At 58.6% G+C, this 42,799-nt stretch carries 41 protein-coding genes, 2 tRNA genes and 1 riboswitch; of the genes, 25 read left to right on the top strand and 18 right to left on the bottom strand.

Annotation, left to right across the window (positions count from 1 at the left end; all coding sequences use genetic code 11):
- From ccoO to cobU, 8 genes are all read left to right on the top strand, one after another.
- On the top strand, positions 1-560 hold a 560-nt coding region (gene ccoO, locus B2P82_RS05380), incomplete at its 5' end, for a cytochrome-c oxidase, cbb3-type subunit II (protein ID WP_290495669.1).
- Positions 561-572: 12 nt separating this feature from the next.
- Positions 573-734 carry a cbb3-type cytochrome c oxidase subunit 3 gene (locus B2P82_RS05375; protein WP_206992951.1) on the top strand — a complete coding sequence of 54 codons (162 nt, stop codon included), beginning with the start codon at positions 573-575 and terminating at the stop codon, positions 732-734.
- The gene (gene ccoP / locus B2P82_RS05370; RefSeq protein WP_290483420.1) at positions 727-1,611 is read left to right on the top strand and encodes a cytochrome-c oxidase, cbb3-type subunit III; all 885 of its coding nucleotides are present in this window, start codon (positions 727-729) and stop codon (positions 1,609-1,611) included. Before B2P82_RS05375 ends, ccoP begins: the two co-directional genes overlap by 8 nt.
- A gap of 8 nt (positions 1,612-1,619) precedes the next feature.
- Complete coding sequence (gene ccoG / locus B2P82_RS05365) at positions 1,620-3,092, top strand: cytochrome c oxidase accessory protein CcoG (RefSeq protein ID WP_290495667.1); 1,473 nt, start codon at positions 1,620-1,622, stop codon at positions 3,090-3,092.
- Positions 3,089-3,601, top strand: coding sequence for a FixH family protein (locus tag B2P82_RS05360; RefSeq protein WP_290495665.1), 513 nt, complete (start codon positions 3,089-3,091; stop codon positions 3,599-3,601). Before ccoG ends, B2P82_RS05360 begins: the two co-directional genes overlap by 4 nt.
- Positions 3,598-5,841: a heavy metal translocating P-type ATPase gene (locus B2P82_RS05355; RefSeq protein WP_290495663.1), complete on the top strand. Its 2,244-nt coding sequence runs from the start codon at positions 3,598-3,600 to the stop codon at positions 5,839-5,841. Before B2P82_RS05360 ends, B2P82_RS05355 begins: the two co-directional genes overlap by 4 nt.
- A 6-nt stretch (positions 5,842-5,847) precedes the next feature.
- A complete protein-coding gene (gene ccoS / locus B2P82_RS05350; protein WP_084333195.1) occupies positions 5,848-6,000 on the top strand; it encodes a cbb3-type cytochrome oxidase assembly protein CcoS in 153 nt (50 codons plus the stop codon).
- Between the two features lie 76 nt (positions 6,001-6,076).
- A complete protein-coding gene (gene cobU, locus B2P82_RS05345; RefSeq protein WP_290495661.1) occupies positions 6,077-6,586 on the top strand; it encodes a bifunctional adenosylcobinamide kinase/adenosylcobinamide-phosphate guanylyltransferase in 510 nt (169 codons plus the stop codon).
- Here cobU and cobD read toward each other — a convergent pair.
- The 11 genes from cobD to cobT all read right to left on the bottom strand — a co-directional run bounded on the left by cobD (position 6,570) and on the right by cobT (position 17,750).
- Positions 6,570-7,568: a threonine-phosphate decarboxylase CobD gene (gene cobD, locus B2P82_RS05340; RefSeq protein WP_290495659.1), complete on the bottom strand. Its 999-nt coding sequence runs from the start codon at positions 7,566-7,568 to the stop codon at positions 6,570-6,572. The genes cobU and cobD overlap by 17 nt on opposite strands.
- On the bottom strand, positions 7,565-8,515 hold the full coding sequence (gene cbiB, locus B2P82_RS05335; RefSeq protein ID WP_290495657.1) for an adenosylcobinamide-phosphate synthase CbiB: 951 nt from the start codon (positions 8,513-8,515) through the stop codon (positions 7,565-7,567). Before cbiB ends, cobD begins: the two co-directional genes overlap by 4 nt.
- On the bottom strand, positions 8,515-9,999 hold the full coding sequence (locus B2P82_RS05330; RefSeq protein ID WP_290495655.1) for a cobyric acid synthase: 1,485 nt from the start codon (positions 9,997-9,999) through the stop codon (positions 8,515-8,517). Before B2P82_RS05330 ends, cbiB begins: the two co-directional genes overlap by 1 nt.
- A complete protein-coding gene (locus B2P82_RS05325; RefSeq protein WP_206992959.1) occupies positions 9,996-10,757 on the bottom strand; it encodes an ABC transporter ATP-binding protein in 762 nt (253 codons plus the stop codon). Before B2P82_RS05325 ends, B2P82_RS05330 begins: the two co-directional genes overlap by 4 nt.
- On the bottom strand, positions 10,750-11,742 hold the full coding sequence (locus B2P82_RS05320) for a FecCD family ABC transporter permease (protein WP_206992960.1): 993 nt from the start codon (positions 11,740-11,742) through the stop codon (positions 10,750-10,752). The genes B2P82_RS05325 and B2P82_RS05320 overlap by 8 nt, the downstream gene beginning before the upstream one ends.
- Complete coding sequence (locus B2P82_RS05315) at positions 11,739-12,566, bottom strand: ABC transporter substrate-binding protein (RefSeq protein WP_290495654.1); 828 nt, start codon at positions 12,564-12,566, stop codon at positions 11,739-11,741. Before B2P82_RS05315 ends, B2P82_RS05320 begins: the two co-directional genes overlap by 4 nt.
- A 9-nt stretch (positions 12,567-12,575) precedes the next feature.
- Complete coding sequence (locus B2P82_RS05310) at positions 12,576-14,423, bottom strand: TonB-dependent receptor plug domain-containing protein (protein WP_290495653.1); 1,848 nt, start codon at positions 14,421-14,423, stop codon at positions 12,576-12,578.
- Between the two features lie 163 nt (positions 14,424-14,586).
- A riboswitch (cobalamin riboswitch) is annotated at positions 14,587-14,775 on the bottom strand.
- Between the two features lie 56 nt (positions 14,776-14,831).
- Positions 14,832-15,434: a cob(I)yrinic acid a,c-diamide adenosyltransferase gene (gene cobO, locus B2P82_RS05305; RefSeq protein ID WP_290495652.1), complete on the bottom strand. Its 603-nt coding sequence runs from the start codon at positions 15,432-15,434 to the stop codon at positions 14,832-14,834.
- Positions 15,431-15,967 carry an alpha-ribazole phosphatase gene (gene cobC, locus B2P82_RS05300; RefSeq protein WP_290495651.1) on the bottom strand — a complete coding sequence of 179 codons (537 nt, stop codon included), beginning with the start codon at positions 15,965-15,967 and terminating at the stop codon, positions 15,431-15,433. The genes cobO and cobC overlap by 4 nt, the downstream gene beginning before the upstream one ends.
- On the bottom strand, positions 15,958-16,716 hold the full coding sequence (cobS, locus tag B2P82_RS05295) for an adenosylcobinamide-GDP ribazoletransferase (protein ID WP_290495649.1): 759 nt from the start codon (positions 16,714-16,716) through the stop codon (positions 15,958-15,960). The genes cobC and cobS overlap by 10 nt, the downstream gene beginning before the upstream one ends.
- On the bottom strand, positions 16,713-17,750 hold the full coding sequence (gene cobT, locus B2P82_RS05290) for a nicotinate-nucleotide--dimethylbenzimidazole phosphoribosyltransferase (RefSeq protein WP_290495647.1): 1,038 nt from the start codon (positions 17,748-17,750) through the stop codon (positions 16,713-16,715). The genes cobS and cobT overlap by 4 nt, the downstream gene beginning before the upstream one ends.
- A gap of 337 nt (positions 17,751-18,087) precedes the next feature.
- Here cobT and B2P82_RS05285 point away from each other — a divergent pair, with 337 nt between their 5' ends.
- The gene (locus B2P82_RS05285; RefSeq protein WP_290495645.1) at positions 18,088-19,173 is read left to right on the top strand and encodes an ATP-grasp domain-containing protein; all 1,086 of its coding nucleotides are present in this window, start codon (positions 18,088-18,090) and stop codon (positions 19,171-19,173) included.
- Between the two features lie 28 nt (positions 19,174-19,201).
- Positions 19,202-20,272, top strand: coding sequence for an acyltransferase family protein (locus B2P82_RS05280; RefSeq protein WP_290495643.1), 1,071 nt, complete (start codon positions 19,202-19,204; stop codon positions 20,270-20,272).
- Between the two features lies 1 nt (position 20,273).
- On the opposite strand, the gene ychF is transcribed toward B2P82_RS05280, so the two are convergent.
- Entirely contained in the window at positions 20,274-21,371 is a 1,098-nt protein-coding gene (gene ychF / locus B2P82_RS05275; RefSeq protein ID WP_290495641.1) for a redox-regulated ATPase YchF, read from the bottom strand.
- A 148-nt stretch (positions 21,372-21,519) separates the two neighbouring features.
- Here ychF and B2P82_RS05270 point away from each other — a divergent pair, with 148 nt between their 5' ends.
- Positions 21,520-22,413: a toll/interleukin-1 receptor domain-containing protein gene (locus B2P82_RS05270; protein ID WP_290495639.1), complete on the top strand. Its 894-nt coding sequence runs from the start codon at positions 21,520-21,522 to the stop codon at positions 22,411-22,413.
- Between the two features lies 1 nt (position 22,414).
- Here the strand turns inward: B2P82_RS05270 and B2P82_RS05265 are convergent, their stop codons facing one another.
- From B2P82_RS05265 to B2P82_RS05255, 3 genes are all read right to left on the bottom strand, one after another.
- Complete coding sequence (locus B2P82_RS05265) at positions 22,415-23,203, bottom strand: thioesterase family protein (RefSeq protein ID WP_290495637.1); 789 nt, start codon at positions 23,201-23,203, stop codon at positions 22,415-22,417.
- Positions 23,204-23,336: 133 nt separating this feature from the next.
- On the bottom strand, positions 23,337-23,657 hold the full coding sequence (locus B2P82_RS05260; protein ID WP_034813477.1) for a 2Fe-2S iron-sulfur cluster-binding protein: 321 nt from the start codon (positions 23,655-23,657) through the stop codon (positions 23,337-23,339).
- Positions 23,658-23,674: 17 nt separating this feature from the next.
- Positions 23,675-24,922, bottom strand: a complete 1,248-nt coding sequence (locus B2P82_RS05255) for an NAD(P)/FAD-dependent oxidoreductase (RefSeq protein ID WP_290495635.1) — start codon at positions 24,920-24,922, stop codon at positions 23,675-23,677.
- 163 nt (positions 24,923-25,085) lie between these two features.
- Between B2P82_RS05255 and tsaE the strand changes: the two genes are divergently transcribed.
- The 6 genes from tsaE to trxA all read left to right on the top strand — a co-directional run bounded on the left by tsaE (position 25,086) and on the right by trxA (position 34,292).
- Positions 25,086-25,541 carry a tRNA (adenosine(37)-N6)-threonylcarbamoyltransferase complex ATPase subunit type 1 TsaE gene (tsaE, locus tag B2P82_RS05250; protein WP_206993196.1) on the top strand — a complete coding sequence of 152 codons (456 nt, stop codon included), beginning with the start codon at positions 25,086-25,088 and terminating at the stop codon, positions 25,539-25,541.
- On the top strand, positions 25,525-26,616 hold the full coding sequence (locus tag B2P82_RS05245; protein ID WP_290495633.1) for an aminoglycoside phosphotransferase family protein: 1,092 nt from the start codon (positions 25,525-25,527) through the stop codon (positions 26,614-26,616). The genes tsaE and B2P82_RS05245 overlap by 17 nt, the downstream gene beginning before the upstream one ends.
- The gene (locus B2P82_RS05240; RefSeq protein ID WP_290495631.1) at positions 26,616-27,344 is read left to right on the top strand and encodes a nucleotidyltransferase family protein; all 729 of its coding nucleotides are present in this window, start codon (positions 26,616-26,618) and stop codon (positions 27,342-27,344) included. Before B2P82_RS05245 ends, B2P82_RS05240 begins: the two co-directional genes overlap by 1 nt.
- The gene (gene addB / locus B2P82_RS05235; RefSeq protein WP_290495629.1) at positions 27,334-30,390 is read left to right on the top strand and encodes a double-strand break repair protein AddB; all 3,057 of its coding nucleotides are present in this window, start codon (positions 27,334-27,336) and stop codon (positions 30,388-30,390) included. The genes B2P82_RS05240 and addB overlap by 11 nt, the downstream gene beginning before the upstream one ends.
- Positions 30,383-33,910: a double-strand break repair helicase AddA gene (gene addA, locus B2P82_RS05230; RefSeq protein ID WP_290495627.1), complete on the top strand. Its 3,528-nt coding sequence runs from the start codon at positions 30,383-30,385 to the stop codon at positions 33,908-33,910. Before addB ends, addA begins: the two co-directional genes overlap by 8 nt.
- Before the next feature lie 61 nt (positions 33,911-33,971).
- Positions 33,972-34,292: a thioredoxin gene (trxA, locus tag B2P82_RS05225; protein ID WP_034813468.1), complete on the top strand. Its 321-nt coding sequence runs from the start codon at positions 33,972-33,974 to the stop codon at positions 34,290-34,292.
- A gap of 54 nt (positions 34,293-34,346) precedes the next feature.
- On the opposite strand, the gene B2P82_RS05220 is transcribed toward trxA, so the two are convergent.
- Positions 34,347-35,300 (bottom strand): ABC transporter ATP-binding protein, encoded by a 954-nt coding sequence (locus tag B2P82_RS05220; RefSeq protein ID WP_206992976.1) that lies wholly within the window; start codon positions 35,298-35,300, stop codon positions 34,347-34,349.
- Positions 35,301-35,418: 118 nt separating this feature from the next.
- Here B2P82_RS05220 and B2P82_RS05215 point away from each other — a divergent pair, with 118 nt between their 5' ends.
- From B2P82_RS05215 to B2P82_RS05200, 4 genes are all read left to right on the top strand, one after another.
- Positions 35,419-35,622: a zinc-finger domain-containing protein gene (locus tag B2P82_RS05215; protein ID WP_034813464.1), complete on the top strand. Its 204-nt coding sequence runs from the start codon at positions 35,419-35,421 to the stop codon at positions 35,620-35,622.
- A gap of 30 nt (positions 35,623-35,652) precedes the next feature.
- The gene (locus B2P82_RS05210; RefSeq protein WP_290495625.1) at positions 35,653-36,834 is read left to right on the top strand and encodes an FAD-dependent monooxygenase; all 1,182 of its coding nucleotides are present in this window, start codon (positions 35,653-35,655) and stop codon (positions 36,832-36,834) included.
- A gap of 73 nt (positions 36,835-36,907) precedes the next feature.
- Positions 36,908-38,284: an L-serine ammonia-lyase gene (locus B2P82_RS05205; protein WP_290495624.1), complete on the top strand. Its 1,377-nt coding sequence runs from the start codon at positions 36,908-36,910 to the stop codon at positions 38,282-38,284.
- Positions 38,284-38,874 (top strand): exopolysaccharide biosynthesis protein, encoded by a 591-nt coding sequence (locus tag B2P82_RS05200; protein WP_290495622.1) that lies wholly within the window; start codon positions 38,284-38,286, stop codon positions 38,872-38,874. The genes B2P82_RS05205 and B2P82_RS05200 overlap by 1 nt, the downstream gene beginning before the upstream one ends.
- A 50-nt stretch (positions 38,875-38,924) precedes the next feature.
- Here B2P82_RS05200 and B2P82_RS05195 read toward each other — a convergent pair.
- Both B2P82_RS05195 and B2P82_RS05190 read right to left on the bottom strand, forming a co-directional pair.
- Positions 38,925-39,000: transfer RNA gene (locus B2P82_RS05195), tRNA-Asn, on the bottom strand.
- A 324-nt stretch (positions 39,001-39,324) separates the two neighbouring features.
- Positions 39,325-39,398 (bottom strand) — tRNA-Cys (locus tag B2P82_RS05190).
- 150 nt (positions 39,399-39,548) lie between these two features.
- Here B2P82_RS05190 and B2P82_RS05185 point away from each other — a divergent pair.
- The 4 genes from B2P82_RS05185 to B2P82_RS05170 form a co-directional block, all read left to right on the top strand.
- Positions 39,549-40,202, top strand: coding sequence for a protein-L-isoaspartate O-methyltransferase family protein (locus B2P82_RS05185; RefSeq protein WP_206992981.1), 654 nt, complete (start codon positions 39,549-39,551; stop codon positions 40,200-40,202).
- A 131-nt stretch (positions 40,203-40,333) separates the two neighbouring features.
- Positions 40,334-41,641: a TolC family outer membrane protein gene (locus tag B2P82_RS05180; protein ID WP_290495620.1), complete on the top strand. Its 1,308-nt coding sequence runs from the start codon at positions 40,334-40,336 to the stop codon at positions 41,639-41,641.
- A gap of 95 nt (positions 41,642-41,736) precedes the next feature.
- A complete protein-coding gene (locus B2P82_RS05175; RefSeq protein ID WP_290495619.1) occupies positions 41,737-42,477 on the top strand; it encodes a DUF2497 domain-containing protein in 741 nt (246 codons plus the stop codon).
- An 81-nt stretch (positions 42,478-42,558) separates the two neighbouring features.
- A partial coding sequence (locus B2P82_RS05170) for a class I tRNA ligase family protein (protein WP_290495617.1) occupies positions 42,559-42,799 on the top strand: 241 nt, incomplete at its 3' end.

Genomic DNA, 42,799 nt, shown 5'->3' with positions numbered 1-42,799 from the left:
GCCACAGCCAGATGGTGCGCCCTTTGCGGGATGAAGTGGAACGCTATGGCCACTACTCACTCGCGGCAGAAAGTATGTACGACCATCCTTTCCAGTGGGGGTCCAAGCGGACTGGTCCCGATTTGGCCCGTGTTGGTGGAAAGTATTCTGCTGAATGGCAAGTGGACCACCTCAAGGATCCGCGTGCGCTGGTGCCGGAAAGTGTCATGCCGCCGTATGCCTTTCTTGCAGAGAAGAAGCTGAACTTCGACCGGATTGAGGATCGCCTTCGCACCGAGCGCATGCTTGGCGTGCCTTATACAGATGAAATGATCGAGAACGCGGAAGGGCACCTCTACGCTCAGGCCGATCCAGACGAAAAAGGATATGATTATCTAGATGGCTTACTTGAACAATATGATGGCGCATCCGGGCGCGAGGGCTCCGTTGAGTTTCGCGACTATGATGGTGATCCTCGGCGCGTCACGGAGATGGATGCCATTGTGGCCTATCTTCAAATGACCGGCACGCTCGTCGACTTCTCGACCTATGAAGCTGATGACCTCAGCAATCGGCGCTAGGAGGCAACTCGCATGTATGAAGCACTCTCAAGTTTCGCTCAGACCGGTGGCCTGGTCTATTTCGTCCTCATGTTTGCCGGGGCATTGATCTACGCCTTGTGGCCCAGCAACCAGGAAACTTTCGACCGCGCCGCCAATTCTCCGCTTGAAGACAAGGGGCCGTCAAATGACTGATGAATCCAAGGACATTGACCAACATTCCGGCGTTGAGACGACCGGACACTCGTGGGACGGAATCAAGGAGCTGAACAATCCGCTGCCGCGCTGGTGGTTGTATGTCTGGTACATGTCAATTGCTTGGGCGATTGTCTACATGATCCTGATGCCGGCCATACCTGCGTTGCCGGGACTCGGTACCAACACCAAAGGTCTTCGCGGACATTCAGATCGAGTTGAAGTCGCCAAGGCGGTGAGCGAACTCAAGACGGCGCGTGACGCACAATCCATCGTCCTTTTGGATGCTGGGCTCGAAAAGATCGAAACCGACCGCACCTTGCAGCAGTTTGCGTTGGCCATGGGTGAAAGTGCCTTCGGCGACAATTGCGCAACTTGCCATGGGGCAGGTGGGCGCGGCGCCATTGGGTACCCGGCGCTGGCAGATGACGTTTGGCTTTGGGATGGTTCCCTGGACGGTATCGAATACACGATCCGACACGGTATCCGTCACGATACCGATGATGGAACCCGCTTTTCCGCGATGCCGGCATTTGGACGAGATGGCCTGCTGAAGCGCAGCGAAGTGGATGATCTTGCGCAGTACGTTCTTGATCTGTCAGGGCACAGTGATGATCCGGAAGCTGTATTGCGGGCCGCACCAATCTTTCAGCAGCAATGCGCTACTTGTCATGGGGCGGACGGGACCGGAGATCGCACCCAAGGGGCACCAAATTTGACGGATGCAGAGTGGCTGTATGGTGACCGCGAAGCGGACATCGAAGCCACTATCTACAATGCCCGCAATTCCCACATGCCAGCTTGGGACGACCGATTGGATGACGCAACTATCAAGGCGATTGCCGTTTACGTACATTCGCTCGGCGGCGGCGAGTAGGAGCCACTATGGCCAGCACAACCTTGATCGACCACGCTTCGGAACTCCCTGCCCAATCAGGCGGGGAGCCACCGCGGCATGAAGACCTCTACGCCAAGCGCAAGCAGATCTACCCCAAGCTCGCGCATGGCAAGTTCCGGACGATCAAATGGATTGTGATGGCCGCCACTCTGGGTGTTTACTATGGCTTGCCATGGGTAAGATGGAATCGCGGTGAAGGCATTCCAGATCAGGCTGTGTTGGCAGACTTCTCCAGCGAAAAATTCTACTTTTTCTTTATCGAACTCTGGCCGCAGGACATCCACTACATGGCTGGCGGGCTGATACTCGCCTCCCTATTGTTGTTTCTTGTGACCTCCCTGCTTGGTCGGGTCTGGTGCGGATACACATGCCCACAAACCGTTTGGACCGATCTCTACATATGGGTCGAGCGCGCCTTTGAGGGTGACCGTGCGGCCCGCATGCGTCTCGACAAAGCACCTTGGACGGCAAACAAGATCGCGAGAAAACTGGGCAAACATGCTGTCTGGCTTGTTATCGCATTCTGGACCGGTGGCGCTTTCATTCTCTACTGGCATGACGCACCGACTGTCGCTGCTGGCTGGTTTACCGGTGATGCGCCCCTGACCGCCTATTGGTTCGCCGGAATCCTCACATTGACAACTTATTTCCTGGCAGGGACGATGCGCGAACAGGTGTGCACTTATATGTGCCCCTGGCCGCGCATTCAGGGCGCTTTGACAGATGAGCAGGCCCTCAATGTGACCTATCGCTATGACCGCGGTGAACCCCGAGGTCCGAAGCGTAAATCCGAGAGCTGGGACGACCGTGGCGATTGCATTGATTGCAATCAATGTGTTCAGGTTTGTCCGATGGGCATCGATATCCGGGATGGTGAGCAACTCGAATGCATCCATTGCGCACTATGCATCGATGCGTGCGACGAGATCATGGCGAAGGTAGATCGGCCCAAGGGTCTTATTGCCTATGATACACAGATTGCCGTGGCTGCGCGAAATGAAGGGCTGATCCCGCCCAAGCACAAACTGATTCGAGCACGTACTGTCGTCTATGCTGTTGTCATGCTTGCCATCGGGAGTCTGATGGCGTGGGGGCTTGCCACCAAGTCGACCATTGAAGCAAACATACTCAAGGATCGCTCGCCCCCCTTTGTCACCCTTTCGGACGGACGTATTCAGAACGGTTACACACTCAAGCTCGTGAACAAGGCAAGTGAACCCCGTACAATGCTGCTTGATGTCAGTGGATTGGAAGGGGGGGCGTTCAAGGTGATCGGTATGGAGCATGAAGGCAGCGACACGCTCGAATTGCCTGTGGAGGCATTTGGGGTGGATCGCTACCGCATCCTCGTAGTGGCAGATGCGACCGTTCCTCGCCGACAAGTGACGTTCACGGTGCGCGACGCGGCCACGGGTGAGACCGATGTAAACATATCTTCGTTCAGAGGAGATGAACAATGACAGACCATGCGCTGAGCGCTGACCCGAGTTCCAAGAGTGGAAAATTGACCGGATGGCATGTGTTCTGGATCATGCTGGGCTTCTTCGGTCTCATGTTCACGGTGAACGGTATTTTCCTCTATCATGCGATTACCAGCTTTCCGGGTGAGGATGTGAAGAAGTCCTACCTGCAGGGTTTGGACTATAACAGCACGCTGGACGCGAAGGCCTCGCAAGACCTGCTCGGATGGAGCGCTGCGGCTGGCCTGTATGACGAAAATCTTGTGTTCAATCTGGCTGACTCCGCTGGCGAGCCCATTTCGGCGCGTTTGGTATCTGTCGAGTTGCGCCATCCCGGCAGTACGACGCACGACGAGGTCGTAGTGCTCGAGTCTCATGGTTCAGGTGACTATGTCACGAGTGTTGCCGATTTACCGGCTGGTAGATGGGACGCTCAGTTCAAGGTCTTTGATGCTGAGGGAGACGAGGTGGTGTTCCGTGCGAACAAGCGGATCGTGATTCTGCCGTGACGACAGCGATTCCCTCCGTACCCGGATGCCCCTCTGGTCTTGCACCTGCAGCCACGCGAGATACCAAAAGGGGATATTCGGGCTTTGTTCGGATTGTCGGAGACGAGCGCGCGATCGATCTCCTTGTGCGGGGGGCGAAGTGCGGTGGCTGCCTCAGCAAGATTGAAAAATCCGTCTCGGCCCTGCCGGGTGTGACGCAGGCACGGTTGAACCTTTCGAACGGACAGATGCGGGTGCGGTGGACCGGCCCGCTTGCCGCTGACCGGATTGCCCAGACGATATCCGATCTCGGTTATGGTGTTTCGGCGCAGGCAGCCGATACCGGCGCAGCCGACAAGGCGCGCGAAGAACGCTCCCTCCTCATCTCGATGGGCGTCGCAGGCTTTGCGGCCGCCAACATCATGTTGCTGTCGGTGTCTGTCTGGGCCGGACATGGCGAGATGGGCGAGGCGACACGCAAAACGCTGCATGCGCTCTCCGGGATAATTGCTCTTCCAGTCCTCCTGTTTTCCGGGCGCCACTTCTTTCGCTCGGCATGGGCCGCGCTCAGCAAGGGGCATGCGAACATGGATGTCCCAATCTCACTGGCGCTGAGCCTCGCGTTTGGGGTTAGCGTTTTTGAAACGATACGCGGCGGTGAACACGCCTATTTCGACGCCGTCGTGATGTTGTGCTTCTTCCTGTTGATCGGACGGTTCCTGGATGCGCGTCTCCGTCGGCAGGCGCATGCGGCAGCGAATGCCCTGGCGGCAATGCAGACAAGTGCTGTCACCCGCCTGAACGACAATGGAAGCGCCGTCTCTGTTGCGGCCAGCGACATTGCGGCAGGGGATCGCATCCTGCTCGCGCCAGGAGAGCGCGCAATGGTGGATATGCGTATTCTCACAGGCATCAGCGATGTGGATGAGAGCCTGGTGACGGGTGAATCTCTGCCCCGTACATTCTCTCCGGGAATGACGCTTCATGCGGGCGCGATCAACGTGACCGGACCCCTTCGTGGTGAGGCGTTGAAGGTCGCTGAAGAGTCGTTGCTGTCACAAATTGGCGAGATGCTGGAGGCTGGTGAGCAGCGCCGGTCTGCCTATCGCCGGATCGCCGACCGTGCCGTTTCCATCTACGTGCCGTTCGTTCATACGACAGCGGTGCTCGCCTGTGTCGGTTGGTTGCTGCTTGGCGCGTCACTGCCAGAGGCGCTGATGATCGCCGCAGCGACCCTCATCATTACCTGCCCGTGTGCGCTCGCCCTCGCGGCGCCAGTGGCTCAAGTCGTGGCGGCGGGGCGACTGTTTCGCAAGGGCGTCTATCTACGGTCCGGGGATGCCTTTGAGCGTCTTGCCGAAGTGGATCATATCGTCTTTGACAAGACCGGGACACTTACTCTCGGTACGCCGAAACTAGAAGGCATTCAGCAGAATGGCTGCCCGGTGCCACTTGCGTCGACTGAGGCTGCGGCCATGCTTGCAGATGCTGCCAGCATGGCCCGTGTCAGCCATCATCCGCTTTCGCGTGCCCTCGTGGCCATCGCGGGACCGGGAACTGTGCTGGAAGGTGTACATGAAATTGCCGGGCGCGGTCTTGAGGCGGAAGTGGATGGTCAGGTTTGGCGGCTGGGCTCGGCCGGCTGGACAGGTGCAGCAGCGAAAGGCGCTCTGCACGGCCCATCCTTGTGGCTAGATCAGGGCGACACTCCAGCGGTCCAATTTCGTTTCGTTGATGATGTACAGCCGGGTGCTGCTGAGGCGCTTGAGACGCTTCGAGACCAAGGCATCGAGTTGGAGATAGTGTCGGGAGATCAGAATAGCGCCGTTGCCTCGCTGGCTGGGGCCCTCGGGATCAGCGACTGGACCGGAGAAGCCACACCGCAGGAAAAGGTCGCCCGTCTGGAGAGTCTCCGCGCCGATGGCCGCCGCGTCCTGATGGTGGGGGACGGCCTGAACGATGCCGGCGCTTTGTCCCTGGCCCATGCATCTTTGGCACCGGGAGCCGCTATCGACATCACCCAGTCAGCCAGCGACGCCGTATATAGTGGGGGGCTCGAAGCCATTCCGGTCATTCTGCGCGTCGCACGAAAGACGCGGGCGGTCATGCGGCAGAATTTTGCGCTGGCGGCTGCCTACAATATTGTCGCTGTTCCGATCGCGGTGACGGGGCACGTTACACCTCTGATCGCCGCCATTGCCATGTCGCTGTCCTCAATTATTGTAACCCTCAACGCAATGCGGCTGCAGATCGAGAACTAAAGGTCTATGACCATCATCATCTATCTTATTCCAGTTGCTCTGGCACTTGGCCTGCTGGGGTTGGGCGCGTTTGTATGGTCGATCCGCTCGGGTCAGTTTGACGACATGCAGGGACCTGCCTATCGCATTCTGGATAACGACGACGATACACCCGCCTGATCCAGCCGCCGACTGAGCGCACATGAACCGAGACGAATAATTTGGCCAAGCCGATGCAATTCTGCTTATTGAGCCGATGACGAAATTCCTCATTCTGGGGGGCGCACGATCCGGTAAAAGCGCCTGCGCGCAGGCTCTCGCAGAGGCCGCCTCGCCGCACCGCCTGTTCGTGGCAACCGCCGAGGCACTCGATGCCGAAATGACCGACAGGATCAAACGGCATCAGGCCGATCGCGGTGAAGGCTGGCGAACAATTGAAGCGCCGCTTGATCTGGTGTCCGTGATTCAGGGGGAGATCAATCCGGGTGAGTCCGTACTCATAGATTGCCTGACGCTCTGGCTCTCCAATCTATTCCACCACAATCGAGATATAGAGCAGGATACTTTGGCGCTTTGTAATGCGCTCCAGTCGTCACAGGCGCAGATTGCACTCGTCTCTAATGAAATTGGCCTGGGGTTGGTGCCAGAGACATCTTTGGGACGGGCTTTTCGGGATGCACAGGGGCGGCTGAACCAGAAGGTTGCTGCTGTTTGCGATCAGGTAGATTTTGTCGCTGCCGGCCTTCCGCTCAGACTGAAAGGCTGAGCGCTTCCCGCAATCGCGTCTCTGCCGCTTCGTTCGCGATGAGGCCAAAACGCAGATGCTGGTTCGACCAGGAAAAGCGACGCACGTAAATGCCGCGCTCGGCGAGTCGTCTCCAGATCAGATGAGCATCTTTGCACTCAACAAACCGAAAAAGATTGGTTCCGTGAATCTCCTTGATTCCGGTGCCCACCAATATCTCGTCCAGACGTCTTCGGGCATCGTCAAGCCGCGCTCGTGTGCTGACTTGCCAGGAAGTGTCTTGATAGGCGCGCTTGCCAATGTCGAGCGCCAATCCGGATACGGGCCAAACACCGAGAAGGTTTGATATCGGTCGCAGTATATCTTCGGAAGCGATGATTGCGCCAAGGCGCAGGCCAGCGAGCCCGTAGAATTTTCCAAAGGACCGCAACACAATCAAGCCGGGTGCCCCGGCATGTCGGGCGAGGCTGAGTTCTGGTGCAAGGTCAGTATACGCCTCGTCCACGATCAGCCATCCGCCCCGCTCTGCCAGCTTCGCACGAGCTGCCTCCAGTTCATCCGGATGGAAGAGACGCCCATCAGGATTGTTTGGGTTGCAGATGGCGACGGCGTCTACGTCACTGGATAAAGACAGGGGGGAAGTAGTCTCTAAGACGTCACATCCTGCGGTACGCCAAACTTGCGCATGATCCCCATAAGTGGGGGTCAGAACCGCGACACGTTTCGGAGAAATGATCTGCGGCAACAGCCGGATCAGCAATTCACTTCCAGGCGCAAGCGCCAATGTGTCAGCGGGCGCGCCAATGACCGATGCCATGGCGGCTCGGCATTGTTGATATGCGTCGCGGGTCGGCAGGGCATTCAGCGTATCTGGCGAAACATCCGGTACGGGATAGGGCCACGGATTGATTCCGGTCGATAGATCTATCCATGGCCCTGATGCATTTGGAAATGCGGCGCGTATCTTGTCGAGGGAGCCACCGTGAACGAGATCGTGCCTCATAACATGTACGCTCTGAATACGACCAATGCCACCAATGCGAATGCCACCGCGCATGAGCGGCGGTACAGCGCCAGTCCCCTCAACACATCACCCCGCGCCGGATCTCTCGCACCACCATTTAGCCAGGGCTGACTGGTGGTGCGTCCTTCATATGCGCGCGGTCCCGACAGCCGAATGCCAAGCGCGCCGGCCATTGCAGCTTCAGGCCATCCAGCATTGGGAGAACGGTGTCGTCTTGCGTCTCTCAGCATCACTCTCCACGCTTGTCCCTTCAGGGAGGTGAAGGCGAGGAGCAAGCCCGTCAGGCGCGCCGGAAAGAAATTTGCCGCGTCATCCAGTCTTGCGGCAACACCACCGAACGCATAGTGCCGGTCACTGCGATGCCCGATCATCGAATCGAGTGTGTTGATGGCTTTGTACGCAGCAATTCCCGGCAATCCGAATACAAGCCCCCAGAATACCGGAGCAATCACGCCGTCAGACATGTTTTCGGCCAGGCTTTCCAGCGCTGCGCGCGCGATGCCATCTTCCTCCAGTTGCGCAGGGTCCCGGCCCACGATCAATGAAACCGCCTGGCGTGCTCCACTGATATCTCCGGCCGTTAGCGGTTTCGCCACGTCAGCCACGTGCGAATGAAGGCTACGGGACGCGATGAGGCTTGAGGCGATGGCTGCTTCCAGAACAGTTCCGACAAGCGTTGGAGGCAACAGGCTCGAAATGGCGTGCGCCAGAGCGGCGACACTCAATACGAGAACCGCACTTGCAAATCCGCCGATCAGGTAACGAACCCCGTGCGACCAATCCGGGCGGTTGAGCATCTGGTCCGCGGTGCCGATTACCCCGCCCAGCCATGTCACGGGGTGACCAATTCGGCGAAACAGTTGTTGAGGCCAACCAATTGTAACCTCCAACCCCCATGCGCACAGTATCAACGGCGTGAACCCCATCAAGCTTTCCGGCGCCAACCAGGCTCCTCCGCAAGCTTCAGCAGCGCATCAACATCCACGGCTTGCTCGACGCCATCGGCCAATTCGTCAAGAGCTGTGTCCACTGCCGCACCATAGTCGAGATTTGCCCCGCGAAAATGTCCGGCCTGTTCCAGCCACGCGCGGCGAAACTCATTACCTGCGAATGCTCCGTGCAGATATGTTCCTTCGATCCGGCCATTTGCGCTGCGCGCGCCATCCTGCTCCGCACCAAAATTTATGAATGGCCGGCTCGCATCAGGGCCTGACGTGCGACCAGCATGAATGACGTAACCGGATGTAGTCGGTCCCAGGGCCGTCACGGCTCTGCTAACAGGTTTCACTTCCTTGTGCCGGGTCATGATCGTATCGACGTCGAGCAATCCAAGGCCGGCTGCCTCGCCCGGGTCACCATCGACGCCGAAAGGGTCAGAGACCCGATTGCCAAGCATCTGGTATCCTCCACAAATACCGAGCACCCGGCCTCCCGCACGTGCGTGCGCGATGATGTCGTGGTCCCAACCCTGTGCGCGCAGGAAGGCGAGATCACCGAGTGTTGATTTCGTGCCAAACAGGATAACGACATCCGTGTTGCGCGGAATGGCCTGGCCCGGAGGAATCCAACTGAATTTGACGTTCTCCTCAAGCTTGAGGGGGTCGGCATCGTCGAAATTTGCAATCCGCGACAGTATGGGTGCGGCGATTTTCAAAGCCTTTCCAGAGGGTGTGAGTGGCGTGTCCAGGACGAGCGTGTCTTCGGCAGGCAGTTTCGAGGCGGCGGGCAACCAGGGTATCACGCCGAGGCACGGCCACTTGGCGCGTGTTTCGATTTCCGTCACGCCTTCATCAAACAGCTTTAAATCGCCCCTGAACTTGTTCACCAGAAAGGCGCGGATCATCGCACTATCTTTCTTTTCAATTACACTCCGTGTTCCAACAAGGCTGGCAATGACGCCACCTTTCTCGATGTCGCCAACCAGACAAACTGGAACGCCCGCGCGTCGGGCAAACCCCATATTTGCTATGTCCCGGTCGCGCAGATTTATTTCCGCCGGGCTGCCAGCGCCCTCGACAATGACCAGGTCGTACGCATTGGTAAGTCGGCCAAAGCTTTCCATGACTGCGCCCATCAACTGGTCGCGATTGGCCATATAGTCTGCGGCCTCCATGGCGTGAGTAGCCCTGCCATGTACGACGAGCTGCGCGGTGCGGTCTGTCTGGGGCTTCAGCAGTACCGGATTCATGTCAACATGGGGATCCAGGCCTGCCGCACGCGCCTGCAGCGCCTGAGCGCGGCCAATTTCACCCCCCGTTGGACAGGCGGCGGCATTGTTGGACATGTTTTGAGGTTTGAAGGGGGCAACACTCAGGCCTCGGCGCCGCGCGATCCGGCAAAGGGCCGCCGTCAGGACAGACTTGCCGACATCCGAGCCAGTGCCTTGCAACATCAGTGCGCGGGCGGTCATGCGGCACCGTCAATATGAATGTTCAACCCCTCGACCCGTGCCGCAACGCCATAAATGTCTCTCATTCGCTCGGCTGTCAGTGTTTCGGACGGAGGGCCATCCGCTTCAATACGCCCATCCTTCATCCAGATCATGCGAGAGGCGTAGCGTGCAGCGAGTTGAATATCATGGAGCACGACCAGTGCGCCGCCACCTTGGTCCACATAGGTGCGGATCAGGTCGAGAATCCGAAATTGCTGACGGGGGTCCAGCGCAGCTATGGGCTCATCCGCGATGAGCAAAGGCGCTTCGGCGGCAAACGCGCGCGCACAATGGACGCGGGCCAGCTCCCCGCCTGAAAGCGTATCCGTGCGGCGCCCCGCCAGTTCCAGAAGTCCGCAGGCCTGAAGCGCGCGGTCAACGGCTTCGGCGTCTAATCCTTTCAAGCGGCCCAACGGCGCTCCGTGGCTGAACCGCCCAAGGGATACGACGTCACGGACACTATTCGGCCAGGCAAGCGGCCGGGTCTGGGGAAGGTAGGCTATTTGCCGGGCGCGCTGCGTCGGTGAGAGAGCATCAACCGGTTTACCGCCAAGCAAGCTGAGCCCCGCACTCGCCGATTGCAGGCCCAGACCGGCGCGGATCAGGCTCGTCTTGCCCGCACCATTCGGACCAAGCAGCGCGACGAACTCGCCACAGCCGAGGCGGAAGCTGGCATCGTCTACCAGCACACTCTCCCTTGCGAGAACGGAGATGTTTTCGACGACGAGATCAGTCATTTCCGGTCCGCCTTTGCATCGCGATCCAGACAAAAGCGGGTGCACCGATGAGCGCCGCGACAACGCCGAGTTTAAGCTCCGCTGACGTCGGCATCAGGCGAACGAAAATGTCAGCGACGACCAGGATCAATCCGGAGAACAGCGCAGACGGCACAAGCGAGCGCGCTGGGTCATGCCCGACGAAGGGACGAATGATATGAGGCGCAACAATGCCGACAAAGCCAATTGCTCCAGCCAGCGCCACCGCGCCACCGGTTGCCAGACCCGCGCCAACCACGGTGAATATCTGCTGGCGCCGCAGATTGAGGCCAATCCCTGCTGCTGCCTCTTCGCCGAGAGTCAGCGCCGACAGGCCGCGCCGCGTAGCAAACAGAGTTGCGCCGCCCGCAAGGATGAAGGGCGCCGCCAGCGTAATTTCGTCAAAGCTGCGATTGGCAACTGAGCCCAGCATCCAGTTGATCATGTCAGATAGTGAAAACGGGTTCGGTGCCAGGTTCATCAACAGACTCATGGCCGCGCCAGCAAAGCTCGACAGGCCAACACCGATCAGGATGAGCGTGACAACAGACTGGGTGCGCAATGCGGCGATGGTAATGAGAGCTGTTGCCGTCAGTGCACCAATGATCGCGGCAATCGGTACGGCCCAGGGCGTGATCGAGGCGATCCCGTAATAGAGCGCGAACGTAGCCATAAGCGAGGCCGAGGCTGAAACCCCGAGAACTCCCGGTTCTGCCAGAGGGTTCCTCAGCAAGCCCTGCAAGGCAGCGCCGCTGATGCCCAGCGCGGCCCCGACGATGTAAGCCGCGATCGCCCGCGGCAGCCGTATCTGCCAAACGACCAGGCGGTCGCCCGCTTCCGCTCCCCCGAAGAGGGCTGCCAGCAACCGGTCGGCGGGCAGGGCGGTTGATCCGAGGAAGCATGCCGAGAGAATTGCCAACACACTTGCGGCGATTAATGTCGGCATGAGCAGGGTTTCACGCGTCATTGTCCGCCCTTTCCGGCCAACGCCTCGACGGCATCCATCAAGAACCAGCCGCTGCACGAGGTCCACGCGCCTTCAAGCGATACGACTTCGCTCTGGGTAAGCTGCGCCTTTGCGACAGGGTGCTTCATCGGACTCCACGCGTCCGGATAATTGGTGCGCGATCCGAAGAAGGCAGCCGCTACGACATCAGGTTTCTCATAGGCAAGCGTTTCCAACGGGATGGATCGCCAGCCATGTTCTGTTTCCATATTGGTCAGGCCCGCCGCCACAATCATTTCATGAATCAGCGAGCCCGGGCCGGTCGTTACACCTGCGGGCGTCATGTACAATGCGGTCTGGCCAGTCTCGCGCTTTCTCAACCGCGCAAGGCGGTGTTGCATCTCAGTGTTCACGACCGCACCCCGCTCAGGCTCTCCCAACTCGTTGGCGATGCGTTGCGTGTTTTTCATCACTGAAGGAATGTCAGGCGTCCAACCAACTTCCACCACAGGCACGCCTGCCTTCTCGAAGAACGCGGCGGCATTCGGTCCGCCGCCATAGGACCGTACAACAAGGTCGGGCTTGAGGATCAGTACATTCTCGGCGTTTGGCCTGACGGTCGCGATGCCGCCGGCGGTATCCCGCATATAGGAAAATTCCCGGCCCGCATCCGGCGACAAGGCCAGGATGCGTTCCCGGTCGACAAGCTTCAAAACATACTGGTCGGCGCAATAGTCGAGGCTGACAATCCGGGCAGGGCGCTCAGGCTTTGTGAGCACATTCTTGCCGGCCTGTCCGCAAGCAGACAGAAGAAGCGCAAGAATTGGGATTATCAGCCTCGACATGGAGATGTCCTAGTAGCGGAGCCGCACGCCGACAGATCCGGACAGTCCGGGTGTGCCATATCCCAGGATCTGCTGGTACTCCTCATCGAGCAGGTTCTCGATCCGGCCATAGATTTCGACTGTATCATTGAGATCATAGCTGCCGGTCAGGTCGACGCGTGTCCAGCTGTCGAGTTCGGATCCGTCTGTATTGGCTTCTTCGCCATTATAGCGAACGAGCACTGCGCCAGAGAAGGGGCCGTCTGGATCAAAAGAAGCTGAGATGTGCCCGGTGCTTTCCGGGAGGCGGGCCAATGCGTTTCCGTTGCCATCCTCTGAGTCAATGAACGTATAACTCGCCGCGATACCCAGCCAGTTATTGATCGCATAAGCGCCAGTCAACTCGACCCCCTGCGAGTCCACAAGGGCGATATTGTCGTAGCCAGCCGTGTAAGAGAAATCGATCATGTTCTCGGTTTCCTGATCGAACAGGGTTGCACCAAGGACGATGCGCTCGTTAGCAGACTGCCATTGCACACCAATGTCATAAGCCTCGGAGGTTTCAGCCTTGAGGTTGGTATTGGGGGCGGTCAGTCCACAGAAGGTGCAGATATAGGTCGACTGAAAGATGCTGGGTGCCTTGAAGCCCTGACCCCAGCTTGCCTTGAAGGTGAGCTGATCTGTTGCGGTCCAGGCTGCTGCCACGCGACCCGTTGTTTCAGAGCCGAAAGTCTTTTGATCGTCGACCCGAATTCCGCCTGTCAGTGTCAAACTGTCCACGGGTTTGAATTCGTAGAGCGCAAACAAACTGTCAATCGAGGACTCTTGCTCATTGGCACTTGTCTCTTCGCGCTCCGTTCCAAAGGCCAATGTATTTGTGTCGTTGATGGCGAATGTGCCCTGATAGCGAAACAGCACGCGGTCACCTTCGGTGAAATAACTCTGGACACCGTTTGACGTATTTTCGCGTTCAATATCGGCATAGCCAATCTGAACAAGGTTCTCGAGTCGGCCATCGAACAGTGGCGCTTTCAGGGTGATGTTTCCAGACAGCGTCTCCGAATTCGTGACCTCATCACCATCCGCCACGCTGCCCTGCGCACCGAACGCATAGCTGTCATATTCAGACTCTGCGTCGCTCCACATCAGGCTGGTTTCGAGACGAACACTGGCCGGCAGGTTCAAACCGCCTTTGGCCGAGACCGTCTGTGAGTCGTAGCCGTCGTCTTCGGAGTTACCATTCGCCTCATCCGCTTTGGAAATACCATCTGTGGTCAGTCCGGTAGCCGCGAGCCGGAAATCACCGATTTCATTCGCATTGCTGATCGACGCGCCGCCGCGCAATGTATTGAAGGAGCCGTATTCGCCGAACACCGTGCCTGACAAGCCTTCTGTGGGGCGCTTGGTCGTGATGGACACGACGCCGCCAATGGCATCACTCCCCCAGAGCGTCGATTGCGGGCCTTTCAGCACTTCGATACGCTCAATGGTGTCTGTGTCCAGATAAGCGAAGTTGTAGCCGCCACCGGTGCCGGTCGGATCGTTTACGGGTACGCCGTCGATCAGCACCAATGTCTGGTCATTGGAAGCACCGCGTATACGCACGCTGGCGTTGCCGCCAAAGGCGCCGTTCTGGTTGACCGTGAGACCGGGCGCGGTTGCAATAGCGTCCAGGGCAAAGTCGACGCCCAACTCTTCCAGGTCGTCCCGCGTGATGACGGAGACACTTGAGCCAATTTCGGTCATCGTCTGGTCAAGGCGTGATCCATTGACGATGATCGTATCGAGTTTGGTTTCTTCGATGCTTGCAGTCTGGGCGGTCGCCGAGACGGTAAAGCCGAACGCAACAGCCCCCAGCAGGGCGGTTTTGTAGAACATATCTTTTCCTCGCATCCCAGCCGCCCGAATGGTGGATGCAGTTCATAACGACAATCTGGCCTCACCTTGTGATTGGTGCGGACGGCCAGGCCCAAGGGTTCGGATGTCGTTACAAAGGATAGGCTTGAAGCCTTCCCGCCCGCTGAGAACTATTCCCGGCCTCCGGACGAACGACGCGATGGCAGGTCTCCTGGCTCACCGATCGTCGTCTCAGGCCGCCTTCCCAGAGCGATTGCTCCAGTGGCTGTATGGCCTTCAACTCCCGGCTCACAGTTGCGGGTACAGCGCCGAATTCACATCGGCTTCCCTCTTAGCTTTCCTTGCAGAAAGCACCATCTGAACGTGGTAATGTTGCAAGCCTCGCGACCTGTCAATACTGCCGCTATTACAGGACGCGCGGCAAAATGGTCAGAAGTCGACGCCACGCTTGGCTTTGAGCCCCGCTTTGAAGGGGTGCTTCACCTCGACCATCTCGCTGACAAGATCGGCATAGTCGCAAAGTTCCGGTTTGGCATCGCGCCCCGTCAGGATGACGCTGGTCTGGCTGTCGCGCGCTTTCAGTCCCTCGACAACAGCGTGGGTTGAGAGATAGTCATAGCGCATGGCGATGTTGATCTCATCCAGCACAACAAGATTGTAGGAGCCATTTGCCATCATGGTTTTCGCACGGTCGAACGCTGCCTCGGCGGCGACGATGTCGCGAGCCTTGTCCTGTGTGTCCCAAGTGAAGCCTTCACCCATTGTGTGCCATTCGAGTTGATCGGGGAACTTGTCGAAGAATTGTCGTTCACCGGTAATCCATTTGCCCTTGATGAACTGGACGACCCCCACGCGATGGCCCCAGCCGAGGGCACGGGCAATGACGCCGAAGGCCGAACTCGACTTGCCCTTGCCATTTCCCGTGTGAACCAGCACCAGCCCGCGGTCAGGCACGTCGGCCGCGTCGGTCTTCTTGCGTTGCTCTGCCTGCAGCGCCTTCATCTTTTCAGTATGGGAAGTGTCGTCGGTCATGTCGCGTTTCCTGGGTGTTCCAGCAGCGTGATGAGGCCGCCATAGGCGACCGAGCTCTGATAGTGATGGTGGCCGCCGAGCGCGGCAAAAGCTGCCTTGATCACGCCGGCATGGGTCACGACCAGAGTGTGGCTGTCGGGGTGGTTGAGTTCGGCTATGGCGTTCTGAGTGCGGGCGGTCAGCATGGCGACGCTTTCCCCCTCATGAGGCCTCGCATGGAGGAAGTCCGATGCCCAGGCATCGAGTTCATGTCTCGGCAATTCGTTCCAGGGCTTCATCTCCCATGTTCCGAAATCCATCTCGACCAGTCGTTCATCCCGGATGATGTTCAGCCCACTCCGTTTTCCGACGAATTCGGCAAGCTCAGCGCACCGGGTCAGCGGGCTCGATACGATGCGGTCTATCCGTGGCAGTCCGGCCAGAACGATGCTGGCCTCGTCCGCAAAAGAGGTCGCGAGCGCCAGGTCAGTTCGACCATAACAGGTGCCGGGTGCGACATCAGGCGTTGTATGCCGAAGGAGGGTCAGAGCCATGCGAGGAGCCCCAGATAGAATCCGATCTCGCTTGCTTGCTGTACCGCGCCGAGCGTGTCGCCCGTATAGCCCCCCAGTTTGGGCTCAAAGAACAGGCGCATTAGAACATGCGCGAAACACAATGAAACAATACCGGACAGGAGTGAGACGAAAGGAAACAGGACAGCACCGACTGCAACAGCACCCAACGCTGTGAAACCGGCAATTATCAAGCTGGACGCAGATATACCCGTTGCCACAGGCTTTCCCGTACCTTCCTCCCGCACATACCGGCTGGTCGCGATCACACACACAGCTGAGAACCGAGAGACGCAATGCGCAACGGGCAGGGCAGCGCAGACCCAGATTGGGGGTATCGCCGACAGCGCACCCACCTTGATTGCGAGCGCGAGGAACAGCGCGGCGGCCCCATATGTGCCGAGCCGACTATCCTTCATGATTTCCATTGCACGAACAGGTGTATGTCCGCCGCCAATGCCGTCAAACGTGTCGGCCAAGCCATCCTCATGGAACGCACCTGTCAGCAGCAGGCCTGCGCTGACCGCCAGCAACGCCGCCATGAAGTCCGGCAGGACCAGCGCGGCGATCCAGAAGACGCCCGCACTCACGAGCCCCACAAGTATGCCGACCAGGGGGAAATATCTCGGCGCTTGCGCCATGCGTTCCGGTGTGAACATCTTGTCTGTTCTGAGCGGTAGCCGAGTCAGAAATTGCACAGCGAGTACGAGTTTGGCGAGTTCGCCATTCATGCCGGGCCACTCACTCCGGCGCTCTCGAAGTTCGCCATCTCGCGCAGCATCGCTGCGGCTGCCTTCACAAGCGGAAAAGCGAGCAATGCGCCCGTACCCTCGCCCAGGCGCATGTCCAGATGCAGTAATGGCTTGGCCTTTAGCGCGTCCAGTACACGCGCATGTCCGGCCTCTGCGGATTGGTGCGCAAAGATCATGCTCTTCCGGCAACCGGGTGAAATCGCTTCAGCGGCCAATGCGGCGACTGTCGCAATGAAGCCGTCCACGATGACAATCTTGCCGCTCGCTGCCGCTCCGATCATGGCGCCGGCCATCATGGCAATCTCGAAGCCGCCATACTCCTGGAGCGCCAGACCAGCTTCCAGTTTATCGTTCGTCCGGTTTGCAGCTTTTTCCAACAGTTCGCATTTGTGGCGAAGACCATCATCGTCGAGACCTGTGCCCCGTCCGGTCAGGTCGGCAACTGGCACTCCGAGTATTTTGGCCGCCACGAGGCTTGCCGAAGATGTGTTGCCGATGCCCATCTCGCCAAAACACGCAACCGCTTCGTCGCCTTCATGACCCAGCGCTGACCCGGAAGACAGCGCAGCAGCGTGTTCGGAGGGGGTCATGGCGGGCCGCTCAATGGCGTTGGCCGTGCCTGCTGCGATCCGACGTGGGATCAGGCCTGGGTGATCGATCAGCTGTCCAGCTACTCCAGCGTCAACCACGCGGACGCTCGCGCCAACAGAACGGGCGAAGACATTGGCGGCTGCGCCCTCGGAAAGAAAGTTGAGCACCATCTGGCGGGTCACATCCTGCGGGAATGCCGAGACACCCGCTGTTGCCATGGCATGGTCAGCTGCAAAGATGGTGAGCCTGCATGTGTCCGCGCGAGGCGTCAGGGATTTCTGGATCTGCGCGATCTGAACAGCAAGCGTTTCGATCCCCCCCAGCGCGCCAACTGGTTTGGTTTTGCCGTCGATTGCTGCGCGAATCTGAGCTTCAAATTGCGCTTCAGAATGGGATGCATCCGTATCTGTAGGTGTCTGCATGATGAAGAATGCCCGTTTACTTAAATCGTGTGGCGGGGTTCTAGGCAGCATCGGAGGCGATTGTACAGGCTCGGCAAATTTCTCATGTCAGCTTTTTCCTGGAGGTTCGGCGTCAGTCGCGCGGCTTTCCGACCTGCTTCCGCATGTCCTGCGCAGCCTGAAAATCCGGGCGTCACAACTAAGTCGGCGGGCAAGGTTCGGTGGCGCCAAGGGCCACACAGTCTCGCCTCACTCGGGCGCATGCATCCTGTGCTTGTTTCTCTATCTTGGCATACCTTTTGCGTCGTAGAGTCTGTGTGTCGCGACGATTGTGCGACTGTCAGGATTCGAGACCAAGGTGCGTATGTACGCCTCCGGCAACAGCAAGATTCTCTTCATCACGCATGGCGCGGGTCGCGGCCGCAAAGTGCCGACAGGCGATGTTTTCCTGAAACGGCTGGCAGCGAAGTCTGATCCCTTGCTCAAGGATATCCGGATCCATCGCACCGGCTCCGGGTCCGCCAACTTTGAGGGTGTGGGGCTGGTCATCTTCTGGCTGGGCGATCCTCTGATGCAGAAGTACCCGGCCTGTTATGTTGATGCTGTGGCCATTGCCGAACAGGCGGTTGATCGAGGGATTCGTATCCTCAACCATCCAGACGCGCTCAGCAACACGACCAAATCCAGGCAGGCGCATATCTGGGCTGACGCAGGCGTACCATGCGCCGCCGCAGCGTCGGCATCGACATTGGAGGAGATGGCTGGCGCGATCGAGCAAATCGGACTTCCCTGTATCGTCCGAAGTGATCAGGAGCATGCACAAAGACGGGTTGCGACCCTGTTCAAGGCTGAGGACGCAAAGGCGCTGGACAGTGAGGGGTTACTGCCAGCAGTTGTTCTGAAGCTGTATGACATCCGTCAGGAATACTGTGACGTTGGCAGGCCCCGCTCCGATCTCTTTTCGCGCTATCACCACAAGACCCGAGCGTTCGTGTGTGGTGACCGTGTTCTGGCATCTCACCTGTTCTTCTCGACCGAGAGAATTGTTGGTCTGTCCAACAGTCTGTTCCAGCGGGAGGCGAGCCGACTGCGGCGTCTGGCAAAATATTTTGGCTATCATGAGCGTTTGCGAGCCGACCTGGTTGCTGCAGACAAGGCATATTTCTCCGCGCCTTTGGAAGAGGCGCAGGAACTCGTTCAGGCGGTCAGGGCGCTCGGGCTGGACTTTGCCGCGGTCGACTATAGCATCCGTCCAGATGGGCACATCATCATATGGGAGGCCAATCCGTATTTCTGGTTGCCCCATGGCGAGGCCAGCGTTTTGTCGCGCCAACGCGATGCAGTCACCCGCGTGGACCAGACATTCGATTGGTTCACTGCTTGCATCAAAGCCTATTGTAATGATCATCCCACCTTGTCGGTGGTTTCGTCATCCCGACGCTGAAACGATGTCGCCATTGGAGTTGCATTGAATGGTTTCGACGCATCCTATCGCCGCACCACCTGCGCAACGGGTAGATTGGGTAGATTACGCAAAGGGCATCTGCATCATTCTGGTGGTAATGATGCACGCGGTAAACGGGGTCGAATATCTGTTCGATGAGCAAGGATGGATGCATCCCATCATCGATTTTGCACGGCCCTTCCGAATTCCGGACTTCTTTCTCGTGGCGGGTCTGTTCCTGAGCCGGTCGATCCATGCGCCGCTCGCCGACTATCTCGACCGGAAAGTCGTGCATTTCATATATTTCTACGTGCTCTGGCTCACGCTCCAGCTTCCCGTTCTGGAGTTCGATGCACTGGTGTCCCATCCCGGTTATGTCCTGAAGCTATGGTTCTACAGCTTCGTTGAACCCTCGAACTCGCTTTGGTTCGTGCACATGTTGGCGATCTTCTATGTGGTTACGCGTTTGCTGCGAAACGTGCCGGTCTGGATCGTGTTTGCAGGCGCCTTCATCCTCCAGTCTCTCTACCAACTTGTGCTGATTGATACGGGATGGGGCGTGATCGACCGGTTCGCAAACCGGTATGTCTACTTCTTCATGGGGTACGCGTTTGCACCACAAATCTTCCGATTTGCCGGAAGGGCGACCAAAGCGCCCTGGATCGGAGCCCTTGGTTTGCTGGCTTGGGGCATTCTGAATTGGTGGGCAGTCAGCCTCGCCTTGCATGAAGAAGTGGTTACCAGTTTCATTCTGGGCATTGCCGGCGCGACTGCCGTCTGCGTCGTGTCAGCGCTGCTGACCCGTTTCCGCGCAGCAGACTTTCTCAGATATTGCGGTCGGCACTCGATCGTCATCTATCTGACCTACGCGTTTCCGCTCGTTGCGATGGAGCGACTGGTGCTGCCTGCAATCGGAGCGCCCTTCGGAGATGTGGGGCTGGCGTCCGCCTTGACCCTGACATTCGCTGTTGCGCTCCCGCTTGCCTTCCACGCCCTCATTCGCGGCACGCCGCTCAATTTCCTGTACGTCCGTCCGGATTGGGCCAGCTTGTCTGGAAGCGAGCGCGGGAAAAGGCGCGCTGCGTTGTCGGCAAAATAGCCTAGACGTTGAAGCGGAACAGCATCACATCGCCATCCTGGACTATGTAATCCTTGCCTTCTGACCGCATCTTGCCGGCTTCTTTCGCGCCTGCTTCGCCGCCATGCTCGACATAGTCCTTGTAGGCAACGGTTTCGGCGCGGATAAAGCCTTTCTCAAAGTCACCATGGATAACCCCGGCAGCCTTGGGAGCACTCCAACCTTTCCGGATGGTCCATGCGCGGGATTCCTTCGGTCCGACCGTGAAATAGGTCTGCAGGTCGAGAAGGTTGTATCCGGTATGGATCAGACGGGTCAGGCCCGGCTCTTCCAGTCCGAGCGTCTCAAGATATTCGCTGCGGTCCGGCTCATCCAACAGGGCGAGCTCGGCTTCAATTTGAGCTGAAATCACAACGCACGCAGCGCCTTCTTCAGTCGCGCGGGCCTCGACACGACTGGAATATTCGTTACCTGTTGCGGCACTGTCCTCATCAACGTTCGCGACGAACAGAACCGGTTTTGAGGTCAAGAGCTGCAGCATGTTCCACGCTTTTGTGTCGTCTTTCGAGACAACAGCGCGTCGGGCCGGGCGACCTTCGTTCAGCTCGGCAAGTGCGAGATCAATCAAAGCGACCTGAGCCTTGGCTTCCTTGTCACCGGAATTGGCCTTTTTCACGACGCCGGCCTTGCGCTTTTCAAGGCTTTCCATGTCAGCCAGCATGAGTTCGGTCTCGACGACTTCGAAGTCGGCAATCGGGTCGACCTTCCCGCTGACATGCGTGATATCGTCATTCTCGAAACAGCGAAGGACATAGATGATCGCGTCTGTCTCACGGATATTGGCGAGGAATTTGTTACCAAGGCCTTCACCTTGGGAGGCGCCCTCTACGAGACCCGCAATGTCCACGAAGTTCATGCGCGCCGGGATGATCTCCTTCGAGCCACCGACTTCGGCGAGCTTCTCCAGCCTGGGCTCTGGTACGGCGACTTCGCCAACATTTGGCTCAATCGTGCAGAATGGATAGTTGGCCGCTTGCGCTGTGGCCGTCTGAGTGAGCGCATTGAAGAGTGTGGACTTGCCCACATTGGGAAGGCCTACGATGCCGCATTTGAAGCCCATACCGGTCTCCTGAGTAACTGGTTCGCCGCGCAAATAGCCGTATTCACAGCCGAAAAACAGACGGAAATATCGCCTGATAGCGGAATTGGGTGGAATATTAAGGGTCTATGGGTATGCTTGGCTCATTACTTCAAGAGGTAGCGCGCATATGGCGTACGATGTTTTCCTGGTATCGGCGATCGAAGATCGCGACATGGCGAAGTTGGTCGCACGTCGGCTGCGTTCGCTGAAGTTCAAGGTCTGGTTCGATCAAAAGCAGGTGGACAATACGTTCGATGCCAAGGATGCACGCAATGCGGGCAATTCCAAGCATATGCTTGTCATGTGGTCCGAACATGCAGTGAAGAGCGACTGGGTGCGTGCGGCGGCTTCTGTCGGGCATTCGCGGCCTGGCATGTTGGCCCAGGTCAGCGTCGACAAGACGATCCCTTACGAGCCGTTCAAAAGCGACAAACGTTTCTCGATTGAGGGCATGACGTCGCGCAAGACTCCTGAAGGCTTTTACAAACTGATCGAAGAGCTCGGCCAGCGCGATGGGCGCTCCGACCTTCGAGAGTGGATGGGGTATGGCTCGAAGGATGAAGAAGCGCGGGAAGACTGGCTCACGGCTCATCCGGACGACCCGCTTGCTATTGATGCAAAGAAGAAGCGTGAGAAGGCGATGGGTATCAAGCCTGCGCCAGCGGCCGAGACGGCCAGCGCAGCCGCCTTGGCAAAGGCTTCCGTCAAACCGCATGTCGCAAGTTCCGGTCCAGGCCAACGCCTAACAAGCTCAGCGGCGCCTGCCACTTCAGATCCATTGGGCATGGGATGGGGCACGATTGCCGCAGTTGGCGCAGCCGTGTTCGCAATGTTTTTCCTGAGCTGGATTTTCCGCTCTCAGACGATCACCGCTCCGGTCTATGCCGGTGCACCGGGTGTCGGAAATGCTTATGTCCTTCAGGAAGCCTGTCCAGCAGGCCAGGTGCCAGCATCACTAATGAAAGTGCTCGAGCCGGGGCCGATCGTGAATGATACTGAAGAGCCGGAGCCTGAAAACTAGTTCAGGCGAAGACGGCGATGGTCTGTCGGCCGATCATGATCGGTTGGCCTGATGTATTCCACAACGTCATGGCTTGGCTGTTATAGCCATCCTTTGACGTATCGGCGACATGCCGGGCTAGGAACCACCCCTCGTTCGTCTGAATGTCATCTGTCAGGAATTCTGCCATCCATGTCATGGAGCTGATACGGGCCTGTCCTGTCAGCATCGACATGGCCGCAGGCGGTGGTGCGTCTGCGAGTGCCAGGACGGAAACCGCGTCCGGCGGAACCGAGCCATCCTTGTGTCGCATCCAGAGAGACATGTCTGCGTCTGGCGCACCCGACATCGGGGGGCTTCCTTTCGCCAGCCGCATGTTGAAGTTGCGGGTGAAGGCAGGGCGCCTCGGCGACTCTCCGAAGAAAGATATGGTCTCGTCCGGGGAGGTAACTTCAGGCGCAGGAAGGTTTGCGAAATTGAGGGATGACTCACGGTGTGCCCCAAAGGCAAAGATCGCCTCTGCAGCAACGCCTGCTTCGCCCATCATGCGCACGCTCGTAAAGACGGTATTCTTGCCTTCGCGCAGCAGGGTGGCGGTGCACTCGACGTCACCCGACACAGGCCCGACAAATGCCACTTGCGCAGACCGTATCTGACGCCCACCAGAGGTCGGCATCGCGGCCTGTAGGCACAGCGCCGCTGTCAGCCCCCCATAGGTTGTGCGGCCCTGCATCCAGGTCTCGGGCACATGGAAAGACATGGCAAGGTCGCCGGTCTGTCTGCCGCTGCGCATGAGGGTGGTGAAATCCATCGGTCTCTCCCTGACTACAGAGCGCCAATTTAGTCAGTTCTGGAAGGGAACCAACTCATGACGCTGGGGTATGTGAACAAAAAAGCGCCCCGGCATATCACCGGGACGCTCAATGTTTTCGATAGGGCGCAGCCTAGTGCTGGCTCTCCGGTGTCGTGACTTTCAAGCCATCCAGATCTTCCGAAACGGTGATCTGGCAAGACAGTCGGGAATTTTCCTGAACATTTTCAGCGAAATCGAGCATGGATTTTTCCATTTCTTCCTGCTCGCCAACTTTGTCCATGAAGGCCTGGTCGACATATACGTGGCATGTGGCACACGCGCAGGCGCCGCCGCAATCGGCATCAATGCCTGGAATGGAGTTCTTGATAGCAGCTTCCATCACGGTCTCGCCGTTCTGGGCCTCCACAACGCGCTCCGTGCCGTCGTGGTCGATATAGGTAATTTTCGCCATGTGCGGGTTTCTCTCCTTCAAGCGGCCACTGCGTTAGTGGCAATCTCTTTCATTGTTATTGATGTGTCTGCAAGAATGTCAGCCGAAAGCTTGGCGCCTGACATGATGAGCTTCTTGGATGCGAGGAATTCGGGCGGACTGTTGATCGCATCCACTGCGATGAGCGTTCCATTCTTCAGGTAGAAGGCCGCAAACTTTCGATCCTCCGGTGAACCCCTCACCACGATCTCGTCATAGCCGGCGCTGAGCCCGGCGATCTGGAGCTTGAGGTCGTACTGGTCCGACCAGAACCAAGGGCAATCTTCATTCGGTCGCGGTTTGCCAAGAATGGCGGCGGCAGCGAGCTTGCCCTGCTCGATGGCATTGTGGACGCTTTCAAGCCGACCAGAGCGACCAAAATGCACCAGCGGCCGACTGGCGCAATCGCCTGCGGCAAAGATTCGTGGGTCGGATGTGCGCGCATCGCGATCAACAAGAATGCCATTATTGCAGGCAATTCCGGAATCTTTGGCGAGTGCTTCGTTTGGCAGGATACCGATGCCGACCAGAACAATGTCCGCATCGAGTTTGGTCCCATCGGTGAGCACGGCAGCGGTCACCGCGCCATCATTCCCTTCAAGCTTCGACAGGCTCGTCTCTGTGCGAATCTCAACGCCCTGGCGGCGATGCTCAGCCTCATAGAACTCGCTCATGACCGGGCTTGTAACTCTGGCTAGAACACGTGGTGCCATTTCCAGAACGGTCGTTTTCAGACCCATTTGCTGGGCGACCGCCGCTGCTTCAAGACCGATATAACCAGCTCCGATAATCACCATGGAGCGTCCGGCCACCATTTGCGGGCGGATCCGTTCCACATCTGAAAGACCGCGCAGCGCGTAGACATGCTCAAGCTCTGCACCCTCGATCGGAAGAGTGCGAGGGCGCGAACCCGTCGCGATGATCAGCGCGTCATATTCGAGGTGGCCACCATGTTCGAGATCCACTCTGCGTTCCGCCCGGTCGATGCTGGTTGCACGTGTCGAAAGGATCAATTCCACATTGTTGTCTTCGTACCAGGCGGCTGGTTTGAAGTAGAGGCGCTCCTCGGCGAACTCCCCCTTCATATAGGCTTTTGACAATGGTGGGCGCTGGTAGGGCAGTGCCGGTTCTTCACCGACCAATGTCAATTCGCCCGTATAGCCACCCATGCGCAGGGATTGAATTGCTTGCGCCGCAGCTTGCCCAGCCCCAAGCACCACAATGCGTTTTGCGTCTGTCAAATCCAATGTGCTATTCCCGGTCTACGTAGGGTCAATTCGTGACGCCTGCGTCATTTTTAATGTTCTAGGCCAGTCTGCCTGCTACTGCAAGGCATGTCACCACGCGTTTTGCCGCAATTTGGTCAGGAAACGATGGTGTGTGAGGTCAGTCTTTTATATGCACATGATGATGAAATTGACCTACCGACTCGACAATGAAGCTCACACGCTCGCATTCGGCAATGCGATCGCCCCCTTGCTGAAGCCGGGCGACGTGATTGCCTTGCATGGCGGGCTGGGTGTCGGCAAGACGACATTCACGCGAGGGCTGGTCCGGGCGCTCATACCGGACATTCAGGAAGTGCCGAGCCCGACATATACTCTGGTCCAAGCCTACGAGGCTCCGGATTTTCCCGTCTGGCATTTTGACCTCTATCGGCTGGGATCGCCTGACGAGATGGCTGAGATTGGGTGGGACGAGACGCCGGAAGGCGTGGCGATTGTCGAGTGGCCGGAGAAAGCGGGAAAGCACCTTCCTGCGTGGCGGCTGGATATCGTCTTTGACTTTGAAGGCGAACATCGGCTCGTATCCCTGGAACCCCATGGCGAAGATTGGCGGGCGCGCTGCAATGAATTTCAATTCTAATTCCCGCGACGCGCTGATCGCTGATTTTCTTGCGCGTCATGGATGGGGTGGTGCAGACCTCAAGCCATTGGGACAAGACGCATCCACGCGCCGGTATGTTCGGATGGTGCGCGCTGATGGTTCGGCGGCGATGCTGATGGATGCCCCACGCATCGAAGCTGACCCATGCCCACCGGATGCCGATGATGCCACGCGCAATGCGATGGGCTGGAATGCACAGACGCGTTTGGCGGCCTCTCGTGTCGACGCCTTCGTCCTGATTGCGCACCATCTCAGATCACTCGGTTTTGAGGCGCCGGAGATATTTGCGCATGATACTGAAGCCGGGTTGGCTATTCTGCAGGATTACGGCGACGGTAGGGAATTGGCTCGGCAGATCGAGCAGGATCCGGCTTTGGAAGTGCCCGCCTACATGCTGGCCGCTGGCATGTTGGCAAAACTTCATCAGCAACCGATCCCCGAGGCTGTGATCTATGGGTCCGAGCAATGGCCCATTCTTGATTTTGACCGCCTCGCATTGTCCTCGAATGCTGACCTGTATGCGGACTGGTTGCCAGTGGAGGCGGGTGGCGCTGCGCTGACTGGACTTGCCCGCGTTAGGTGGGAGTCCGAACGTGATGCCCTGATCGAACAGGCCATGGCGTTCCCGCGTGTGTTCACTCTGCGTGACTATCATGCTGAGAACCTGCTCTGGATGGGCGATGGCCGTATTGCGTTGCTCGATTTTCAGGATGCGGTGAAGGGATGGGATGCATGGGATATGGCCATGTTGACTCAGGATGCGCGACGGGACGTTTCGCATGAGGCGTCCGAAGCCGCGATCCAGCACTATCTCGACCAGACCGGCAAGACGCGCGAGGCCTTTGACGAGCGGCTCGCCGTGATTGGGGCTCTCAACGCGCTGCGTATTGCAGGTGTGTTCTCCCGGTTGCAGCATCGTGATGGCAAGGCCCGGTATGGCACATTCCAGCCGCGCCAACTGAAACTGCTGGCCCGCAATCTGTCCCACCCCGCACTGGAGCCCATGGCGGCCTTCGTGCGGGAGACGACCCCCTTCGTGTTCGAGGAAAGCTGATGTCATCAAGTATTCCGCATACGGCAATGGTGCTGGCCGCCGGGCTAGGTTCCCGGATGCGGCCGCTGACGGACACATGTCCGAAGCCTCTGATTGAGGTTGGTGGCAAGCGTCTGATGGACCGGATGATCGACCCACTGATCGAAGCGGGCGTTCAGCGGATCGTCGTCAATGTCCATTGGCTCGCCGATCAGGTCGAGGATCATGTTTCGGGCATCAAGGGTGTGGACCTGATTGTGTCGGACGAGCGTGGCGAAGTGCTTGAAACGGGCGGCGCGCTGGTGAAAGCCGCGCCGATGCTTGGCGATGATCCCGTCTTCGTGGTCAATACAGATGCGTTCTGGGGTAAGGGTGATCCGACACCTTTCCTTGATCTGGCCAGCGCATTTGACCCAGCGCAGATGGACGAGCTCCTCCTTCTCGCGGATACGCAGCACAGCCTGGGATATGGGGGCGCCGGAGACTTTCTCCGTGCCGAGGATGGCAGCCTCCAGCGACGCGGTGAAAACCCGTCTGCCCCATGGGCCTATGCGGGAGTACGCATCCTCAAACCGCAAGCATTCTCAGGCCTCGCCGTGGAGCGCTTCTCGGTTGCTTGGCGAATTTGGGGGCCGCTTGTCGAATCCGGACGGCTGCATGGTCTGCCACTGGATGATTTCTGGCTGCATGTGGGCGATCCGGACGCCCTGAAAGACGCCGAAATGTGGTTGCGCTGCCATGGCGCGTGATCCTGCCCTGTTTGGCGTAGGCGCGCCAAAAGTCTGGTCCATCCCGCCGGGCGAAAACTTCCTGAAATGCCTCGCAGCGGAACTGGCTCGCGCGGTGGATTTGCAAAACATTCCGAATGCGTTGGCGGACGCCACCATTTATGTTCCAAACCGCCGGTCTGCGCGGAAATTGTCTGCCGCCCTTTTCCTCGCCTCGAACGAAACCCCGATCCTGTCGCCAGACATCCGGGCGATGGGCGATCTCGAAAGCGACGAGGCCCCGCCTGTCGCCGAGTTTTCAGTAACCGATTTGCCCCCAGCATTGGCGCCTGCCAAGCGGCTCGGAACATTGGCCTCTCTTGTGCAGGCCTATTATCGCGAGAGTTCCGGCATGGATGTTCCGCCATCGTCGGCGCTTGCAGCCGCGAACGAGCTGGCGCGATTGCTGGACCAGGCTCATCTCAGCCCCGGGGCCGACTGGAGTGGGCTGGCAGATCTGGCGAAAGACGCCGACCTTGCCCAGCATTGGGAGAACTCGGCCAAATTCCTCGAAATCATAACCGATGCCTGGCCGAAATGGCTTGAAGAGCAGGGCGTCACCGACCCCCTTCAACGGAGATTGCTGGCTGCGGAAGCGACCGCAGAGGCTTGGCTGGCGCATCCACCCGAGGCACCGGTCATCATTGCCGGCTCGACCGGGGCGACGCCTGCCGGGCGCGTGTTGATGAAAGCCGCGCTGCAATTGCCGATGGGGCTTATCGTTTTGCCTGGGCTCGATTCTGCCGCCTTGGAAGAGCATCGTGCCGGTATTCTCTCCGAGGTCGGACATCCGCAAAATACGTTGCTCAATACATTGGTCGCACTCGAAATTGAGCCGGGGGCCGTGGCTGAATGGCCTGGCATTGAGATTGGCCCCAAGCGCGACGCGCGCCGTCGCATGATCATGGAGGCGCTCGCGCCAGCCGATGCCACAGCAGACTGGCGAGATACCCTCGATCAACTTTCCGCAACAGCTGGCACCGACGTGCCAAGTTTTGCAAGAGACGCACTGGAAGGCCTGTCGCTCGTAGAGGCTGCGGACGAATCTGCTGAAGCGAGTGCGATCGCCCTCATGATGCGCGAGACATTGGAAGCCAAGGACCGGACGGCGGCCCTTGTTACGCCGGATGCGGGCCTCGCGCGTCGCGTATCCGCCTTGCTGAAACGCTGGAGCATCAGCGTTCCCCCCTCGGCCGGTATTCCGGTCGGACGCACGGCGGCCGGCAGCTTCGTGGGGCTCTGCGCGAAATGGGCGGTCGATCCGGGCGACCCGGTCCTGATCGTGGCGGTTCTAACGCATGAACTGGCCGCGCCAGTCGATGATCTCGCCGACTTTGAGCTTCATTTCCTGAGAGGTCCGCGACGATGGAAATCCCTTCAGGAACTGGTCGAGAGCATTCGCACTCGAGATATGATCGAGCCCTATCCGCAATTCGGGCCAGATGAACAGATTAGGGGGATCACGCTTGTGGAATCCCTGATTGCCCGGTTCGAGCATGCCGATGCGGACCTTAGCCAGATTGAAGAAGTAACCGGAGACGACGCAATTCAACGTATCGCAGCCTTGGCGGAATCGGTCAGCCAGACACCGATGCCTTGGGCTGGGGAAGACGGCGCAGCCACGAGCCGCTTGCTTGAATTCGTGCGCGAGGTCTCTGAATCCCTGGGACCGATGCGACCGGCCGCGCTCGCCGATCTCGTCAATGCGCAGGCGTCCCAGATGACCGTCAGTTTTGGTGAAGCCGAGCATCCGCAACTCTCGATCTGGGGACCGCTGGAAGCGCGACTTCAGTCTGCGGATCGGGTGATCCTTGCTGGACTCAATGAGGACGTTTGGCCAAAGCGCCCGGCGCCAGACGCGTTCCTGCCCCGGCATTTCCGTGCGCGCCTCGGCCTGGGTGATCCTGAAGAGCGCATGGGACTTGCCGCGCACGACTTTGCCCAGCTTGCCTGCGCGCCGGATGTCGCTCTGGTTTACGCTTCACGGAGAAATGATGCACCGGCAGTCGCGTCGCGCTGGGTCTGGCGGCTCAAGACGCTCGCGGAAGGCGCGCTGGAAAATCAGGCTGCAGATCATTTCACCCCCACGGCGTTTGATCCGATCAAGCTGGTGGAGGGTCTAAAGCTGAACCGGGTCAATGCATTTTCTGACTTTAGCGCCGAGCCGACTCCATCCGCGCGCCCTGAAGGCTGGCCCGCGCGCTTGTCCGCCACACGCGTCGACCTTTTGCAGCGCGATCCATATGCGCTCTGGGCTGAACAGGTGCTGGGCCTCTCCTCAATCGATGCGCTGAATGATGAACTCGGCCCTGCGCCGCGTGGGACCGCAATTCATAGGGCGCTAGAGCTGTTCGAGGAAGACGGAAATCCGAAGACGGCCGAACACTTGATGGGCCTGCTCAGGCAGGAATTGCTGCGTGTGGGCGAACCTGGCGACGCATGGGCGGCGCGTGAGGCCGTGTGGCGGCGTACAGTAGATTGGTTCATGGTCTGGCGTAGTCAGCGAGATACGTCGGGCGGCAAGTTGAAGCAGGAAGTCAAGGGTTCCATTCAGTACAGCGTCGCCGGTCAGCCGTTCACTTTGTCGGCGACCGCTGATCGGATAGAGCAAACGGCCCGGGGCGATCTTGTCATTGTGGACTTCAAGACGGGTAGTCCGCCGCGCGACAAGGAAGTGGCCACAGGGCTTAGCCAGCAAATGCCTTTGCAGGCCCTCATCGCCCAGAAGGGTGGCTATGACGGGGTGCCAGCGGCACGGGTTGACCAGTTGCACTATGTGGCCTTCAAGGCGAAGCCCGATGCATTCAGCCTGGGGGGCAAGCACAACCTCCCGACAGAGCCCGCCGACATGGCAACCATGGCTGAAGATGGCCTGTTGCGCCTGATTGAGGCCTATCGCGAACCCAGCTCGAAATTCCTGTCTGCGCCGCGGGTGAAATTCGTGAAATACGACAATGGCTACAATCTCCTGGCCCGCCGTGCCGAGTGGGCAGGTGATACCGAAGACGGGGAGGGCGGGGATGCCTGACGTGAAGATGCTCATTACTCCGCCGGATACGGAAGACTACCGTCGTGCGAACACTGCCCAGCTCGTTTCGGCCGATCCGGCACGTCCGGTTTTCGTTATGGCCAATGCGGGCAGCGGCAAGACAAAAGTCCTGATTGATCGCGTCGCTCGCCTGTTGCTGCGCCACGAAGATGGGCGCGTGGGCGCTGCTCCGGATTCGATCTTGTGCATAACCTACACCAAGGCCGCCGCAAACGAGATGTTGTCGCGTCTGTTTCGAACGCTCGGCAAATGGTCGATTATGCGCGACGACAAGTTGCGTGAGGAATTGTCCCGCCTGGAGGGGCGACCGAAAGATGCCTACAAGACAGATGACCTGAGAGCGGCCCGCGCACTCTTCGCTCGCGCGCTTGAAACACCGGGCGGCCTTCGGATCGAAACGATTCATGCGTTCTGTGCGCGCATCCTGCGACGCTTCCCGTTGGAGGCCGGCGTGCTACCCGGCTTCGCAGAGATTGAAGAAGATGAGGCTCAGGCAATTTGGCAATCCGTTCGTGCGCAAGCGGTGCTGCACGCAAGTGAGGTGGCTCCTGAAGCCTTGAACGTATTGGCGCTGGAAGGGGGGCATGATGGTGCGGACGTTGCGTTGAATGCCATGCGGTTCCAGATGAGCGCCTATCTTGATTTCGCTGAAACGCATGCATTCAATCAGGCTGCGATGCGTGCTGCTCTCATTGAGGGACTGAACGCACCTCAGGCGAGCCCTGGAGAAATTCTCGAGCTGGAAATGGGCTCGCAGATGCCGGTTGGTGCACTGCGAGAGGCCCTCATCAGTCTTCGCGCCTCTGGCAAGCGAGATGATACCCGTACGGCCAATGCCGTAGAGGCGGCGCTTTACGAAGAAGACCCGGGCCGCCGGTGGGGCTGTTACAAGGGTGCCTTCTTCGGCGCTCAGGGCAACGCATACAAATCCCTTTACAATGCAGAGGCGGGTAAGGATGCCAATGTGGTCGCGCTGTTCGCGACCAAGGATGAAATTGGGTCAGAAGTGGCGCGCGTTGAGGCGCTCGCGGCGAAGTTGAAGCTGGCCGAGACCGTAGAGCGCACCTCCGCTCTGTTGGAAGTCGGGCTGGATGCGCTGGTCGCATACCAGGAAGAGAAGCGTCGTCGCGGCGCGCTCGATTTCGACGACCTTATCCGCAAGACACGTGACTTGCTCACCCGGACCGGCATGTCCGACTGGGTACTTTACAAACTGGACGGAGGAATCAGTCACATACTGCTCGATGAAGCACAGGATACCAGCCCAGAACAATGGCAGCTGATCAATGCGTTGACGGAAGAATTCACCGCGGGCATCGGCGCCGAACGCCAACAGGACCCGCGTACCTTGTTCGTGGTGGGGGATGAGAAACAGTCTATCTATTCCTTCCAGGGCGCAGAGCCTGCCCAGCTTCGTGCGCAGGAGCAGGCCTATATCCAGAAGGATCCGGCGGCCCTGTCCCAAACCATGGAAATGTCGTTCCGGTCATCGCCGGAAATTCTCGGCTTCGTCGACGCGGTCTGGAACTCGGCCCCGCCGGTCGACATTGCATCTGGCGCACAACCTCCGCTGACGGCGGATGGGGTGACACATACGGCTCGTCGCGCGAACCAGCCCGGCCTGGTAGAGCTCTGGCCGGTGGATGAGCGTGACGAGGACGAAGACGCTGATGCGTGGTCACGACCCGTAAATGCGCTGCGTTCAAGTTCTCCAAAGGCGCAGCTTGCAAGCCGGCTTGCAAAACAGTTGAAAGCCATGGTGGATCGGGGTGAGACCGTATGGGAGGAATTGCCGACACGGGACTGGCAGCGCCGGGCCATGAAGCCTGAGGATATTCTGATCCTGGTGCGTAGCCGGACGGGTGGCCTCTTCGATGCAATGATTTCAGCGCTCAAGTCCGAAGGTCTCCCGGTTGCTGGGGCCGACCGGTTGAAGCTCACCGACCAGATTGCAGTACAGGATTGCCTGAACCTGATTCGGTTTGCGCTCCTGCCAGAGCGTGATCTGACACTGGCGGAAGTCCTGCGCGGGCCTTTCGTCGGACTGGTGGACGATGATCGGTATCTGTTCCGGCTTGCGAGCAAGCGCAGAAAGGGCGAGACGCTCTGGTCGCGCGTTCGCGCGAGTGACGATCCCGATGTGCAGGCTGCCGAAAGATTTTTGTCAGGCCTGCTGGAGCGTCGCCATGAGCCGCCATACGAATTTCTCTCGCGGGTGCTGGATGTGCCGGGGGCGGACGATTTGACGGGTTGGGACAAGATCAATGCACGGCTTGGTACGCCGGCTCATGATCCTGTCGAGGCACTGCTTTCCCGCGCTCAAGGCTTTGATGCGACGGAGCCGTCTTCACTGCAGGCCTTCGTTGCAGAGATGGAGTCGAAGCTTGTCGAGATCAAGCGAGATCTCGCCGCGCCTGAAGGAAAGGTCAGGGTGATGACGGTGCATGGTGCCAAGGGGCTTCAGGCTCCGGTCGTCGTGCTGCCCGATACGACCGCTGGGCCGAAGTCTGTTTCATCGTCCATGTTCACCGTCAGCGACATGCCGATCTGGTCTCCCCGCAAGGACAGCGACATCCCCGCTGCAGAGCATGAACGTGCTGTTGCGAACGCAAAATCCGAAGAAGAGTTTCGCCGGCTTCTCTATGTTGCGCTGACCCGCGCGCAGGACCGGTTGATCATTGCCGGTCATTGGCATGGTGCGCGCCCGCCCGGGTATCATGACCGGAGCTGGTACGCATTGTGTGGCGCGGCCATGAGCCGGTTTGCTGAAGAGGCTGATGAGGATGGCATCCGCAGGTTTGGACGGGTGCCTCCGAAAGACCGGGATGTATTTGAAGAATCCAAAGCGCATTCAGCGCTGCCAGACTGGGTGTTTACGCCCCCCCGTCAGGCCGAACGCCAGCGCAGGTTCGGCGCGCCGTCCAGCCTGCTTGGCCGCAAGACACCGGTCCTTGCGCCTTTCAGCCAGACGCGGCAGACGCGCCTGCGCCGCGGTAGAATCATTCATTCCTTGCTGGAATACTTGCCGGCGCTGGACCCTGCCGCGCGCCAGGCGGCCGCGGATAGGTACCTGTCCCGCCTATCCGACCTCACAGATTCTGATCGCCACGAAATGAACGCTGCGGTCTTTGGCATTCTGGACGCGCCAAACATGCAGCGTCTGTTCCGGCCCGGCGGGCGCGCGGAGGCTGCGATTGTCGGTTCGGCGCCTGAGCTGCCGCACGGGCTGATCATCAATGGCCGGGTCGACCGGCTGGTGGTGACGGATAACGAAGTGCTGATTGTCGATTTCAAGACCGATCAGCCTGCGCCTGACAGTCCGGACGGTGTAGCAGAAACGTATCGTGCCCAGATGGCGGCTTATTGGGCTGTTCTGAGGCGGGCCTATCCCGGACGGACGGTGCGCACGGCGCTTTGCTGGACTGACGGTCCACGCCTGATGTTCTTGCCTGAGGAGATGCTATTAGAAGCTCTAAAGGGTGCGCAGAGCCCGGTTTGACTTCCCAATAGAGTTCCTATGTATGTTCCAACTGAAACAGAAAGCATGAAGGAGCCACGCTATGGCTGCGGTGAATGTTACCGACGATGAATTTGACGGCCTGATCGGCGATTCCGATTTGCCGGTGGTTGTGGACTTCTGGGCTGAGTGGTGCGGTCCATGTAAGCAGATGTCGCCGCACATTGATGCGGTGTCCGAAGAGCTGGCAGGCCAGATCAAGGTCGCCAAGATCGACGTGGACGAGAACCCAATCGCGCCTTCGAAGTATGGAGTCCGGGGTATGCCGACTCTCATGATCTTCAAGGATGGCAAAGTTGCCGCGACGCACTTGGGCGCGATGAGCAAACAGGCCATCTCTGACTGGATCAAGCAAAGCGTCTAAAACGTCTTGCTAAGTAGATAGTGAAAAAACGCCGGCAGCGATGTCGGCGTTTTTTTATGCAGCTTGCGTGGTCAGGGCGATGAAGACGTCTTCAAGGTCAGGTGCTTCTGTAACCAGGTCGCCAATTCCGATTCCGTTTGAGCGTACAGTCTCCAGCAACCTGCCGATACCGGTTTCGCTTGACCGGAACGTAATGGCGAGATCGCCATCGGGGCGCAACACTGCATCCATATCCGACAGGGCAGCGGGCACGGTCGCAAGCGGTTCCTTCGGCGTAATCACCAGCGTCTTGTAGTCGAGGCGGGAAAGTAGTTGTGGGGTCGGCTCGCAAGCAACAATCTCACCATGGTTCACGATGGCGATTGAATCACACAGCTCCTCGGCCTCTTCCAGATAATGAGTCGTCAGGATGATTGTCGTGCCTTTGTCGTGAAGTTCCCGCACATAGGTCCACAGAGACCTGCGCAGTTCCACATCGACACCCGCTGTTGGCTCGTCGAGAATCAGGACGGGGGGATTGTGGACGAGGGCCTTGGCCACCATCAGGCGACGTTTCATGCCGCCCGACAATTGGCGCACATAGGCATCCTTCTTGTCATCGAGCCCGACGGCTGTGAGGATTTCAAGGCTGCGGCGCTCCGATTTCGGCACGCCGTAAAAACCAGCCATCAATTCAAGCATTTCCAAAGGCGTGAAGAAGGGATCGGCAACGATTTCCTGATTGACCACTCCGATGGCTGCCCGGCTCTGGCGTGGATATTTGTCGATATCCAGCCCCCAAATGCTCGCCGAACCAGACGTCTTGTTCACAAGGCCAGCCAGAATGTTGATAAAGGTCGATTTTCCCGCACCGTTCGGACCAAGCAGTCCGAAGATAGAGCCACGCGGAATCTCCAGATTCAGGCCCTTTAGCGCATGCTTTTCGGGCATCTTGCCAGATGCGCGATAGATTTTGTTGAGGTCTTTGACTTCAATGGCGAAGTCAGGGGCAGGTTTGCTGGACGACATGTGGGGGCCTTTTCACTCTGTCCATTCGATCTTGCGCCGATGGGCGGTGCAATCTAGGTAGGACCATGTGGCACCGGTAACAACCATGCCGACGAAATTGCAGATGGAATTACAAGTCATGTCCACGAAACGCGATGTGTTCGACCCGCCGGAAATCTCAATGGTGACGAGCCATAGGGTCTCGTGCAATGGCGGCGGCGGCGCCCTCGGACATCCGCGCGTTTGGTACGAAATGGGCGACGAGGATTTCGTCGAGTGCAAATATTGTGACCGGCGATTCGTTCTGATCGGCGGCAAGCAAGACCCTTCACGGGCGCGATGATTGCGGCCGGATGATGTGTGAGGTGTCCGAATGCGCGTCCTGATAGCAGGCGGAGGCATTGGGGGCCTGACCGCCGCTCTGGCGCTCGATCATTTTGGACACGAGGTTTTCGTTTTCGAACAGTCCAGCGTGCTGGATGAAGTCGGCGCGGGTATCCAGCTCAGCCCCAATGGCATGCAGGTGCTCAATCAGCTGGGAGTATCCGCCCGCATTCTCAAGGATGCGTTCCGTCCCAAGGCTCTGGAAATGCGGATGGGCCGCAGCGGTCGTCGGCTGTTCGACATCCCGCTCCGCAAGTCGGCGATCAATCGCTGGGGCGCTGACTATCTCCATGTCCACCGGGCTGACCTGATCCAGGCTCTCTACGATGCACTGGTCGCACGCCGTCCGGAAGCAGTCAGTCTTGGCCGAAAAGTTGTTTCCTATCAGAAGGATGAGGCTGGCGTTCGTGCGACATTGGACACCGGCGAAACTGTCGAGGGCGAGCTTCTTGTCGGCGCAGATGGTATTCATTCTGTCGTCCGGACTCAGATGCTCGGCACTGAAGCGCCCCGATATACAGGCATGACGGCTTGGCGGGCCATGTCCGCTGTCTCGGACCTGACCGAAATCCCGCCTCCAACGGCCACAGTCTGGACCGGATCTCGCAGACATGCGGTCACCTATCTGCTGAGAGGCGGCAGTCTCGCCAATTTCGTTGGCGTGGTGGAGCGCAAGGCGAAGCATCTGGAATCGTGGACCGCTGAAGGATCGCGAGAGGATGCGCTCGTTGATTTCAAGGGATGGCACTCATCCGTCACCGGCATCATCGAACACGCGCCGGTGCTGCATCGCTGGGCGCTGTTTGACCGCGACGAGCTACCGCGCTGGTCCGACGGGCGCGCAGTATTGATGGGGGATGCCTGTCATCCGATGTTGCCTTTCCTTGCGCAGGGCGCCGTGATGGCCATTGAAGATGCCTATGTGCTTGCAAGGGAAGTTTCGTCCGAGGCAGACCTGCCAGACGCCCTCAAGACCTACGAGGCCTGTCGCAAACCGCGCACCAGCAAGGTTCAGGCGGGCGCGAGAGAGAATGCGAGCCTTTTCCATCGCAGCAATCCAATAACCCAATTATCCACATACGGTCCCATGTGGATGGCTGGCCGCATGATGAAGGGTTTCATCCATTCGCGGAATGATTGGCTGTATGGGCACGACGTCACGCTGGGCTGAGCGGCGCACGGCTTGTCAGCTCGTTGGGAAGCGGGCATTCAGATGTTTCATTTGAAACAATATTCGGGTCCCTATGCTCTCAGTTCTCGACCTATTTCGCGTGGGGATTGGCCCATCCAGTTCCCACACAGTTGGGCCCATCCGGATTGCGGCGCGTTTCTCTGACGGACTTGCGAAGGCGGGCAATCTCTCACAAGTTCAGCGGATCGAGGTGGAGCTCCAGGGCTCCTTGGCGCTGACGGGAGAGGGGCATGCAACGCCGAAAGCGGTTTTGCTTGGGCTCGCCGGGTTTGCGCCAGAGACTTTGGATCCGGACGTGGCGGATGCTGCTGTCTCAGAGATCAACTCCAGCCACAATCTCTTCCTGGCCGGTACGCACCAGATCACATTTGATCCGGATAAGGATATCGTATTTGCATATGGAGTTATCCCCAGCCTGCATCCCAACGGGATGCGGTTGAGGGCGTTCGGCCCAGCAGGCGAAATTTTGTCCGATGAGACGTGGTACTCCACAGGTGGGGGGTTCATTGCGTCGCAGCGCCAGCTTGAAAAGCCACTTGAAGACGATCTCATCCAGACTCAAGTCGACGTGCCTCACCCTTACACGTCTGCTGCCGAATTGATCATGATGTGTTCGCAGAACGATCTCACGATCGAGCAACTCGTTCTCGCCAACGAAGATTCCTTGCGGCAGCGGTCTGAGACATTTGAAGCGCTCGACCGCATCTCTGACGTTATGACAAAATGCATTGAGCGGGGCCTGTCGCAGACGGGAACGCTACCGGGCAAGCTGAATGTCAAACGCCGTGCTGCATCACTCTGGGCGAAACTCGCCAAAGATCATGCTTCAAACGAACGCGAGCAATTGTTTGACTGGCTCAACGTATATGCCATGGCGGTGAATGAGGAAAACGCGTCGGGTGGCCAAGTGGTCACCGCGCCAACAAATGGCGCCGCTGGCATTATACCCTCTGTGATCCGCCATTATTGCAGCGATACAGACGATGCGCGTGACCGTACACGCAAATTCCTGCTTACCGCGGGCGCGATCGGCATTCTCTACAAGCAGCGGGCGTCTATCTCAGGTGCCGAGATGGGATGTCAGGGTGAAGTTGGTGTGGCTTGTTCTATGGCGGCTGGCGGTCTCGCCGCCGTTTGGGGGGCGGTTCCCCAGCAAGTGTCCAATGCAGCGGAAATCGGCATGGAGCACAATCTCGGCCTGACATGTGACCCAGTAGGTGGGCTTGTCCAGATACCTTGCATTGAGCGCAATGCCATCGGCGCTGTGAAAGCCGTCAATGCGGCGCGGCTCGCCCTGCATTCAACAGGGCATTCGCATGTGTCCCTGGACCAGGTCATTGAAACGATGAGACAAACCGGTCTCGACATGTCTTCGAAATACAAGGAAACCAGTCAGGGCGGATTGGCCGTCAATGTCGTGGAGTGCTGATGACGCAAGTCAACAATCTCGGATCGCTACTGATCAGCCTGCGGGAGCAGACATCGGGAGAGAAGGTTACTGTCGGAGCCATGCTTGATGCGGTCGGACGACGGTCTTACGGACCGCTGTTATTGCTTCTGGGCTTTGTGTCGATCAGCCCGTTGACCATCATCCCGGGCGCAAACTGGCTGGTCGCCCTGATCATTCTGATCATCGCGGGTCAAATCGTCTTCGGCATGAAGTATCCATGGGTGCCGCGTCGCATCCTGGAATTCGAGTTTCCCCGGTCGGCGTTGATTCTGGGAGTAGAGCAGGCGCATCCATATGTCTGTCAGGTCGACCGGTTCCTGAAGCCGCGACTAGCGTTTCTTACAGAACCGCCCTTCGTTCAGCTGGTTGCGTTGATCTGTATCGCAGCAGCGCTGGTATCGTTTCCGCTCGGTTTGATCCCGTTTGGCCCCGTATTGCCGGGGCTGACAGTCTTGCTGTTCGGGTTGGCGCTTACAGCGCGTGACGGATTTGTACTGATTCTGGCGGGGCTCGGGCTCGCCAGCAGCTGTTATGTCGTGATCAGGTTGTGGGAACGGCTGATTGGTTAGGTAGGCGCAGGCACGGGACCTGAGCGTCGTTCTGCTTGGTTTGGGGAAGGTGGCTCCGCGAGTAGGACTCGAACCTACGACCGGGCGATTAACAGTCGCCTGCTCTACCAACTGAGCTATCGCGGAACAGCCGGAGACGGGTGAATAGCAGACCCGAATACCCGTTCAAGCCCCCACATGCTGCGAAGTCATAAAAACTTGCAGATTCCGCAAAAAAAAGGCGGGAGACAAGCTCCCGCCGAGGCGTTGGGTGATGGTGGGTGTCTCCAAGAGAAGACGAGTACACAATCCCTCAAATTGGTTAACGGGCTGTAAACGGTTTGCAAATGTGTGAGGGAAAATTAGTCGGATCGCGTTTACGACTCCGAAATCATGGGCGTCGGGGTGCTGGCACACCTGCTGGGCCCGCTGGTCAGGCGTGTGGCGGATAGGAGTGGTCATTTGAAAGTCTGGAGGCTCCGGCCGGAATCGAACCGGCGTACACGGATTTGCAATCCGCTGCGTAACCACTCCGCCACAGAGCCGTCCCAGAAGGCGCGTCACTTAGCAACGAACTTCGTAGCTTGCAATCTGTCCTTTTCATGCGGCGTGCGTTTATCGCGCATTGCGCCCCCGAAAACCCATGTTAAAGGGCAGGGAAACCGCGCTATAACAAAGCCCGAGAGGGAATCGAGATGAACTACGACAAAGCCCGTGAGATCATGGTCGACACGCAAGTGCGCCCGAATGATGTCTCTGACCCGCATATCGTCTCGGCTTTCCTCAAAACGCCTCGCGAAGCCTTTGTGCCGACATCGCGCAAATCGGTGGCCTATTCTGAACTGGAAATCGAGACGTCCGTGGGCCGTGCCCTCTGGACGCCGCGCGATACGGGAAAATTGGTCAAGCTGGCCGACATCAAACCATCCGACATTGTGCTAGTGATTGGTGCTGGCTCTGGCTACGAGGTGGCGCTTATCAGTCATTTGGCCGAAACCGTTATCGCGCTCGACGATACCGATGCGCGCGTGGACGCCATGTCAGAGCGCTTTGCAGCGCTTGGGATCGATCAGGCGGTTGCCGTCGAAGGTGATCTCGCTGCAGGATTGCCTGACCAGGCGCCTTTCGACGTTATCTATGTCTGCGGCATGGTCGAAACACTTCCAGAAGCTTGGACTTCGCAGTTGGCTGAGGGCGGTCGACTGGCCGTCGTGACGCTCGAGCGGGAAGGGCTTGGACGCGGCAAGGTTTACACGCGCGCAGGCGACACAGTATCGGCCCGCGAAGGATTCGATGCTTTTCCACCAAAATTCCCTGCATTCGACCGCAAGAAGTCATTTGTCTTCTGACAAGCGACAGGCCGCGACAATTTGTTAAGACTCCAGAAAAGTGAACAGTGTTCACTAATGCCGTCAGAGCCCTTATATTAGGGATCAAGCATATAAGGGGCTCAGTCGGTCTGGGCCTCAAGGAGCGCCGCATGAATTTCCACCGATCCCTCTCTGTCAGCCTTTTTGCCCTCGGCCTGACCGGGATGACCGCAGCACAAGCAGACACACTCGCCGACGCCATCAATGCAGCGCTCGCAACCAATCCGGGGCTGCAATCTCAGCGAGTTGAGACAGATATTGCTCGTGAGAGTGTGGAGCAGGCCCGTTCACAGGGGCGTACCACGGTCGATCTGACTGGGAGTGCTGGCTACCAATACACAGATTCAAACGCAGCTTTTGCGTCGCTCTCCGGCACGAATGGCGACCGTCCGATTGCCAGCGCCCAGATTCAGGCTGCCAAACCCATTTATACCGGAGGACGTATCAACGCCGGCATCCGTCAGGCAAAGGCCGGCGTGGAGGCCGCTGAATCGCAATATGATGCCGCCGTCCAGGATCTCATCCTTCAGGTCATAACGGCCTATGTCGATGTGCGCAGCGACCTCGAAACCGTTTCGATTCGCGAAAACAATGTCGAAGTAACCGGTGAGCAGGTCCGTGCGGCGTCTGACCGGTTCGACGTGGGCGTGGTGACGCGGACCGATGTTTCGCTGTCTCAAGCTCGCCTCGAAGGCGCGCGCGCCGCTCTGGCCGGCGCCGAAGCAGTTCTCGAAGCAGATATTGCAAACTATCAGTTCCTCACCGGTCTTGCGCCGGTCGATCTCGCGCCGCCGCCGCCGCTGCCGCCCCTTCCGGCCTCGCTGGACGAAGCAGTCCAGATCGCGCTCGACACGAACCCGGACCTGATCGCCGCCCGCCATGCTGAACGTGCGGCTCGCGAGGCAATTGACGTTGCCCGCGGTCAGTACAAGCCTCAGATCAGCATCGTGGGCACTGCGGCGCGCCAGGAAACCTATAATGACTTCACTCAGCGGGATTCGAGCGTCTCAGCTGTGGCCCAAGGCACCATCCCGCTGCTTTCAGGCGGCCTGATCAAAAGCCAGGTGAAATCGGCCAAGCTGCAGCGCGCTCAGGCGCAGCGCCAGATCGATACGCTTCAGCGCAGCATTCGCGCTCAAATCGCACAATCCTGGTTCGCTTATGAAGCTTCCTTGCGCTCCATCTCGGCCTCCGAGCGTCAGGTCGACGCAGCCCAGATCGCCTATGACGGCGCCACGGAAGAGCTGGCCGTGGGCATTCGCACTACGCTGGATGTGTTGGACCAGGAGCAGCAATTGTTCGAAGCCCGGCTTGCCCTCGTGCAGGCCGAGCGGAACTCCTATGTCGCCGCTCACAATCTCCTGCGCGCGACCGGACAATTGTCTCCGAACATGCTGGTTCTGGATGGCGCGGGCTGAGACTCGCGTTAACGACGATAAACGGTTGTTAACACAATCCCCGTAGCGGTTAATGCATAGGGATTCGCACTGCACCAAATATCAAGGGGCTGGCCATGGCCAATGAAGCACACAAAGAACCGACGATGGAGGAAATCCTCGCGTCGATTCGCAAGATCATCTCAGATGATGACACGGCTCCACAGGCGGAAGAATCGGCTCACGCCGAAGAGACTCCCGCGCCTGTCGAGGCTGAAGCCTCATTCGATGAGGATGATCTGCACGATATAGATGACGTCATGTTCGAGGACGAACCGGCAGCGGACGAGGCTTCTGCCGAAGAGGTTGTGGCTGACGAAGACGCCTTTGAAGTAGAATTCGAGCAATTCGACTCCAGCGCCGACGAAGTCAGCGAGCCGCCAAGCTTCGAAGAAATGCTTGGCGCGGCGCGCGCTGTCGTGGCGGCCCCCAAGGCCGAAGAGGCTGAGGAAGTCGTAGAAGAAGTGTTTCCCGAAGCGCTCGTTGAAGAAGTCGCTCCGGAGCCCGAACCAGAGCTTGAACCTGAACCCGCTGCCCCCGAACCGGTGGCTGCATCCGTATCCGTGGAGGAAGACATGGCGGCTACCGCACGTTATCAGCAAACCATCCTGACCGACGACCAGACTGCCGATGTGGCCGCTGGTGCACTTGGCAAACTCATTTCCAAAATGGACATGGGCGGGGACAATACGATCGAGGGCCTCGTGCGCGAGATGCTCAAGCCGATGATGAAGGACTGGCTCGATGCCAACCTGGCAAAGATCGTCGAGGAAAAGGTCGAGGCCGAAGTACAGCGCATTGCCCGCATGGCGCGCTAGCCTCTCCTGACAAATACGTTATAGGGAAGGGCGCGCCGTCACTGGCGCGCCTTTTCTTTTAGATGGAATACGCCTGAAACGATGCTCGACCAAAGATTTGACCCCGCCGAAGCCGAACCCCGCCTGTACAAGGCCTGGGAAGAAAACGGATGCTTCAAACCCTCCGGCGACACGTCTGCACAAGCTTATTCCATCGTCATCCCGCCGCCGAATGTCACCGGCGTTCTGCACATGGGGCACGCCTTGAACAATACGTTGCAGGATGTCCTGATCCGGTTCGAGCGCATGCGCGGCAAGAATGTGCTGTGGCAGCCGGGCACCG

This window comes from Hyphomonas sp. UBA4494, from assembly GCF_002388935.1.
Classification (GTDB): domain Bacteria; phylum Pseudomonadota; class Alphaproteobacteria; order Caulobacterales; family Hyphomonadaceae; genus Hyphomonas.
Note: the sequence above shows the minus strand (reverse complement) of the source record. Positions and strands in the feature narration are given on the sequence as shown.

Coding starts and splice junctions, on each gene's coding strand:
- addB (WP_290495629.1), top strand. CDS start 27,334: ATGGCGCGTGATCCTGCCCTGTTTGGCGTAGGCGCGCCAAAAGTCTGG.
- cobO (WP_290495652.1), bottom strand. CDS start 15,434: ATGACCGACGACACTTCCCATACTGAAAAGATGAAGGCGCTGCAGGCA.
- B2P82_RS05180 (WP_290495620.1), top strand. CDS start 40,334: ATGAATTTCCACCGATCCCTCTCTGTCAGCCTTTTTGCCCTCGGCCTG.
- B2P82_RS05270 (WP_290495639.1), top strand. CDS start 21,520: ATGGCGTACGATGTTTTCCTGGTATCGGCGATCGAAGATCGCGACATG.
- B2P82_RS05220 (WP_206992976.1), bottom strand. CDS start 35,300: ATGTCGTCCAGCAAACCTGCCCCTGACTTCGCCATTGAAGTCAAAGAC.
- B2P82_RS05315 (WP_290495654.1), bottom strand. CDS start 12,566: ATGTCGAGGCTGATAATCCCAATTCTTGCGCTTCTTCTGTCTGCTTGC.
- B2P82_RS05185 (WP_206992981.1), top strand. CDS start 39,549: ATGAACTACGACAAAGCCCGTGAGATCATGGTCGACACGCAAGTGCGC.
- cbiB (WP_290495657.1), bottom strand. CDS start 8,515: ATGGGGTTCACGCCGTTGATACTGTGCGCATGGGGGTTGGAGGTTACA.
- B2P82_RS05205 (WP_290495624.1), top strand. CDS start 36,908: ATGCTCTCAGTTCTCGACCTATTTCGCGTGGGGATTGGCCCATCCAGT.
- B2P82_RS05375 (WP_206992951.1), top strand. CDS start 573: ATGTATGAAGCACTCTCAAGTTTCGCTCAGACCGGTGGCCTGGTCTAT.
- cobU (WP_290495661.1), top strand. CDS start 6,077: ATGACGAAATTCCTCATTCTGGGGGGCGCACGATCCGGTAAAAGCGCC.
- trxA (WP_034813468.1), top strand. CDS start 33,972: ATGGCTGCGGTGAATGTTACCGACGATGAATTTGACGGCCTGATCGGC.
- B2P82_RS05200 (WP_290495622.1), top strand. CDS start 38,284: ATGACGCAAGTCAACAATCTCGGATCGCTACTGATCAGCCTGCGGGAG.
- ccoG (WP_290495667.1), top strand. CDS start 1,620: ATGGCCAGCACAACCTTGATCGACCACGCTTCGGAACTCCCTGCCCAA.
- B2P82_RS05310 (WP_290495653.1), bottom strand. CDS start 14,423: ATGTTCTACAAAACCGCCCTGCTGGGGGCTGTTGCGTTCGGCTTTACC.
- B2P82_RS05320 (WP_206992960.1), bottom strand. CDS start 11,742: ATGACGCGTGAAACCCTGCTCATGCCGACATTAATCGCCGCAAGTGTG.
- tsaE (WP_206993196.1), top strand. CDS start 25,086: ATGAAATTGACCTACCGACTCGACAATGAAGCTCACACGCTCGCATTC.
- B2P82_RS05260 (WP_034813477.1), bottom strand. CDS start 23,657: ATGGCGAAAATTACCTATATCGACCACGACGGCACGGAGCGCGTTGTG.
- ccoS (WP_084333195.1), top strand. CDS start 5,848: ATGACCATCATCATCTATCTTATTCCAGTTGCTCTGGCACTTGGCCTG.
- ychF (WP_290495641.1), bottom strand. CDS start 21,371: ATGGGCTTCAAATGCGGCATCGTAGGCCTTCCCAATGTGGGCAAGTCC.
- cobC (WP_290495651.1), bottom strand. CDS start 15,967: ATGGCTCTGACCCTCCTTCGGCATACAACGCCTGATGTCGCACCCGGC.
- B2P82_RS05245 (WP_290495633.1), top strand. CDS start 25,525: ATGAATTTCAATTCTAATTCCCGCGACGCGCTGATCGCTGATTTTCTT.
- B2P82_RS05215 (WP_034813464.1), top strand. CDS start 35,419: ATGTCCACGAAACGCGATGTGTTCGACCCGCCGGAAATCTCAATGGTG.
- cobS (WP_290495649.1), bottom strand. CDS start 16,716: ATGAATGGCGAACTCGCCAAACTCGTACTCGCTGTGCAATTTCTGACT.
- cobT (WP_290495647.1), bottom strand. CDS start 17,750: ATGCAGACACCTACAGATACGGATGCATCCCATTCTGAAGCGCAATTT.
- B2P82_RS05240 (WP_290495631.1), top strand. CDS start 26,616: ATGTCATCAAGTATTCCGCATACGGCAATGGTGCTGGCCGCCGGGCTA.
- B2P82_RS05280 (WP_290495643.1), top strand. CDS start 19,202: ATGGTTTCGACGCATCCTATCGCCGCACCACCTGCGCAACGGGTAGAT.
- B2P82_RS05330 (WP_290495655.1), bottom strand. CDS start 9,999: ATGACCGCCCGCGCACTGATGTTGCAAGGCACTGGCTCGGATGTCGGC.
- addA (WP_290495627.1), top strand. CDS start 30,383: ATGCCTGACGTGAAGATGCTCATTACTCCGCCGGATACGGAAGACTAC.
- ccoP (WP_290483420.1), top strand. CDS start 727: ATGACTGATGAATCCAAGGACATTGACCAACATTCCGGCGTTGAGACG.
- B2P82_RS05210 (WP_290495625.1), top strand. CDS start 35,653: ATGCGCGTCCTGATAGCAGGCGGAGGCATTGGGGGCCTGACCGCCGCT.
- B2P82_RS05265 (WP_290495637.1), bottom strand. CDS start 23,203: ATGGATTTCACCACCCTCATGCGCAGCGGCAGACAGACCGGCGACCTT.
- cobD (WP_290495659.1), bottom strand. CDS start 7,568: ATGAGGCACGATCTCGTTCACGGTGGCTCCCTCGACAAGATACGCGCC.
- B2P82_RS05325 (WP_206992959.1), bottom strand. CDS start 10,757: ATGACTGATCTCGTCGTCGAAAACATCTCCGTTCTCGCAAGGGAGAGT.
- B2P82_RS05360 (WP_290495665.1), top strand. CDS start 3,089: ATGACAGACCATGCGCTGAGCGCTGACCCGAGTTCCAAGAGTGGAAAA.
- B2P82_RS05175 (WP_290495619.1), top strand. CDS start 41,737: ATGGCCAATGAAGCACACAAAGAACCGACGATGGAGGAAATCCTCGCG.